At 68.4% G+C, this 56618-nt stretch carries 57 protein-coding genes and 1 rRNA gene (1 of these 58 running past the window's edge); 30 read left to right on the forward strand and 28 right to left on the reverse strand.

Going from position 1 to position 56618, the window contains the following annotated elements:
* The 11 genes from rrf to ASF75_RS06510 form a co-directional block, all read left to right on the forward strand.
* Positions 1–113: ribosomal RNA gene (rrf, locus tag ASF75_RS06460) — 5S ribosomal RNA — on the forward strand; the annotation flags it as partial.
* Between the two features lie 1523 nt (positions 114–1636).
* On the forward strand, positions 1637–2254 hold the full coding sequence (locus ASF75_RS06470; RefSeq protein WP_235517562.1) for a hypothetical protein: 618 nt from the start codon (positions 1637–1639) through the stop codon (positions 2252–2254).
* A 31-nt stretch (positions 2255–2285) separates the two neighbouring features.
* Positions 2286–3257 carry an HAD-IIA family hydrolase gene (locus ASF75_RS06475; protein WP_200860516.1) on the forward strand — a complete coding sequence of 324 codons (972 nt, stop codon included), beginning with the start codon at positions 2286–2288 and terminating at the stop codon, positions 3255–3257.
* A 10-nt stretch (positions 3258–3267) separates the two neighbouring features.
* Positions 3268–3435, forward strand: coding sequence for a hypothetical protein (locus ASF75_RS17610; protein WP_156155395.1), 168 nt, complete (start codon positions 3268–3270; stop codon positions 3433–3435).
* A complete protein-coding gene (locus tag ASF75_RS06480; protein ID WP_056069807.1) occupies positions 3428–4261 on the forward strand; it encodes a TlyA family RNA methyltransferase in 834 nt (277 codons plus the stop codon). The genes ASF75_RS17610 and ASF75_RS06480 overlap by 8 nt, the downstream gene beginning before the upstream one ends.
* Positions 4258–5181, forward strand: coding sequence for an NAD kinase (locus tag ASF75_RS06485; protein WP_056069810.1), 924 nt, complete (start codon positions 4258–4260; stop codon positions 5179–5181). The genes ASF75_RS06480 and ASF75_RS06485 overlap by 4 nt, the downstream gene beginning before the upstream one ends.
* A 16-nt stretch (positions 5182–5197) precedes the next feature.
* Positions 5198–6892 (forward strand): DNA repair protein RecN, encoded by a 1695-nt coding sequence (recN, locus tag ASF75_RS06490; RefSeq protein ID WP_056069813.1) that lies wholly within the window; start codon positions 5198–5200, stop codon positions 6890–6892.
* A gap of 182 nt (positions 6893–7074) precedes the next feature.
* Complete coding sequence (locus ASF75_RS06495; protein ID WP_056069816.1) at positions 7075–8790, forward strand: CTP synthase; 1716 nt, start codon at positions 7075–7077, stop codon at positions 8788–8790.
* A 172-nt stretch (positions 8791–8962) separates the two neighbouring features.
* Positions 8963–9538, forward strand: coding sequence for an NUDIX domain-containing protein (locus tag ASF75_RS06500; RefSeq protein ID WP_017886921.1), 576 nt, complete (start codon positions 8963–8965; stop codon positions 9536–9538).
* Entirely contained in the window at positions 9535–10134 is a 600-nt protein-coding gene (locus ASF75_RS06505; RefSeq protein WP_017886920.1) for a DUF1349 domain-containing protein, read from the forward strand. The genes ASF75_RS06500 and ASF75_RS06505 overlap by 4 nt, the downstream gene beginning before the upstream one ends.
* 38 nt (positions 10135–10172) lie before the next feature.
* Positions 10173–11189: a site-specific tyrosine recombinase XerD gene (locus tag ASF75_RS06510; protein WP_056069818.1), complete on the forward strand. Its 1017-nt coding sequence runs from the start codon at positions 10173–10175 to the stop codon at positions 11187–11189.
* Between the two features lie 14 nt (positions 11190–11203).
* Here ASF75_RS06510 and ASF75_RS06515 read toward each other — a convergent pair whose 3' ends face one another.
* Positions 11204–11650: a DUF2510 domain-containing protein gene (locus ASF75_RS06515; protein WP_056069821.1), complete on the reverse strand. Its 447-nt coding sequence runs from the start codon at positions 11648–11650 to the stop codon at positions 11204–11206.
* Between the two features lie 124 nt (positions 11651–11774).
* Between ASF75_RS06515 and ASF75_RS06520 the strand changes: the two genes are divergently transcribed.
* On the forward strand, positions 11775–12233 hold the full coding sequence (locus ASF75_RS06520; protein ID WP_214533189.1) for an ASCH domain-containing protein: 459 nt from the start codon (positions 11775–11777) through the stop codon (positions 12231–12233).
* Positions 12234–12270: 37 nt separating this feature from the next.
* On the opposite strand, the gene ASF75_RS06525 is transcribed toward ASF75_RS06520, so the two are convergent.
* Complete coding sequence (locus ASF75_RS06525) at positions 12271–13308, reverse strand: LLM class flavin-dependent oxidoreductase (protein WP_056069826.1); 1038 nt, start codon at positions 13306–13308, stop codon at positions 12271–12273.
* A 50-nt stretch (positions 13309–13358) separates the two neighbouring features.
* Between ASF75_RS06525 and ASF75_RS06530 the strand changes: the two genes are divergently transcribed.
* From ASF75_RS06530 to ASF75_RS17290, 3 genes are all read left to right on the forward strand, one after another.
* Positions 13359–13691 carry a TraR/DksA family transcriptional regulator gene (locus ASF75_RS06530; protein ID WP_056069831.1) on the forward strand — a complete coding sequence of 111 codons (333 nt, stop codon included), beginning with the start codon at positions 13359–13361 and terminating at the stop codon, positions 13689–13691.
* A 202-nt stretch (positions 13692–13893) separates the two neighbouring features.
* Complete coding sequence (locus ASF75_RS06535; RefSeq protein ID WP_156463807.1) at positions 13894–14841, forward strand: hypothetical protein; 948 nt, start codon at positions 13894–13896, stop codon at positions 14839–14841.
* A 119-nt stretch (positions 14842–14960) separates the two neighbouring features.
* Complete coding sequence (locus ASF75_RS17290) at positions 14961–15410, forward strand: TIGR02611 family protein (RefSeq protein ID WP_017886915.1); 450 nt, start codon at positions 14961–14963, stop codon at positions 15408–15410.
* Between the two features lie 134 nt (positions 15411–15544).
* Here the strand turns inward: ASF75_RS17290 and ASF75_RS06545 are convergent, their stop codons facing one another.
* Entirely contained in the window at positions 15545–16798 is a 1254-nt protein-coding gene (locus ASF75_RS06545; protein ID WP_056069835.1) for an MFS transporter, read from the reverse strand.
* Between the two features lie 103 nt (positions 16799–16901).
* Here ASF75_RS06545 and ASF75_RS06550 point away from each other — a divergent pair, with 103 nt between their 5' ends.
* Complete coding sequence (locus tag ASF75_RS06550) at positions 16902–17267, forward strand: ArsR/SmtB family transcription factor (RefSeq protein WP_056069839.1); 366 nt, start codon at positions 16902–16904, stop codon at positions 17265–17267.
* Complete coding sequence (locus tag ASF75_RS06555) at positions 17264–18871, forward strand: methyltransferase (RefSeq protein ID WP_235517564.1); 1608 nt, start codon at positions 17264–17266, stop codon at positions 18869–18871. The genes ASF75_RS06550 and ASF75_RS06555 overlap by 4 nt, the downstream gene beginning before the upstream one ends.
* Positions 18872–18874: 3 nt before the next feature.
* On the opposite strand, the gene ASF75_RS06560 is transcribed toward ASF75_RS06555, so the two are convergent.
* Positions 18875–19738, reverse strand: coding sequence for an NAD-dependent epimerase/dehydratase family protein (locus ASF75_RS06560; protein WP_031259567.1), 864 nt, complete (start codon positions 19736–19738; stop codon positions 18875–18877).
* 114 nt (positions 19739–19852) lie between these two features.
* Positions 19853–20443: a TetR/AcrR family transcriptional regulator gene (locus ASF75_RS06565; protein WP_052481929.1), complete on the reverse strand. Its 591-nt coding sequence runs from the start codon at positions 20441–20443 to the stop codon at positions 19853–19855.
* Between the two features lie 176 nt (positions 20444–20619).
* Here ASF75_RS06565 and ASF75_RS06570 point away from each other — a divergent pair, with 176 nt between their 5' ends.
* Positions 20620–23100 (forward strand): glycoside hydrolase family 3 protein, encoded by a 2481-nt coding sequence (locus ASF75_RS06570; RefSeq protein ID WP_056069841.1) that lies wholly within the window; start codon positions 20620–20622, stop codon positions 23098–23100.
* A 548-nt stretch (positions 23101–23648) separates the two neighbouring features.
* On the opposite strand, the gene ASF75_RS06575 is transcribed toward ASF75_RS06570, so the two are convergent.
* Positions 23649–24662, reverse strand: a complete 1014-nt coding sequence (locus tag ASF75_RS06575; protein WP_017886908.1) for an LLM class flavin-dependent oxidoreductase — start codon at positions 24660–24662, stop codon at positions 23649–23651.
* 182 nt (positions 24663–24844) lie between these two features.
* Between ASF75_RS06575 and ASF75_RS06580 the strand changes: the two genes are divergently transcribed.
* Both ASF75_RS06580 and ASF75_RS06585 read left to right on the forward strand, forming a co-directional pair.
* Positions 24845–27415 (forward strand): DEAD/DEAH box helicase, encoded by a 2571-nt coding sequence (locus ASF75_RS06580; protein ID WP_042540825.1) that lies wholly within the window; start codon positions 24845–24847, stop codon positions 27413–27415.
* A 64-nt stretch (positions 27416–27479) separates the two neighbouring features.
* Positions 27480–27731, forward strand: a complete 252-nt coding sequence (locus ASF75_RS06585) for a DUF6458 family protein (RefSeq protein ID WP_017886906.1) — start codon at positions 27480–27482, stop codon at positions 27729–27731.
* Between the two features lie 13 nt (positions 27732–27744).
* Here the strand turns inward: ASF75_RS06585 and ASF75_RS06590 are convergent, their stop codons facing one another.
* The gene (locus ASF75_RS06590) at positions 27745–28266 is read right to left on the reverse strand and encodes a ribonuclease H family protein (RefSeq protein ID WP_056069844.1); all 522 of its coding nucleotides are present in this window, start codon (positions 28264–28266) and stop codon (positions 27745–27747) included.
* A gap of 94 nt (positions 28267–28360) precedes the next feature.
* Positions 28361–29191 (reverse strand): hypothetical protein, encoded by an 831-nt coding sequence (locus ASF75_RS06595; protein WP_156463808.1) that lies wholly within the window; start codon positions 29189–29191, stop codon positions 28361–28363.
* Between the two features lie 118 nt (positions 29192–29309).
* Between ASF75_RS06595 and ASF75_RS06600 the strand changes: the two genes are divergently transcribed.
* On the forward strand, positions 29310–29648 hold the full coding sequence (locus ASF75_RS06600; RefSeq protein WP_017886901.1) for a hypothetical protein: 339 nt from the start codon (positions 29310–29312) through the stop codon (positions 29646–29648).
* A gap of 6 nt (positions 29649–29654) precedes the next feature.
* Here ASF75_RS06600 and ASF75_RS06605 read toward each other — a convergent pair whose 3' ends face one another.
* The gene (locus tag ASF75_RS06605) at positions 29655–29933 is read right to left on the reverse strand and encodes a hypothetical protein (protein ID WP_156463809.1); all 279 of its coding nucleotides are present in this window, start codon (positions 29931–29933) and stop codon (positions 29655–29657) included.
* Positions 29934–29957: 24 nt separating this feature from the next.
* Between ASF75_RS06605 and ASF75_RS17615 the strand changes: the two genes are divergently transcribed.
* A complete protein-coding gene (locus ASF75_RS17615; protein ID WP_156463810.1) occupies positions 29958–30257 on the forward strand; it encodes a hypothetical protein in 300 nt (99 codons plus the stop codon).
* Between the two features lie 19 nt (positions 30258–30276).
* Here ASF75_RS17615 and ASF75_RS06610 read toward each other — a convergent pair whose 3' ends face one another.
* Positions 30277–31095, reverse strand: a complete 819-nt coding sequence (locus ASF75_RS06610; protein ID WP_056069854.1) for an aldo/keto reductase — start codon at positions 31093–31095, stop codon at positions 30277–30279.
* 188 nt (positions 31096–31283) lie between these two features.
* On the reverse strand, positions 31284–32489 hold the full coding sequence (locus ASF75_RS06615) for an MFS transporter (protein ID WP_056069857.1): 1206 nt from the start codon (positions 32487–32489) through the stop codon (positions 31284–31286).
* A gap of 355 nt (positions 32490–32844) precedes the next feature.
* On the opposite strand from ASF75_RS06615, the gene nrdH reads away from it, so the two are divergent.
* The 5 genes from nrdH to ASF75_RS06640 all read left to right on the forward strand — a co-directional run bounded on the left by nrdH (position 32845) and on the right by ASF75_RS06640 (position 38582).
* Positions 32845–33078 carry a glutaredoxin-like protein NrdH gene (gene nrdH, locus ASF75_RS06620; RefSeq protein WP_017886897.1) on the forward strand — a complete coding sequence of 78 codons (234 nt, stop codon included), beginning with the start codon at positions 32845–32847 and terminating at the stop codon, positions 33076–33078.
* A 111-nt stretch (positions 33079–33189) separates the two neighbouring features.
* Positions 33190–33606: a class Ib ribonucleoside-diphosphate reductase assembly flavoprotein NrdI gene (nrdI, locus tag ASF75_RS06625; protein ID WP_031259561.1), complete on the forward strand. Its 417-nt coding sequence runs from the start codon at positions 33190–33192 to the stop codon at positions 33604–33606.
* 17 nt (positions 33607–33623) lie between these two features.
* On the forward strand, positions 33624–35729 hold the full coding sequence (gene nrdE / locus ASF75_RS06630; RefSeq protein ID WP_017886895.1) for a class 1b ribonucleoside-diphosphate reductase subunit alpha: 2106 nt from the start codon (positions 33624–33626) through the stop codon (positions 35727–35729).
* A 90-nt stretch (positions 35730–35819) separates the two neighbouring features.
* A complete protein-coding gene (gene nrdF, locus ASF75_RS06635) occupies positions 35820–36794 on the forward strand; it encodes a class 1b ribonucleoside-diphosphate reductase subunit beta (protein ID WP_017886894.1) in 975 nt (324 codons plus the stop codon).
* A 777-nt stretch (positions 36795–37571) separates the two neighbouring features.
* Complete coding sequence (locus ASF75_RS06640) at positions 37572–38582, forward strand: hypothetical protein (protein WP_056069861.1); 1011 nt, start codon at positions 37572–37574, stop codon at positions 38580–38582.
* A gap of 137 nt (positions 38583–38719) precedes the next feature.
* Here ASF75_RS06640 and ASF75_RS06645 read toward each other — a convergent pair whose 3' ends face one another.
* From ASF75_RS06645 to ASF75_RS06720, 16 genes are all read right to left on the reverse strand, one after another.
* Positions 38720–39766 carry a hypothetical protein gene (locus ASF75_RS06645; RefSeq protein ID WP_056069864.1) on the reverse strand — a complete coding sequence of 349 codons (1047 nt, stop codon included), beginning with the start codon at positions 39764–39766 and terminating at the stop codon, positions 38720–38722.
* Between the two features lie 352 nt (positions 39767–40118).
* The gene (locus ASF75_RS06650) at positions 40119–40640 is read right to left on the reverse strand and encodes a hypothetical protein (protein WP_056069867.1); all 522 of its coding nucleotides are present in this window, start codon (positions 40638–40640) and stop codon (positions 40119–40121) included.
* Complete coding sequence (locus tag ASF75_RS06655) at positions 40630–41043, reverse strand: helix-turn-helix domain-containing protein (protein ID WP_056069870.1); 414 nt, start codon at positions 41041–41043, stop codon at positions 40630–40632. The genes ASF75_RS06650 and ASF75_RS06655 overlap by 11 nt, the downstream gene beginning before the upstream one ends.
* A gap of 41 nt (positions 41044–41084) precedes the next feature.
* Complete coding sequence (locus ASF75_RS06660; RefSeq protein WP_156463811.1) at positions 41085–41627, reverse strand: hypothetical protein; 543 nt, start codon at positions 41625–41627, stop codon at positions 41085–41087.
* A 256-nt stretch (positions 41628–41883) separates the two neighbouring features.
* The gene (locus ASF75_RS06665; protein WP_082509520.1) at positions 41884–42765 is read right to left on the reverse strand and encodes a DUF4238 domain-containing protein; all 882 of its coding nucleotides are present in this window, start codon (positions 42763–42765) and stop codon (positions 41884–41886) included.
* 185 nt (positions 42766–42950) lie between these two features.
* Positions 42951–44009, reverse strand: a complete 1059-nt coding sequence (locus ASF75_RS06670; RefSeq protein ID WP_139166428.1) for a hypothetical protein — start codon at positions 44007–44009, stop codon at positions 42951–42953.
* 584 nt (positions 44010–44593) lie between these two features.
* Positions 44594–45154: a hypothetical protein gene (locus tag ASF75_RS06675; RefSeq protein WP_056069882.1), complete on the reverse strand. Its 561-nt coding sequence runs from the start codon at positions 45152–45154 to the stop codon at positions 44594–44596.
* Between the two features lie 8 nt (positions 45155–45162).
* The gene (locus ASF75_RS06680; protein WP_235517565.1) at positions 45163–46134 is read right to left on the reverse strand and encodes a hypothetical protein; all 972 of its coding nucleotides are present in this window, start codon (positions 46132–46134) and stop codon (positions 45163–45165) included.
* Between the two features lie 56 nt (positions 46135–46190).
* Positions 46191–46436 carry a hypothetical protein gene (locus ASF75_RS06685; protein ID WP_156463813.1) on the reverse strand — a complete coding sequence of 82 codons (246 nt, stop codon included), beginning with the start codon at positions 46434–46436 and terminating at the stop codon, positions 46191–46193.
* The gene (locus ASF75_RS06690; protein WP_056069889.1) at positions 46433–47296 is read right to left on the reverse strand and encodes an antitoxin VbhA family protein; all 864 of its coding nucleotides are present in this window, start codon (positions 47294–47296) and stop codon (positions 46433–46435) included. Before ASF75_RS06690 ends, ASF75_RS06685 begins: the two co-directional genes overlap by 4 nt.
* Positions 47297–47334: 38 nt before the next feature.
* On the reverse strand, positions 47335–47628 hold the full coding sequence (locus ASF75_RS06695) for a hypothetical protein (RefSeq protein ID WP_056069892.1): 294 nt from the start codon (positions 47626–47628) through the stop codon (positions 47335–47337).
* Entirely contained in the window at positions 47628–48605 is a 978-nt protein-coding gene (locus tag ASF75_RS06700) for a hypothetical protein (protein WP_056069895.1), read from the reverse strand. The genes ASF75_RS06695 and ASF75_RS06700 overlap by 1 nt, the downstream gene beginning before the upstream one ends.
* A 317-nt stretch (positions 48606–48922) precedes the next feature.
* A complete protein-coding gene (locus tag ASF75_RS06705) occupies positions 48923–49774 on the reverse strand; it encodes a carbohydrate ABC transporter permease (RefSeq protein WP_017886893.1) in 852 nt (283 codons plus the stop codon).
* Positions 49771–50757, reverse strand: a complete 987-nt coding sequence (locus ASF75_RS06710; RefSeq protein ID WP_056069898.1) for a carbohydrate ABC transporter permease — start codon at positions 50755–50757, stop codon at positions 49771–49773. The genes ASF75_RS06705 and ASF75_RS06710 overlap by 4 nt, the downstream gene beginning before the upstream one ends.
* A gap of 73 nt (positions 50758–50830) precedes the next feature.
* Positions 50831–52156 carry an extracellular solute-binding protein gene (locus tag ASF75_RS06715; protein WP_056069901.1) on the reverse strand — a complete coding sequence of 442 codons (1326 nt, stop codon included), beginning with the start codon at positions 52154–52156 and terminating at the stop codon, positions 50831–50833.
* A 44-nt stretch (positions 52157–52200) separates the two neighbouring features.
* On the reverse strand, positions 52201–53256 hold the full coding sequence (locus ASF75_RS06720) for a hypothetical protein (RefSeq protein WP_056069904.1): 1056 nt from the start codon (positions 53254–53256) through the stop codon (positions 52201–52203).
* 187 nt (positions 53257–53443) lie between these two features.
* On the opposite strand from ASF75_RS06720, the gene ASF75_RS06725 reads away from it, so the two are divergent.
* Both ASF75_RS06725 and ASF75_RS06730 read left to right on the forward strand, forming a co-directional pair.
* On the forward strand, positions 53444–54496 hold the full coding sequence (locus ASF75_RS06725) for a LacI family DNA-binding transcriptional regulator (RefSeq protein ID WP_031259559.1): 1053 nt from the start codon (positions 53444–53446) through the stop codon (positions 54494–54496).
* A gap of 224 nt (positions 54497–54720) precedes the next feature.
* Positions 54721–55185: a hypothetical protein gene (locus tag ASF75_RS06730; protein WP_156463814.1), complete on the forward strand. Its 465-nt coding sequence runs from the start codon at positions 54721–54723 to the stop codon at positions 55183–55185.
* A 142-nt stretch (positions 55186–55327) separates the two neighbouring features.
* Here the strand turns inward: ASF75_RS06730 and ASF75_RS06735 are convergent, their stop codons facing one another.
* Entirely contained in the window at positions 55328–56101 is a 774-nt protein-coding gene (locus ASF75_RS06735) for an SGNH/GDSL hydrolase family protein (protein WP_056069910.1), read from the reverse strand.
* Positions 56102–56230: 129 nt separating this feature from the next.
* Between ASF75_RS06735 and ASF75_RS06740 the strand changes: the two genes are divergently transcribed.
* Positions 56231–56618 carry the 5' portion of a hypothetical protein gene (locus tag ASF75_RS06740; RefSeq protein ID WP_156463815.1) on the forward strand. 74 nt of this gene lie beyond the right edge of the window, so 388 of the gene's 462 nt are visible here — the first part of the coding sequence; its start codon is at positions 56231–56233; the stop codon falls past the right edge of the window.

Genomic DNA, 56618 nt, shown 5'->3' on the forward strand with positions numbered 1-56618 from the left:
CCGGTCATAGCGAGAGGGAAACGCCCGGTCACATTCCGAACCCGGAAGCTAAGCCTCTCAGCGCCGATGGTACTGCAAGGGGGACCTTGTGGGAGAGTAGGACGCCGCCGGACTTAACGTAAGAAAGATGTGGCCATCGGCCCTCCATCGAGAATTCGCAGGGGAAACCCTGGTTCTCGGTTGGGGCCGGTGGCCATTTCTGTTTCTGCCGCCGTTCACTCGACGCCGGCTCCGGTTCGTGATGGACTGGAACCACCGTCGGGCGACCGACGCGGCACCCAACACAACGACACAGCGGATGAACGCCCGAGGCACTGCACCGGGCACGCGATGAGGAGCAACGGTGGCGAACGACGACGATCAGCGGCGGAACGACGGCGACCGCGGAGATCGACCCCGGCGGGACGGCGATCGTTTCCCCCGTCGTGATGGTGCTCCGCGTCGTGACGACCAGAGCAACGGCCGGTGGTCCTCTGGTCCTCGTGAGTTCGAGCGTCGCGAGGGTGACCGTCGCGATCGTCCGCAAGGTGGGGACCGTCCGTTCCGCGATGGTGCTCCCCGCCGGGACAGCGCTCCGCGTCGTGACGGCGATCGTTCGTTCCGGTCAAGCGACCGCAATGACCGACCCTCGTGGCAGGGTGATCGTGGCGCCGCCGGCCGTCCGCCGCGCGGGGATGGTCCGCGTGGTGCCGATCGCCCGGGTCGTGACGGTGACCGTCCGTACCGTGGTGGGTCTTCGGATCGTCCGGCTCGTGATGCTGACCGTCCGTACCGTGGTGGGAGCTCTGACCGTCCGCGTCGGGACGGTGACCGCCCGTACCGCGGTGGCTCGTCCGATCGTCCCGCTCGTGATGGCGATCGCCCGTACCGCGGTGGCTCGGACCGGCCCGCTCGTGATGGCGATCGCCCGTACCGCGGTGGCTCGGACCGGCCCGCTCGTGATGGCGATCGCCCGTACCGTGGCGGGTCCTCGGACAGGCCGCGCCGTGACGGGGACCGACCCTTCCAGGGCGGTTCGGACCGCCCGCGTCGTGATGGCGATCGTCCGTACCGCGGGGGATCCTCGGACCGTCCGGCTCGTGATGGTGACCGTCCGTACCGCGGCGGATCCTCGGACCGCCCGCGTCGCGACGGCGACCGTGGCGGCTCCTCCGACCGTCCGTTCCGTGGCGGGTCCTCGGACCGTCCGAGCCGCGATGGTGGCGAGGAGCGTCGTCGGTTCGGCGACGGCTCCCGGCACGCCGGTGCACGCTTCGGCGAAGCGGCCCGCGACGACTGGGAAGACCGCGATCCGTACGGCACGAAGTCCATCCGTCCGCGTCACGAGGACCCGGAGATCCCCGAAGAGATCGATGCGCGCGACCTCGACCCGGCCGCCCGCATGGAGCTGAAGACCCTCAGCAAGGACAACGCGGACTGGGTGGCTCGTCACCTGGTGGCTGCTGCGCTGTTCGTCGACGACGACCCGGAGACGGCGAACCAGCACGCGCTGAGCGCGGCTCGTCGTGCTGGTCGGGTCGGTGTCGTCCGTGAGACCGCTGCCATCACCGCCTACCGTCTCGGCGACTTCGCCACGGCCCTGCGTGAGCTCCGCACCTACCGCCGGATCTCGGGTCGCAACGACCAGCTGCCGATGATGGTGGACTGCGAGCGCGGCCTCGGACGTCCAGAGCGCGCGCTCGAACTCGGCCGCTCGGTCGAACGGTCGGCCCTCGAGACACCGGTGCAGGTCGAACTCGCGATCGCCATGTCCGGCGCCCGTCTCGACCTCGGGAATCCCACAGCTGCGCTCGGCGAGCTGGAGATTCCACAGCTCGACCCGTCCACCGCCTACACGTGGTCCCCGGCGCTCTACAGTGCTTACGCGGCCACGCTCGAGGAGCTCGGTCGACAGGACGAGGCCGACGAGTGGTGGGCCCGAGTGGACCGCGCGGTAGCGGCCCTCGCCGAAATCGCGGACGACAACGCTTGGGAGACAGTTGATGTGGTCGAGGAAACGATCGAAGTCGAAGTACACGGAGACGCCGGAGACGCCGGAGACGCCGGAGACGACGACGCCGAAGACCTCGGAACCGACGACGTCGCGACCGACGAACTCGACGGCGACGACGACGACTCCGCCGACGATGTCGACGACGACCTCGACGACGAACCAGCCGTCGACGACCTCGACGACGACACCTCCGCAGCCGACGAGCCCGGCGAGATCGACGACGACAACCCCCGCGACGTCGACGGCTCCGCAGCTGGCTGAGCACCCGGCGTCGCTGACGGACGGCGTCGACGTGGTCCTCACCGACCTCGACGGCGTCGTCTACCGGGGCCGCAACGCGATCCCGCACGCGGTCGAAGCACTGACCCGGGCATCGCTCACGGCGCGGGTCGGCTACATCACGAACAACGCATCGCGCCGCCCGATCGACGTCGCTGAACACCTCGAGCGCTACGGGCTCGAGGTGTCCGAGGGCGACGTCGTCACCTCGTCGCAGGCCGGCGTCCAGCTGCTCGCGACCCTGGTGCCGGCCGGGTCGACCGTCCTGGTGACCGGCGGGCTCGGCCTGTCCAGCATCGTCGAGGCAGCCGGGTTCACGGTGACGTCGAGCGCCGAGGACTCTCCCGCAGCAGTGATCCAGGGCTTCTCGCCGGATCTCGGCTGGAAGGAACTGGCCGAGGCATCGTTCGCCCTGGCCGACCAGGACGTGCCGTGGGTGGCGACGAACATGGACTGGTCGATCCCCGTCGAGCGCGGCATCGCCCCCGGCAACGGGACGCTCGTGTCCGCCGTGCACCAGGCAGTCGGTCGCATGCCCGTGGTCGCCGGCAAGCCCGAGCGGCAGATCTTCGACACCGCGGTGGAACGCTTCGGCGGCGGTCGGACCCTGTTCATCGGTGACCGGCTGGACACCGACATCAAGGGCGCGAACGACGTCGGGATCCCGAGCGTGCTCGTGCTCACCGGCATCGACCGGGCCAAGCAGGTGCTCGCGGCCGATCAGCGCTCGCGTCCCACCTACGTGCTGGAAGACCTCCGGGGCCTGTCCCAGCCGTACCCGGAGACGGTGCGGCGCGAGGACGAGGACGGCACCCGGTACGTGACCGTCGGAACCTCGACGGTGGCGATGCGCGGGCACGTGGTCCGGGTGCTCGACGCCGGGACGGACATCGATCGACTGCGCGCCGGCTCCACGATCATCTGGGAGTCCGAGTTGGCCATCTACGGCCTCGACGTCGACCCGCAGCTGTACGGCGGCGAGTAGCGTGTCGGACGTGCCGAACCCCGAGCAGCCGTCCGCCGAACCCGAGCAGCAGGACGCCTTCGCCGCGCGGACCGCCGAGGCAGAGACGCTCCCGCTCGTCGATCGCGCCGACGCCTTCTCCGCGCTGCACGACGAGCTGCGGACGCGGCTCGAGAGCGGCGGCTCCGCGAGTGCCTGAGCCGGACGGAGCCGTCCCCGACGCGACCCCGGTCCGCCTCGACGCGCTGCTCCCTGCACGCGGACTCGCTCGGTCGCGCACCGTGGCCAGCAAGCTGATCCAGGACGGCCGCGTGCTCGTCGGCGGGCGTGCCGTCCTCAAGCCGTCGACGCCGGTCGCGCCAGACGCCGAGATCGAGGTCGACGCCGCGGACGAATGGGTGTCGCGTGCAGCCCGGAAGCTCGTCGGTGCGCTCGACGCCTTCGACGTCGACCCTGCCGATCGTGTCGTGCTCGACGTCGGCGCGAGCACCGGCGGGTTCACCCAGGTGCTGCTCGCACGTGGTGCGCGCCGTGTCATCGCGCTCGACGTGGGCCACGGACAGCTGCACCCCACCATCGCGCTCGACGAACGCGTCGCCGTGGTCGAGGGGACGAACGCCCGGAACCTCACGCGCGCCGACTACCTGGCGCTCGACGACGCAGCCACCGACACGAGCCTCGTGGTGGGGGACCTGTCCTTCATCTCGCTCAGACTCGTGCTGCCGGCGCTGGCCGAGGCCGTCCCGGGGGACGAGTTCGTGCTGCTGGTGAAGCCCCAGTTCGAAGTGGGCCGCGGCGGTGTGCGCGAGGGCATCGTGCACGACGCGGGGCTGCGGAACGACGCGCTCATGAACGTGCTCTGGGCGGCGTGGGACCAGGGCCTCGGTACCAGCGGGCTCACCGCATCGCCGATCGTCGGGACCCACGGCAACCACGAGTACCTGGCCCGCTTCCAGCGCGGTGTCGGGGGCAATCCGACAGAATGGAGAGTCCGGGCGACCGAACTCACGGAAGGGTCTTCATGAGCGACGAACGGCACATCCTGCTCGTGTCCCACACGGGTCGCCGCGACTCGATCGACGCCGCGGTCGAGGTCTGCGACCTCCTGCACGCCGCCGGTCTCACGCCCGTCATGCCCTTCGACGAGTACGCGGACATCCGCCGCGCCGAAGCGTCGGTCGGCAAGGTCGACATCCTGGGCGTCGACGTCCAGCCGAACCAGCTCGAGATCGTCATCGTGCTCGGCGGCGACGGCACGATCCTCCGCGCCGCGGAACTCGTCCGGAACACCGGTGCTCCGTTGATCGGCGTGAACCTGGGGCACGTCGGGTTCCTGGCAGAGAGCGAGCGCGACGGTCTTGCCGAGACGGTCGCGCGTGCGCTGTCCGGCGAGTACAACGTCGAGGAACGCGTCACCCTGCAGGTCGACGTCGTCGTGGGCAACCAGATCGTCTACTCGAGCTGGGCGCTGAACGAAGCCACGATCGAGAAGGCGTCCCGTGAGCGGATGCTCGAGGTCGTGACCGAGGTCGACGGGCGCCCGCTGTCGTCCTTCGGTTGTGACGGTGTGGTCGTGTCGACCCCGACGGGCTCCACGGCGTACTCGTTCTCGGGTGGTGGCCCCATCGTGTGGCCCGATGTGGACGCACTGCTCATGGTGCCGCTGAGCGCCCACGCCCTGTTCGCCCGTCCGATCGTCGTCGGGCCGGACTGCACGCTCGCGATCGAGGTCCTGCGGCGCACGAGCGGCGTCGGCGTGCTCTGGTGCGACGGACGCCGCACCCACGACCTGCCCCCGGGCGCCCGCGTCGAGGTCCGGCGTTCGCCCGACCCGGTGCGCGTCGCCCGGCTCAAGGACGCCCCGTTCACCGACCGGCTGGTCGCGAAGTTCCAGCTGCCCGTCGCCGGGTGGCGCGGCCCCCAGAGCGACGAGGACGACCGATGAGCACGGAGGACGACCGATGATCGAGGAGATCGCGATCCGCGACCTCGGTGTCATCGGTGAGACCACGCTCGAACTCGGGCCGGGCTTCACCGTGGTCACCGGGGAGACCGGTGCGGGCAAGACGATGATCGTCACCGCACTCGGGCTGCTGCTCGGTGCGCGGGCCGACGCCGGTTCGGTTCGCCGTGGCGCGTCGAGCGCGGTCGTCGAAGGCCGCTGGCACGTCCCCGAGCAGGACGCGGTCGCCGAACGTGTCGAGGACGCCGGCGGCACCGTCGAGGACGGCGAGCTCATCCTCACCCGCACGGTCTCCGCCGAGGGGCGCAGCCGTGCCACGGTCGGCGGTCGCAGTGCCCCCGTCGCGGTCCTCGGTGAACTCGCCGACCAGCTCGTCACCGTGCACGGGCAGTCCGACCAGATCCGCCTGACCTCGGCCACCGCGCAGCGGGCGGCGCTGGACGGGTTCGGGGGATCCTCGCTCGAGAAGGCCCTTGCCCGGTACGTGGCCGCGTACGACGCCTGGCAGCAGCACGCCGGTGAACTCGAGGTCCTGGTCCGTGACCGGGACGACCGGGTGGCCGAGGCCGAGCGCATCCGTGCGGCCTCCGACGAGATCGAAGCCGCCGACCCGCAGCCCGGGGAAGACGTCGAGCTGGCCGAACGCGCCGAGCGCCTGGGGAACCTCGAGGAGCTCCGGCTGTCCGCTGCCCTGGCGCACGAGGCACTGTCCAGCGAGTCCCTCGACGGCGTCTCGGACGTCGTCGGCCTGGTCGAGTCCGCGCGCCGTGCCGTCGAGCGTGTGGTGTCGTCGGACAGTGCCCTGCAGCCGGTGCTCGAGCAGCTCACGGAGCTGGGCATCCAGGCAGCCGAGGCGTCGGCGAGCATCTCGAGCTACCTCGGTTCCCTGGAACCCGAAGCCGGGCACGACCTCGAACTCATCAACGAACGCCGGGCGTTGCTGGCCGGCCTCACCCGCAAGTACGGCGAGAAGGTGGACGACGTCATCGCCTACGGTCAGCGCGCGAGTGACCGGCTGCTCGAACTCGACGGCGACGACGACCGGATCGCGGCGTTGCAGCAGTCGGTCGAGCAGGACGAGCAGGCGCTCGAGTCCGCCGCCGCAGCGCTCACCACGGCGCGTACCAAGGCGGCGGCCGACCTGGCGAAGCGTGTGACGGCCGAGCTGAAGACCCTCGCGATGGGTGGCGCGACCCTGGTGGTCGAGGTCACCGACGCGGGGGAGTACCGCCGCCACGGCCGTGACCAGGTGACGATCCTGCTCCAGCCGCACTCCGGCACCGACCCCCGGCCGATCGGCAAGGGGGCGTCCGGTGGTGAGCTGTCGCGCGTGATGCTCGCGATCGAGGTCGTCATGGCTGGCAGCACCACCGTGCCGACCTTCGTCTTCGACGAGGTCGACGCGGGTGTCGGTGGGGCGGCGGCCATCGAGATCGGCCGGCGGCTGGCGAAGCTCGCCGAGCGCACGCAGGTCATCGTCGTCACGCACCTGGCCCAGGTCGCCGCGTTCGCGAACAACCACCTCAACGTCGTGAAGGATGCCAGCGGTGCCGTGACCTCGTCGAGTGTGCGACGGCTCGAAGGCGAGGACCGGCTGCAGGAGATGGCTCGGCTGCTCTCCGGGCTCGGCGACAGCGCCAGCGGCATCGAGCACGCCCGCGAGCTGCTCGACGTGGCCGGCCAGCGGGCCTGACGGTCGGACCGGCCTGGTCCCCCGGTGACCCGGTCACGGCCCGGTGACCGGGCCACGGCCCGGTGACCGGGCCACGGCACGGTGACCGGGCCACGGCTCGACGACCCGGCCACCCACCCGCGCAACGCCCACGGCGAACCGGGGTCGCGCCTCCCGGCAGTTCTGACGTACGATGGAATCCCGTGGCGGACACTCTCAGCGGCGGTACCAATTCTTCGAACTCGACCCCGAAGGTGACGAAGCAGATCTTCGTGACCGGCGGGGTCGTCTCGTCTCTCGGCAAGGGCCTGACGGCGGCCAGCCTCGGCAACCTGCTCACTGCTCGCGGCCTCAAGGTCGTCATGCAGAAGCTCGACCCGTACCTCAACGTGGACCCGGGCACCATGAACCCGTTCCAGCACGGCGAGGTCTTCGTGACCGACGACGGCGCGGAGACGGACCTCGACATCGGGCACTACGAGCGCTTCCTCGACATCAACCTGTCGCAGGCCGCGAACGTCACGACCGGTCAGGTGTACTCGACGGTGATCGCCAAGGAGCGTCGCGGCGAGTACCTCGGCGACACGGTGCAGGTCATCCCGCACATCACCGACGAGATCAAGCGCCGGATGCGCGAGCAGGCGCAGAACGACCCGCAGCCCGACGTCATCATCACCGAGGTCGGTGGCACCGTCGGCGACATCGAGTCGCAGCCGTTCATCGAGTCCGCCCGTCAGGTGCGGCACGAGCTCGGCCGCAGCAACGTGTTCTTCGTGCACGTGTCGCTGGTGCCGTTCATGAACGCCTCGGGTGAGCAGAAGACCAAGCCGACGCAGCACTCCGTCGCCGCGCTCCGCTCGATCGGCATCCAGCCCGACGCGCTCGTGCTGCGGAGCGACCGTCCGGTGTCGGAGTCGAACAAGCGCAAGATCGCGCTGATGTGCGACGTCGACGAGGACGCCGTGGTGAACGCCGTGGACGTCCCCTCGATCTACGACCTGCCGACGCTGCTGAACAACCAGGGTCTCGACCAGGTCATCGTCGAGGCGCTCAAGCTGGACGCCGGTCCGGTCGACTGGACCGCGTGGACGCCTGTGCTGAAGGCCGTGCACGAGCCGAAGAAGGACGTCACGATCGCGCTGGTCGGCAAGTACATCGACCTGCCGGACGCCTACCTGTCCGTCACCGAGGCGCTCCGTGCGGGTGGCTTCGCGCACGACGCGAAGGTCACGCTGAAGTGGGTCGTGTCCGACGACTGCACCACCCCCGAGGGCGCGGCGAAGCAGCTCGGCGACGTCGACGGCATCTGCATCCCGGGTGGGTTCGGCGTGCGCGGTATCGAGGGCAAGCTCGGCGCGCTGCAGTTCGCGCGTGAGCAGGGCATCCCGACGCTCGGCCTGTGCCTCGGCCTGCAGTGCATGGTCATCGAGTACGCCCGCCACGAGGTCGGTCTGACCGACGCGTCGAGCACCGAGTTCGACCCGGAGACCTCGACGCCGGTCATCGCGACGATGGCGGAGCAGGTCGACATCATCGCCGGCGGCGACCTGGGTGGCACGATGCGCCTGGGCCTGTACCCGGCGTCGTTCACGCAAGGGTCGCTGGCGGCGGAGCTGTACGGTGCACCCGAGGCCTCCGAGCGGCACCGTCACCGCTACGAGGTGAACAACAAGTACCGCGAGCAGATCGCGGATGCCGGCCTGGTCTTCTCGGGCACGTCGCCCGACGGCACGCTGGTGGAGTACGTCGAGCTGCCGCGCGACGTGCACCCGTTCTACATCGCCACGCAGGCGCACCCGGAGCTCCGCTCGCGTCCGACCGATGCGCACCCGCTGTTCGCGGGGCTCGTCGCGGCCGCGATCGAGCGCCACGAGGCGTCCAGCCTGTTCGACCCGCAGACCGAGGAGCAGGTCGCGTAACGCGAGTGGTCTCTGACTGGAGGCGCGGTGCCAGCTGGCACCGCGCCTCCCGTCCGTCTGGGGGCGCGTCCACGGCACCTGATTCCGGACACGGAACCACGGAATGACGCGGTGCTGTGTCCGGAACCTGGTTCCGACGGGGCGTCCGGCGCGCGCGTGCTTGGATGGAGCCGTGACAGACGCACCGATCGCCGACGAGTCCGCCTCCTTCGAGGTCACCGAATCCACCGTCGTCTACGAGGGCGCCGTCTGGGACGTGCGTCGCGACACCGTCGCGTACAACGGTGACGCGATGGTCCGCGAGTACATCGACCACACCGGCGCGGTCGCGGTGTACGCCGAGGACGACGAGGGCCGCGTCCTGGTCATCCAGCAGTACCGGCACCCGGTGCGGATGCGTGACTGGGAGCTGCCCGCCGGCCTGCTCGACATGGCGGGCGAGGACCACCTGACCGCCGCGAAGCGCGAGCTGGGCGAAGAGGCCGACCTCGAAGCCGACACGTGGGAGCCGCTGATCCGCTACAACACGTCGTCCGGCGGCAGCGACGAGTTCATCCAGGTCTACCGGGCGCGCGGCGTGCGGTCGACCGGGTCCGCGTTCGAGCGCGAGGCGGAAGAGGCCGACATCGTGACGCGCTGGGTGCCGCGGGCGGAGCTGCTCGACGGGATCCTGGGCGGTCGGCTCAACAACTCGGCCCTCGTCGTCGCGACGCTCGCGGTCGAGGCCATCGAACAGCGCAGCAAGTGAGCGGGGCAGCGGTCGACGGTCTGCGTGACCTGGTCGGCGCCGGTGCCTGGACGCACGAGCCGCAGGCCTCCGTGCTCGACGGCGACGTGTTCCGTGTCACCGCCGTCGAGGGCAGCGATGCCTGGCGGACCACCTCGTACGGGTTCGTGCACGACTCGGAGCACGCGCTGCTGCAACCGACCGACGGCCCGTTCTCGGTCGAGGCGTCGTTCGTGCTCGACTACACCGAGCAGTTCGACCAGGCCGGGGTGTTCCTGCGCGTCGACGAGCGGACGTGGATCAAGGCCGGTGTCGAGTTCTCGGACGGTGCTCCTCAGCTCGGCGCCGTGGTCACGCGTGGGTTCTCCGACTGGTCCGTGTCGCCCGTGCCGGAGTGGGTGGGCCGGGTGGTGACCGTCCGCGCGAGCCGCGACGGTGACGCCGTGACGATCCGGGCGTGGGCCGAGGGCGACGAGCCCCGGCTCGTCCGGGTCGCGTACCTGGACCCGGAGGCCGTCGTGTCCGCGGGGCTGCTGTGCGCCGGGCCGACGCGGGCTGGCTTGACCGTGACGTTCACCGGCTTCCGGGTGGGCGCGCCGGACGAAGCGCTGCACTGACGGGCAGGTGGCCGTTCGCCGGTTAGCCTGCTGAGGTGATGCCCCTCGATCGTGCCGTGGAGACGTACCTGCGGCACGTCGCGATCGAGCGGGGACTCTCGCAGCACACGCTGTCGGCGTACCGGCGGGACCTCGCCGTGTTCGCCGAGTGGCTCGGCGTCGCACCGGTCGTCGAGTCGGACGGCGCTGACCGGGCCGGAGGCTCCTCGGTGCTGCAGGACGTCGCTCGCCTGGCGCGGGCGGACGTCTCGGGGTTCGTCGAGCACCTCGCCACGCGACCATCGGGACCGTTGGCGCCGCGGTCGATCGCGCGCATGCTCAGTTCGGTCCGTTCGTTCACCGCCTTCGCCGCGGGAGAGGGCTGGCTGCCGCTCGACCCCGGCACCGCCGTCCGACCGCCGAAGGCTCCCATGCGGCTGCCGAAGGCGATCCCCGTCGAGGACATGGAACGGCTGCTCGGGGCGGTCTCCGTCGACGCGAACGACCCCGTCCAGCTGCGGGACAAGGCCCTGCTCGAGCTGCTCTACGCCACCGGTGCGCGGATCTCCGAGGCGGTGGGGCTGTCGGTCGACGACGTCACCACGCTGTCGGACGCCGCTGCCGACGCTCCGGGCCCGGGCCCGGGCCCCGGTGCGGACGGGCTCGCCGTCGTGAAGGTCACCGGCAAGGGCAACAAGCAGCGGATCGTCCCGCTCGGCAGCTTCGCGCGGGCCGCGATCGACGCGTACCTGGTGCGGGCACGGCCGGTGTTCGCGGCACGGGGAGCGTCGACGCCGGCGCTGTTCCTCGGCGCCCGTGGTGCGCGGTTGTCGCGACAGAGCGCCTGGCTCGTGATCCAGGCCGCTGCTGCCGCCGCCGACCTGGAGGCGCACGTGTCACCGCACACCTTCCGGCACTCGTTCGCGACGCACCTGCTCGAGGGCGGTGCTGACGTCCGCGTGGTGCAGGAGCTGCTCGGGCACGCGAGCGTCGCCACGACGCAGATCTACACGATGGTCACGGCGGACATGCTGCGGGACGTCTACCAGACGGCACACCCGCGGGCGCGGCGGTAGGCGGGCCCGCGCCCTCAGAACAGGTGGAACTGGGCCGAAGCGGCGATGACGGTCGTCGTCACGGCGACGACGAGGGCGCTCGCCGAAGCGCTCCGCGCCAGAACCGCCCAGGCGCCGACGGCACCGGGACGGACGATGCCGATGACGCCGCACGCCACACCGAGCAGCCCCGCCAGGCCCCAGGGGTTCGCGACGACCGAGACCACGGCGAGCAGCACCGCGAGCACCGTGAACACGCAGAGTCGACGATCGCGGGCGGTGCCCGATGCCCACGCGTCCGTCCGGATCGCGGCGGTCTGCACCGAGAACGACGGCCCCACCGGCGCGACGACGATCGGCGTGACCGGGTCAGCAGCGGCCGCGGGGACCCGCGTGGCTGCGCCCCAGGTGCGACCGTCCCACCAGCGCAGACGACGGGCGTCCTGCGGGTCCGGGAACCAGCCTGCGGCCGGCAGCGTCACGGTTTCTCCTCGAGGTGCGGGGTGGATCGACGCTCCCGAGCCTAGGAGCGCGGTCGGTCTCGCCCCAGTCCCCAGCCGGGTGTCAGCACAAGGGGGGACCGGGCCTGTGTACTACGGTCGGGGCGTGCCCTCGACGCTCGATGACTTCTGGACCGCGCGACGCCGCGAGCGTCCGAGTCTCCCGACGTCGGTGCCGGAGGCGTGGTCCTTCGGCGCGACCCCGGAGCAGGCGGACGCGCTCCTGCAGCTCGTGCTCGACGGGGTCAAGGTCGGCACGGCGTCGTCGCTCTGGGACTACGAGGCGACCGGTGACCCGCTGCCGGCCGCCGACGAGTTGAGCATCGTAACCGACGGCTCTGGTTCGCCCCGTGCCGTCATCGAGACGACGGCGGTCCGGGTGGTGCCGTTCGACCAGGTCGGCGCGGACCACGCCTGGGCCGAGAGCGAAGGAGACCGGACGCTCGAGCACTGGCGGAGGGTGCACGAGGCGTTCTGGCGCGCACACTCGGAGAACCCGCGCGGGTTCGCGCCGGACATGCCGGTCGTGTGCGAGCGGTTCCGGCTGCTCTGGCCGAACGGCTGAGCCCGAGCCCGAGCCCGAGCCCGAGCCCGATCTGGCGTCAGGCGGGGACGGGCTCCGCGTCGACCTCGGTGAACACGTCCTTCACGGCGGCGAGCAGCCGGGCGTTGAAGTCCACGCCGAGCTGGTTCGGCACGGTGACGAGCACGGTGTCGGCAGCCCGGACAGCCCGGTCGGCCGCGAGCTCCGCGACGAGCTGTTCGGGCTCACCGATGTAGGACCGCCCGAACCGGGCCAGTCCGCCGTCGAGGTGCCCGACCTGGTCCTGGCCCTCGACCTGTGCACGGATGCCGAAGTAGTGGCGCGACTCGTCGTCGATGATCGGGATGATGCTGCGCGAGACCGACACCCGCGGGGTCCGCTCCCAGCCCGACTCCGCCCACACCCGGCGGAAGCGCTCGATCTGCTCGGCCTGCAGCTGGTCGAACGGCACGCCGGTGTCCTCGGTCAGCAGGGTCGAGGACATCAGGTTCATGCCCTGCTCGGCCGTCCACTCCGCGGTGGCGCGGGTGCCGGCACCCCACCAGATGCGTTCGCCGAGCGAGTCGGACAACGGGGAGATCGGCAGCGATCCGACCGATCCGGTCATCTGCGGGTTGGCGTTGGCCATCGGCTCGCCGGCGATCGCACGGCGGAACACGCTCGTGTGCGCTCGGGCCATGTCGCCACCGTTCTCATCGGCGGCGTCGGGCCGGTAGCCGAACTGCTGGTAGCCGGCGAGGGCGCTCTCGGGTGATCCCCGCGAGACGCCGAGCTGCAGTCGCCCGCCGGAGATCAGGTCGGTGGCCGCGGCCTCTTCCGCCATGTAGAGCGGGTTCTCGTAGCGCATGTCGATGACGCCGGTCCCGATCTCGATCCGGCTCGTCTTCGCGGCGATGGCGGCGAGCAGCGGGAACGGTGCGGCCTGCTGCGGCGCGAAGTGGTGGACGCGGAAGTAGGCGCCATCGACGCCTGCTTCCTCCGCTGCGACGGCGAGGTCGATCGCCTGCACCAGGGCCTCTCGCCCGCTGCGCACCTTCGACCCCGGCACGTCACGCCAGTGTCCGAACGACAGGAACCCGATCTTCGTCATGTCCATGCGAACGCATCCGGGGGCGGGGTCATTCCGCCGCGACTACCGTGTCCGGGATGGAGGACCCCCGCCCCGCACTCGAAGCCGAACGCGCCCGCAACGAACGGCTGCTGACCGAGGTCGAGCGGAGCATGCGTGACGTCAGTGACGCCCGGCAGGATGCCAACTCCGACGACGAGCACGACCCCGAGGGTGCGACCCTGGCGTGGGAACGTGGCTCGCTCGGTGCGGTCCGCGACGGTGCGCAGCTGCGGATCCGCCAGGTGGACGCCGCGCTCGCACGGATCGACGAGGGCACCTACGGCCGCTGCACGGTCGGCGGCGAGCCGATCCCGGAGGCCCGGCTGGCCGCCGTCCCGTGGGCGGCGACGTGCGTCGCGCACGCTTGAGGCTCGGGGATTCCACTCGCAGGTGAGATTTCTTTAGTATTTTGCCGCCGACCGCGCGTGGCGTTCTTGTCGGCGCCTCGCGTCCCGCAATCATGACGCCATGACGCAGACCACCATCTACCGCACCGAGCCGATGGCGACTCGTGCCCTCGGCGCCGAGATCCGACACGATCACGAGCGGTTCGTCCAGCTCCTCGAGTGCGTGAGCGGCAAGCAGTTCGGCTCGTTCCAGAAGGTCGAGTGCGAGGTGCCACACAAGGACGTCGAGACCGAGCGAGGGAGCGTCCGTCTTGACGTGCAGCTGACCTTCGACAGTGGCTTGGTCGGGATCGAGGCGAAGCTCGACCACGAGCTGACCGAGCGGCAGGTGGACGCCCAGCTCGAAGCGCTCGGCGACACCGGCGCGCTGTTCGTGCTGGTGCCGCGTAAGGAGTCGCTCGCTCGCTCGGTCATCGAGCACGAGCGAGTCAGCGTTATCGACTGGGACGAGGTTCTTGCGTGCTTCGACGCCCCTCGGCTGGTCAAGGACGACATCGAGGGCGAGGGGCGCCTGCTGAAGACGACGGTCGAGGCCCGGCTGCACGGCCTCGGGCTCGGTGCGCGGATGCCTGGCTGGAAGGTGCGGGTGCAGCGCGGGGACGGCGGTATGCCGTCGATCGTCTTCGAGCGGCCGCTGCACGACGGCGAGGATGCGAAGTGGATCCGCGGGCAGATCCAGGTCCCGGGGCGCGGGATGCCGCCGTACCTGGAGGACACGCAGTTCGAGGGGTTTGTCGGAATTTCGGTGAACCACCTCGACGAAGCCGACTTCCCCGATCCAGAGGGTGATGAGCAGGCGCCGGCGTGGGTCCGGGCGCTCGAGGTCTTGGACGACCAGGTCTTGTCGGAAAACCCGGGCGGGATCGCGGTGAGTCGTGGGTCGGCAGGCAACGGTCGGAAGGGTCTCGGCAAGCACAAGCTGCCGCTCGCGAAGCGCCACCTGTCCGGGCGCACGCACCTGGCGAGGGGCTACACCGACTGGTCCATCGGCCCCAAGACCGAGCTCGTCGGCATCGATGACCTCGACGCGCTCGTCGAGACGATGGTCACCTGGAGCAACGGCTGGTTCAAGGCGCTGCAAGGCTCCCCGCTCGCGCGACCGGCGCAGTAGCGGCGACCACCTGCTGGCCTGGAGGCGCGGCGCAACCCCGCCCCGCGCCTCCCGGCCTGCGCACCCCGCGTCCACCGCGTGCGCCGCTGATTCCCAGCCGCGCGCCCTACGTTTTCGGCATGGACGGCGACCCGAACGACCGACCCGGCGACGCCCGGGCCGATGGTGCGGCCCGACAGCGCTTCCAGTGGTTCCACCGCCTGCGCGCCTGGATCCACGAGCGGCCGCACGTGCACCTGTTCTACAAGGTGCTTGTCGGTCTGGTGGGCGGGCTGGTCGTCATCATCGGGCTGATCCTGGTGCCGCTGCCGGGCCCGGGGTGGCTCGTGGTGTTCATCGGTCTCACCGTGCTGGCGAGCGAGTTCCACTTCTTCCACAAGATCATCACGTGGCTCAAGGCGCAGCTGCACCGCTTCTGGGACTGGGCCAAGCGGCACGGGCCGAAGCGTCTGCGCGATGCGGCCGACCGGGGCAAGGCCGACGTCGATGCTGCGCACACCGGAGCGGCGCGGACCGTCGGGGTCCGTGCGCGCGCTCGCGGGGCGAACTCGGCACACCCGGGCCACTAGTCGGGCCGTCGCAGTCGGCACCGTGCGGTGCTGGTCACCGCGTGCGAGGTTGACGCCTCCGTGCGGCGCTGCAGGCTCGCACCGAGCGATCAACCTCGCACCGAATGGGCAGCGCCGCACCGTGCCGGGCGCGCCTACTCGTCCGCGACCCGGACCGAACCAGTCGCGGTGCGCTCGATGACCTCGGCAGCGCGCTCCTCGACCTCGGCGGCGTCCTTCGACGACAGCTGCAGCACGAGGGCGACGACCGCGGCGAGCACGATGAAGCCGCCGTAACCAGCGATGACCGGGACGAGGCCGATCGACGGCTCGAGCAGGCCTCCAATGACCGAGGGCACCCCGAACGCCAGGTAGCTGACGACGTAGATCGTGGAGAGCAATCCGGCGCGGTGGGTCGGTGCAGCTGTGGCGAGCAGCATCCGCAGCGGTGCCTGGAACCCGGCGCCGAAGCCGACACCGGCGACGGCGCTGCCGACGACCATGCCCGGCAGGGAGTGCGCGAACACGAACGACACGGTGATGATCGGGCCGAGCACGAGCGCCACGAGCCCGAGCAGGACCGCACGTCGGGTGTCCATCCGCTGGATCGCCAGGCCGGTCAGGGCGCCGACGCCGGTGACGACCGCGATGAGCGCACCGGCGGCGAAGTGGTTGGTGATGCCGAACACCGCGCCGAGTGCCGAGGGGACGAGTGACAGGAACATGCCGCCCAGTGCCCAACTGGCCACGAGCGAGCCGGCGACGCCGCGGAACAACCGACGCGATGACCGCGGCACGCTGATCGTCGGGCGCAGGGAGCGGAGTGCTCCTGGGCGACGCTCCACCTGCTCGGGGACGACGGACAGCGCGAGGACGAGCAGCACGAGGAGCGCGCCGAACAGCAGGTAGACGAGCTGCTCCGGCGCCGGACCCCACTGCACCAGGGCGCCGCTCGACAGCGCGCCGGTGGCCAGGGCGATCGGCGGGATGACACCGTTCAACACACCCGCCATGGTCGGGTGGCGTTCGAGGGAGTTGTCGATGAGGGCCGCGCCGAGTGCACCGATGAGCAGTCCGACCGAGACGCCCTGCACGATCCGGTCCACGATGAGCGCGACGACCCCGTCCGCCGCCGCGAACAGGCCGAGCGACAGTGCGACGCCCAGCCCGCCGACGACGAGCACGGGCTTCCGGCCGACGTGGTCGGACAAGCGCCCCGCGATGAGCAGGCTCGCCAGCAGGCCGGCGACGTAGATGGCGAAGACCCCGGTGAGCATGAGCGGCGTGAGGTGCCACTCGGCGGCGTAGACCGGGTAGATCGGCGACGGGACGGCCGACGAGGCGACCGAGACCAGGAGCATCGCCGCCAGGATCCAGAACCCGGCGACCGAACGAGCTGACTGGTGCATGCGCACCCCTTTCCATCTCCGTGCAGTACGACTGCATTCGTACCGCACTCGAACAGTACGACGCAAGTCGTACAGCAAGCCGAACGGTGGTAGCGTCCCGTCCATGCCCGCGCACGTCGATGCTCCCGAACGGTTGCCGCAGCCGTCCGTGGCCGAGATGGACCTCCCCGTCGTCATGGACGCCCTGAGCGACCCGATCCGGCTCGCGATCCTGCACCGCTACCTGGTCGACGCGGCCGGCGGCGAGCGCAGCTGTGGGTGGGTCGGCATCGACCGGCCGAAGTCCACGCTGACCCACCACTTCCGGGTCCTGCGCGAGGCCGGGTTGCTCGAGCAGCACCTGGAGGGCCTGACCCGCGTCAGCCGTGTCCGGGTGGAGGACGTGCAGCAGCGGTTCCCCGGGCTCCTCGACCTGGTGCTCGACTGGCAGGTCCCATCGGCCCTGCTCCGCGACGGGCTCGCCTCGTGAGCGGCGAGCCCGACGCCGCCCCGAGCCCGACCGTGCACACGCTGCCGTCGATCGTCGCAGACCCCGCCGTCGCCACGGCGCTCGCCGCGGACCTGACGGCCGCCGGCTTCACCGTCGACCGGCTCGACTCCCTGTGGGGCGCCGAGGCCGCCGCATCGCTGCACCGCGGTTCGCGGGTCGCTGCGCTCCGTGCGCTCGCCGCCCGCGAGACCACGCCGCTCAGCACCCTGGCGACGCTGTTCGTGCTCGGGCTGCCGGTGGCGCGGGCTGAGGCAGCCGCCGCGTTCCCGACCGCCGGGCTCGACGCCGTCATCGCATCGGGTCTGCTGCGCAGCGAAGGCGAAGGCGACGGCGAAGGCGACGGCGGCGCCCCGCTCGTCCACCCCACCGTCGACCTGCGCCCCTACGCCTTCGTCGACGACCTCGGCGCCGGCAGCTGGTGGATCGTCTCCGACCTGGGCGAGCTCGCCCTCGGACACGAGATCAGCGAGGAACACGTCCTCGGCATCGGCGGCGCCACCACGACGCTGAGCGGCCTGCAGGTGCCCGTGCCGGTCGAGCGGGTGCTCGACCTGGGCACCGGCTGCGGGATCCAGGCCATGCACGCGCGGCGGTTCGCCGACCATGTGGTCGCCACCGACATCTCGCGCCGTGCCCTCGACATCGCCCGCTTCAACGCGCAGTTGAACGGCATCGACGGCATCGACTTCCGGTTCGGCTCACTGTTCGAGCCGGTCGCGGGGGAGCGCTTCGACCGGATCGTCTCGAACCCGCCCTTCGTCATCACGCCTCGTCGCGAAGGCGTCCCGTCCTACGAGTACCGCGACGGCGGCATGGTCGGTGACGCCCTGGTCGAGACGGTGCTCCGGGGCCTCGGGGACCACCTGGAGCCCGGTGGCACCGCACAGCTCCTCGGCAACTGGGAGTACCGCTGGGGCGTCGACGGCCTGGACCGCGTGCGCGCCTGGTTCGCCGACACCGGCCTCGACGTGTGGGTGATCGAGCGCGAGCGGCAGGACCCGACGTCCTACGCCGAGACCTGGATCCGCGACGGCGGCACCAAGCCCGGCACGGACGGGTTCGACACCCTGATGGGCGCGTGGCTCGACGACTTCGCGGATCGCCGCGTCACCGGCGTCGGCTTCGGTTACGTCGTGGTGCGTCGACCCCTGCCGGGAGGCCCGTCCGGCCTCCGCCGGTTCGAGCGCGTCCCCGAGGCGCTCGGCTCCAACCCCGCGGGTCTGGGGGCGACGGTCGCCCGCGTCCTCGACGCGGCCGCCTGGCTCGCTGCGCACGACGACGCCGCGCTCGCTGCCGCCCACCTGGCGGTGGCCGGTGACGTCACCGAGGAGCGGTACTACTGGCCGGGCAACGACGACCCCACCGTGATGACGCTGGTGCAGGGCGGCGGGCTCGGGCGCCGGGTGGACGCGGACACCGCACTCGCGGCGTTCGTGGGCGCGTGCGACGGTGACCTGTCCGTCGCGGCGATCATCGGCGCACTCGCGCAGATCACCGGCGTGGACGAGCAGGCCCTCGCCGCCGACCTGCTGCCGGCGGCGCGCGACCTGGTGCTCGACGGGCTGCTCGTCCCCGCTGCCTGACGATCAGGCGCGGTGGTCGCGCCAGCTGTGCTCGGGCGTGTAGCCGAGGAGTTCGCGGGCCTTCTCCGACGACAGCAGCGAGCTGACGCCGTCGATGTCCGCACGGCGCTCGATGTCCGGCACGAAACGCTCGACGAGTTCGATCGTCGGGGTGTCCATCACCGTGTCGGGGCTCGCGATGACGAACGCCTCGAACCCGGTGAGGTCCGCCTCGAGCGCACGGCGGACGGCCTGGGCCCCGTCGCGCGAGTCGATGTACGACCACAGGTTGAACGTCTTCGCCTCGGGGGTGGCGTCCCACGGGAACGCCGGGTAGTCGGTCTCGTCCATCACGTTCGAGAAGCGCAGCCCGATCATCTTCAGCTCCGGGTCCCAGCGCGTGAAGTGGCGGGCCATCTCCTCTTCCACCGCCTTGCCGAGCGAGTACGACGACTGCGGGCGGACGGCGAACTCCTCGTCGACCGGCAGGTAGGGCGGCAGGTGTTCGCCCATCGGGATGCCGAGCAGGGTCTCGCTCGACGCCCACACGACGTTCTTGATCTTCGCGGCACGGGCAGCGTGGAAGACGTTGATGGACGAGGTCACGTTGTTGGTGATCAGGGCCACGTCGGGCACCTGTCCCGGGGCCGGCACCGCCGCGAGGTGCACGACGGCGTCGACGTGGTCGTACCGGTCGTCGATGCCGAGCAGGGCGTTCAGGACCTGGCCGTGGTCGGTCAGGTCGATGCGCACGAACGGGACACGCTCGGGCTTGTCGGGCGAGGGGACACGGTCGAGCAGGACCACGTCGTACCCGTGCGCATCGAGGTCGCGCACCACCGCCCGTCCGAGCTTGCCGCTGCCACCGGTCACCACTACACGCGTCATCGCGTCACTCCACATCGTCGTCGGAACACACCCTGGCGGGCACCGACCATCCTGCCCCGCCTGCCCTGACACGACCAGGCCCTGTCCGTACCCCACTGCCGGGGCGGGGGTCTGTCAGGCGGTGGGGGCGACCTGGGCGATCGCCAGACGGGCGACGAGCTCGACGTGCTCGGCCATGTCGCGTGTGGGGTCGAAGAGCCACTGGATCTGCATGCCGTCGGACACCGCGAGCAGCACGCTCGTGAGCTCGTCGGGGTCGATGTCGGTCCGCAGCCGTCCGTCCTGCTGCATGGTGCGGAAGTCGGCGGACAGCACGCGGCGGCTGCGTTCGTAGCGCTCGCGGAAGTACTCGTGCGCCGGGTGCTCGGCGTCGGTGGCGGCCGCGGCGGACAGGTTGACGAACATCTGCACCAGCCCCGGGACCTCGGCGTTGTGCCGCACGATCGCGGCGAGCAGGGCTGCCGGGTCCGCGGCCTGCCAGTCGTGTGCCAGGTCGAGCTCGTCGCGGCGGCGGAGGATCTCCACCCAGAGCTCGTCCTTGGAGTCGAAGTAGTGCAGCAGGCCGGCCTGGGTCAGGCCCACGGCGTCGGCGATGTCCTTGATGCTCGTCCGCCGGAAGCCCTGCGACGCCACGAGGTCCAGCGCGACCGTGAGGATCTCCTCGCGCTTCGCGATGCCCTTTGCGTACGAACCCCGTCGTGCCATGGCCAGACTGTACCGCCCACGGGAGACCCCAGAAAACCAACCAGCGGTCGGTTTTGGGTGGTACGGTGCAGGAGCTGCCAGCGCGGGCGGCGAACCCGGTGGATGGTGGGTGTGGGCGACGAGGCCCCGGCCGTCCAGGCGGCGCCCCGCGGCCCTGAACGAGAGGACCGACCACCGTGACCACCGTGAACGACGCGAGCACCGCCTCCAGTCCGTCGACGCCGCTGACCGAGCGCATCGATGCGCTCCTCGGCCAGTTGACCACCGACGAGAAGGTGCAGCTGCTCACCGGACGTGACTTCTGGACCACCTGGCCCGTCGAGAAGATCGGGCTGCGCCGGATCCTGATGTCGGACGGGCCGTCCGGCGTGCGCGGCGAGGTGTGGGACGAGCGTGACCCGTCCCTGAACCTGCCGTCGGCGACCGCGCTGAGCGCCTCGTGGGACCGCGCGATCGCGAAGCGCTACGGCGCCGCCGCTGCCGTCGAGGCCCGTCGCAAGGGCGTCGACGTCGTGCTCGGCCCGACCATCAACCTGCACCGGTCCCCGCTGGGTGGCCGGCACTTCGAGGCGTTCAGCGAGGACCCCGTGCTCACGGGTGACCTGGCCGCGTCGTACGTCGACGGTGTGCAGGAGAACGGTGTCGCCGCCACCCCGAAGCACTACATCGCGAACGACTACGAGACCGACCGCTTCACCGCGTCGACCGAGGTGTCCGACCGCGCGCTGCGTGAGCTGTACCTGCTGGCGTTCGAGAAGGCCGTGACCGAGGCGCACGCCTGGGCGGTCATGTCGTCGTACAACGCGATCAACGGCGTGACGGCGTCGGAGAACGACCTGCTCGAGACCCCGCTCAACTCGGAGTGGGGCTTCGACGGCATCGTCGTGTCCGACTGGACCGGAGTGCGTTCGGTGGACTCCGCGAAGGCGTCGCAGGACGTCGCGATGCCCGGACCGAACCCGTGGTGGAGCGAGGGGCCGCTGCTCGCCGCCGTGCAGTCCGGCGAGGTGCCAATGGCGGCGATCGACCGCAAGGTCCGCCGGATCCTGACCCTGGCGGCCCGCGTCGGCGCGCTCGAGGGCTTCGAACCCGTAGCCGCGTCGCCCGTGCACGTCGAGGACGGCATCGCGTTCGTCCGCGAGGCCGAGGCCGAGGGCACCGTCCTGGTCCGCAACACCGGTGTCCTGCCGCTCGACGCCCCCGCCGTGTCGCGCATCGCGGTGATCGGCCACAACGCCGACCAGGCCCGCACGCAGGGCGGTGGCTCGGCCACGGTCGTGCCGTCGCAGGTCGTGTCGCCGCTGGACGGCATCCGTTCGGCGTTCCCCGGCGCGAGCGTGGACTACGCGATCGGCGCCGTCGTGCAGGAGGGCATCGCGGAGTTCCCGCTGTCCACCATCACGAACCCCGGCACCGGTGAGCCCGGAGCGCGGATCGCCTTCGTCAAGGACGGCGAGGAGCTGTTCGTCGAGGACCGCCGCGCGACGGCACTGTTCTGGTTCGGCGGTGACGCGCCGACGCGCGAAGCCGACCGGCTCGACATCACCACCACCTACACCGCCGAGTCGACGGGGACCGTGCGGTTCGGCATCGGCGCGGCCGGACGGTCACGCATGTGGATCGACGGCGAGCTGCTGCTCGACGAGGACGTGCCGTACGAGGGCGACCAGCTCGGCGCCGCGTTCCTGAACCCGCCGGCGCGGTCGGTGCCCGTGTCGGTGACCACCGGCCAGCAGGTCGCGATCCGGATCGAGTACGACGTCATCCAGGACGAGACGCTCGGCGGGGTGCTGGCGTACCAGTTCGGTACCGAGCCGTCCGACGACGATCCCGCCGTGCTGATCGACGCAGCGGTCGAGGCCGCTCGTGGTGCGGACGTCGCCGTCGTCGTGGTCGGGACGAACTCCAAGGTCGAGTCCGAGGGCTACGACCGCTCCTCGCTGGCGCTGCCCGGTCACCAGGACGACCTGGTGCGCGCGGTCGCCGCCGTGAACCCGAACACGGTCGTCGTCGTGAACGCCGGTTCGCCGGTCGAGATGCCGTGGCGGAACGACGTCGCCGCGGTGCTGCTGACCTGGTTCGGCGGGCAGGAGTACGGCAACGCCCTGGCCGACGTGCTGACGGGGCGGCAGGAGCCCGGTGGACGCCTGCCCACCACGTGGCCGGTCGCGATGGCCGATGTCCCCGTGCTCGACGTCACCCCGGTGGACGGCAAGGTCTCCTACGACGAGGGCGTCCACGTCGGGTACCGGGCCTGGCTGCGGGCCGGCACCGAGCCGGCCTACCCGTTCGGGCACGGCCTCGGCTACACCACGTGGTCGATCGACGGGGTCTCCGCGACGCCGACCGTGCGCGAGGGCGACGCCGTCATCGTCACGGCGACCGTCGCGAACACGGGCGACCGCGCCGGCAAGCACGTCGTGCAGGTCTACGCGTCCCGTGCGGAGTCGGCGGTCGACCGCCCGGTTCGCTGGCTGGTCGGGTTTGCCCCGGTCCGGCTCGGTGCGGGGGAGTCGACGGAGGTCTCGATCGAGGTCCCGGCACGCGCCTTCGCCCACTGGGACGGTTCGTGGCAGTACGAGTCGGGGACGTTCACGCTGCACGTCGGTGCCTCCGTCGTCGACGACGCCGGAACCGCGTCCCTCGAACTGGAGTGACGAAGTCGTCCGGTTTCCGCGCAGCTCCCGACTCTGTTCAGTAACATCGTCGTGCGCGAGTCGGCTGGTTACCGTCCGCGCACGCACCGACTACGGGGTCGCTGGGTGAGCGATTCGGCCTCCTGATCCGGCCGTTGTCGCCCTGGCTTCCCCGGTGCGTCCCAGAATGCGTCCCCGCGTCCGCGCGGGGGCGCATTCGTCGTTCCGGGTCGGAGCCGCATCGGTGCTCCGTGCCGGAACCTCGTTCCGCGGATCGTCCCGGACTCGGTGCGCACCGGTGAACCGGTTGCCGGACTTCGTGCCGGTTCGCAAAAACGAGTGACACTTGGTCAACTTCTTTGCTCCCGGGACGCAGATCGGTGTGACAAACCGGTCGGTAGGTGGAACGATGGGGGCACCATCTCGTGCGGATCAGGGACGAGATGGTCATCCGGCCGGGCTCTCGGGCTTCACCAACTCGATCAGAGCCCCGCCGGATGCCCTCGACTCTCGGTGGCGGCAGGGCCGCAGGCGATCAGGCTCCAGGCGTCTGCCCGCGTCGCTGGCCCTCAGGCCCGCAGCGCCGGAGCGACCTCCTCGGCCACGATGCGCAGGATCCGCTCGTGTGCCGCACGGTCGCCGTTCGCCGGCAGGGTGATGACGAGCTCATCGGTGGCGGTGACAGCCGGGTCGGCGAGCAGGGCGTCGACGATGGCCGCCGGTTCGCCGGACACGACCTTGCTGAAGCGGAACGGCGGCGTGCCCGACAGCGGTCGGCCCTCGTCGTCCATCCCGGACGCGTACCCGGTCAGGAACTCCTGGTGCACGGCGCGGTCGTGGTCGTCGAGGAGCGGCACCACGATCCGGCCCACGGCGACCTTGGACTCGCGGTGCGGGTGCAGCTCGGCGAACCGCTCGCGGTAGGCGGCGATCTGGTCGGCCTGCGCCTCGGCGAACGGCGCACCCGTGTCCTCGGTGTTCAGGGTCGAGCAGTGCAGCAGCAGCCCCTTCTCGGCCGTGCGCACCGCGGTGCCCATGCTGCCGCCACCCCACCACACGCGGTCGCGCAGGCCCGGGCTGAGCGGCTGCAGGGTCAGGTCGGCCCCGGCGGGGATGCTCTCGTAGCCCTTGCCGGCACTGCCCAGGGGTTCGCCCTGCAGGACCTCGAGCAGCCGTGCTGCGCGGGCCTCGGCCTCGTCGCGGAAGCTGCGGTCGACCGTGCCGAACACCGGGTCGAGGATCGGCCCGTACCCGGCGATGCCCGTGCTGATGCCGAGCTGCACACGGCCGCCGCTGAGCAGGTCGACCGTGCTGGCATCCTCGGCCAGGCGCACCGGGTCCTCGTAGCGCATGCCGAGCACGGCGGTGCCGAACGCGATGGTGCTGGTGCGCTGCGCGGCGGCCGCGAAGAAGGTCATCGGGCTCGTCAGGTACGGCTCGAAGTGCCGTCCACGCACCCAACCTGTGCCGTAGCCGAGGGACTCGGCGGTCTCGAACAGGCGCAGGCCGTCCTCCAGGGCGCCGGCGGCGCCGTCGGTGCCGCCGTGGTTCGGGACGAAGGAGAGGAAGCCGAGTTCGCGCATGGCGCGAGTCTATGCGCACGTATTGAAATGCGCCTGAGTCGGCGACGGGGCGGACGGGAGGCCCGTGGCGAGCTGGCACCGCGCCTCTCCCCACCGGCACGGCCGGTCCGCCGCTGGCGCGTCGCCCCGGGACCGGCGGCGTGGGCCCAGTCCGTCATGGCCGCACCTGGGAGGATGGGCGCATGACCGACGTCACCGCCCTGCCCCCGCTCGTCGCCGCGATCCCGGCGGCGGTGGACGGCGTCGTCGACCCCGACGAGGTCTACGAGGCCTTCGCGGCCTGGGCCGCCGAGGGCGGCCGGCCCCTGTACCCGGCGCAGGACGAAGCGGTCATCGAGCTCGTCTCCGGCGCGAACGTCGTGCTGAGCACGCCGACCGGCACCGGGAAGTCACTCGTCGCGGCCGGCGCGCACTTCGCCGCGCTCGCCGAGGGCAAGCGGAGCTACTACACGGCACCGATCAAGGCGCTGGTGTCCGAGAAGTTCTTCCAGCTCGTCGAGCTGTTCGGTGCGCAGAACGTCGGCATGGTCACCGGCGACTCGAGCGTCAACGCCGACGCACCCATCGTCTGCTGCACCGCCGAGATCCTGGCGAACCTGGCGCTGCGGCAGGGACCGGACGCCGACGTCGACGTCGTCGTGATGGACGAGTTCCACTTCTACGGCGACCCCGACCGCGGCTGGGCGTGGCAGGTACCGCTGCTCGTGCTCGAGCGTGCGCAGTTCCTGCTCATGTCGGCGACCCTCGGCGACGTCACCACCATCGCCGACGACCTGTCCCGCCGGACCGGCCGGCCCACCGCCCGCGTGACCGGTGTCTCGCGACCCGTGCCGCTCGAGTACCAGTACGTGATGACGCCCGTGCAGGAGACGGTGGAGCGGCTGCTCGAGGAGGGCAAGGCGCCGATCTACATCGTGCACTTCGCCCAGGCTGCCGCACTCGAACGGGCGCAGTCGCTGATGTCGGCGAAGGTCGCCTCGCGCGAACGCCGCGACCAGATCGCCGACGCCATCGCCGGCTTCCGCTTCAGCGCCGGGTTCGGGCAGACCCTGTCGCGCCTGATCCGGGCGGGCATCGGCGTGCACCACGCCGGCATGCTGCCGAAGTACCGACGACTCGTCGAGCAGCTCGCCCAGCGCGGCCTGCTGCCCGTCATCTGCGGCACCGACACCCTGGGCGTCGGGATCAACGTGCCGATCCGCTCCGTGCTGTTCACCGGACTGACGAAGTTCGACGGCACCAAGATGCGCCAGCTGTCCGCACGCGAGTTCCACCAGATCGCCGGCCGCGCCGGACGCGCCGGGTACGACACCGAGGGTGACGTCGTCGCCGAGGCCCCCGAGCACGACATCGAGAACGCCCGCGCCGTCGCCAAGGCCGGCGACGACCCGAAGAAGAAGAACAAGATCAAGCGGAAGAAGGCGCCCGAGGGCTTCGTGTCATGGGGGCAGGCGTCCTTCGAACGGCTGATCGCGGCCGAGCCCGAGCCGATGGCCTCGCGCATGCGGATCACGCACGCGATGGTGCTGTCCGTCGTCGCCCGTGGCGGGGACGCCTTCGCCGACGTCCGGTCGCTAGTCTACGACAACCACGAACCGCGCTCCCGGCAGCTCGCCATGGCCCGGCGGGCACTCGTCATCGCCCGGACCCTCATCAACGCACGGGTGATCGAGAAGGTCGACGGCGCCTACCGCCTGACCGTCGACATCGCACCGAACTTCGCGCTCAACCAGCCGCTGTCGCCGTTCGCGCTCGCCGCGTTCGAGTTGCTCGACCCTTCTTCTCCCACTTATGCACTGGACATGGTCTCGGTCGTCGAGGCCACGCTCGACGACCCGCGGGCGATCCTGTCGCAGCAGCAGTTCAAGGAGCGTGGCGAGGCCGTCGCCCGCATGAAGCAGGAGGGGATCGAGTACGAGGAGCGGATGGAGCTGCTCGAGGAGGTCACCTGGCCGAAGCCGCTCGACGAGCTGCTGACCGCCGCCTACGAGGCCTACGCCGCCGAACAGCCCTGGGTGCTCGACTTCCAGCTGTCCCCGAAGGCCGTCGTCCGCGACATGTACGAACGCGCGATGACCTTCGGCGACTTCGTGCGCTTCTACCAGCTCACCCGCTCCGAGGGGCTCGTGCTCCGCTACCTGTCCGACGCGTACCGGACCATGCGGCAGACCATCGCCGAGGAACAGCGGACCCAGGAGCTCGACGACCTGATCGAGTGGCTCGGCGAGGTCGTGCGGCAGACCGACTCCTCACTCGTCGACGAGTGGGAGGCGCTGCTCAACGGCGACGTCCTGCTGGCCTCCGAGGAACACGAGGAGATCGCGCCGCCGCAGCCCGCACGGCTCACCGGCAATCCCAGGGCGTTCCGGGTGCTCGTGCGCAACGCCCTGTTCCAGCGGGTGCTGCTCGCCGCGGCCGACGACATCGACGGGCTCGGGGAGCTCGACGCGACCGCCGGCTTCGACCGGTCGGCGTGGGACACCGTGCTCGAGGAGTACTACGAGGAGCACGACAGCATCGGCACGGACGCCGACGCACGGTCCATGCAGTACCTGGTGCTCGACGAGAGCGGTGCCACGGCATCACCGCGGGTCTGGAAGGCACGGCAGATCTTCTCCGACCCCGAGGGCGACAAGGACTTCGGGTTCTCGGCGACGATCGACCTGGACGCCTCGGACGAGGTCGGCGAGGCCGTCGTGCGGGTCACCGAGATCGGTCGGTTCGACGGGTGGGCCGAAGTCGACGTCGACTGATCCGCGCGGGGGTTGTCGGACGTGTACCGTCTGCCGCACCACCCCGACCCGAGAGGACTGCGTCATGCGCATCGGATCCAGCATCGCCCTGATCGTCATCGGCGCGATCGTCGCCTTCGCGCTGAACATCCAGCTCGCCGGCGTCGACCTGCGCCTTATCGGCTACATCCTGATGGCAGCCGGTGTCGTGCTGCTCATCATCAGCCTCGCCGTGGCCTTCGGTGGTCGCCGCACCACGACCACCACGCGCTCGGGCGTCGACCCGGCGTCGGGGGAGCAGATCACGCAGCAGGAGCGGCGCGACGGGACCTACTGACCCGCGCGAAGGGTCAGAAGAGGGTCGCGGGCGGGGTCGCGTCGGGCAGTGCGGACGGCTCCGGGACCTCGGCCCCGGGCCAGCCGGGACCGTGCGGCACGTCGGTGCCGTTCTGGAACGCGGTGGCAGCACCACGGGCACGGACGTCGGCAGCTTCGTTCATCTCGTGACCGACGTGGCCGCGGACCCACTCGAACGTGACCTTGCGACCCTGCAGTTCCGCGTCGAGTTCCTTGATGATCTCGACGTTGAGGACTGGCTTGCCGTCGGCCTTCCGCCAGCCCTTGCGCTTCCAGCCGGCGAGCCACTCGGTGCAGGCCTTGATGGCGTACTGGCTGTCGCACAGGATGTGCAGCGGCTCGCCGGTGTCCTTCGTGGCAAGGAGCAGCTGCAGCACGGCGGTGAGCTCGCCGATGTTGTTCGTCGCGCGGGGCCAGCCTCCGGCCGCCCACCGGTCGTCGTCGACGTACCAGGCCCATCCGGCGGGGCCGGGGTTGCCGAGGGCTGAGCCGTCTGCGGCGGCGACGATCGTCACGATGGGACCTCCTGGTGGTGCCGAGTGCTCGCGAGTGCTGGTCAACCGTAACCGACCGTACGGACGGGCTCCGCCCGGCGGGGCGGCGACCGGATCAGCGCGCTGCGGGATCCAGGTTGAGGTCGGCGTCCGTGATGAGCTGGTCGTCCGCTCCCGTCTGCAGCGACGGGTTCAGCCAGCGGAGTTGCGCGACGGTGATGCCCAAGCGCTCAGCGACCGTCACCTGCGCGTCGTCGCTCGACACCTGGTACGACACCGGCACGCCGTCACGTTCGTGCACCCAACCGTTCGCCCCGGGCCGCGATGCGCCCACGTCGACCTGCAGGTCCGGGTACGGGTCGGGGATCGTCCAGTGCAACGGAGCGATTGCGAGCACGGAGCCGATGCCGGTGCGTCCGGAATCGTCCCCGTCATCAGACGGCGCCGGCACGAGCGCGACGCTGTGCAGAAAGTCCGGAGTGGGGCCGGCGTCTGACAGCCCGACCGAGTCCGGAGCGCCGGTCTCCGGGTCCCAGATGACGACTCCGGCACGGTACCCGCTGGCGTCGCCGGCACCGTCAGCGTCACCTCCGCGGAACTCCAAGCTCATCCACTGCGGGTTCGTCGTCCGGTAGCCGGACAACTCGGCGTCGAAGGTGCCGCTCTCGTTCGCGACGACCCGCACGTGGATCCGGATGTCACCGCTCGCCGAGACGACATCGGTCTCGGCGGCGACCGTGCCGGCCGCCAAGACCTGCGGTGTGCTGACCTGCTGTGCGGCGGAGGTCGGGTCGGCTCCCGGGCTCCGGCTCGTCCCGTCGAGTGATGCCTGACGCGTCGGCGTCGGGATCGCTTCGTCGCCGCCGAACGCCGTGCACCCGGCGAGCAGCAGCCCCACCAGTGCCGAGCCGATCACCGCGGTGGTCGCGGTCCGTGTTCGTCGCATCGTTCCCCCTCGTCGGCAGCGTAGCGGGGGCCAGGGGCGTCATCGAGTGCGGGGAGCGGACCGAGCCAGACTCGTTACACGGGGCCGAGGACTAGCGTCCGCTGCAGGAGGAAACACCATGAGCGACAGCATCCCGAAGGCCCCCGGCCCCGAGCCGTCCGACGACCGAGCACGCAACGATGCGCTCCGCGACGCGGCGCACAGCGACGACGTCGACGGGGTCAGCGGCCGCGAGCAGCGGGCGGCGGACACGTCGTACAGCCCGTCGAGTGAGCGCGAGATGGACGCGTCCCAGACGAAGCAGCGTGACGACGACGACCTGCGTGAGGACGGCATCGACCCGTCCAAGGTCATCGCGGCCCCCGGGACCGGCGGCGCGGACGACGCCGGCGACGTGGAGCCCGAACCGGGCGACCTGCACCTGCCGTGGCAGTCAGAGGAGGACCGCCGGGGCTGATCCGGGCTACCGGGTCGCGAGCTCGAGTGCGCGCACGAGTTCCTCGCCGTTGCGGACATCCCAGAACGCCACGAGCTGCGGACCGAAGAATCCATCGAGTCCGGTGTTCGCGTAGATCTGCGTCTGCAGACCGCGGGTCACGCCAGCGAACGGACCGAACTGCTCCTGCCACTCGACCGTGCAGTGCCGTCGGTCGGCCGACCAGCGCGTCGTGCGGTCCGATCGGCCCACCGGGACGTCGCGGGTCCCACGCGCCGTGATGACCAGGGCGCGGCGGTCGGTCACGGCGTAGACCGTCGTCCGCTTCCGGTGGAGCTTCACGAGGAACCGGCCGAACAGCAAGTGGAGGCCGAGGACGAGGAAGAGCGGGAAGATGAAGAGCTCTGGCCCGATCTGACCGTCTCGGAGGACGCTGACGGTGCCGAAGCCGACGAATCCGCACCAGAGCAGCGAGAACGGAATGAGGAAGCCGTCGCGGCCCGAGAAGAGCTTGGCCGGGTCACTGGTGCCCGCCCAGTACAGGTGCTCGTCGGGGCGCAGGTGTTCACGGGCGGCCTGTTGAGGATCGATGACCCCTCGACAGTACGACCTTGCCCTCGCCGTGGCTGACCGGTGCGTACCCCGCCCGCTACGACACCGTGTCCGGGTGGGAGCCCGTCCGCTGCCCGGACTCGAGTGTCGCGATCGCCGCGAGCTCGTCGTCGGTCAGCTCGAACCCGTCGACGTCGAGGTTCGACCGGATCCGCGAGGGCGTGACCGACTTCGGCAGCACCACCACGCCCTGCTGGACGTTCCACCGCACGAGCACCTGCGCCACGCTCGCCCCGTGTGCGTCCGCGATGCCGGTCAGCACCGGCTCGTCGATCAGGCGCCCGCGGCCGAGCGGCGACCACGCCTCGGTGACGATGTCGTGCTGCTCGTGGAACGCGATGAGCTCGCGCTGCGGCAGCCAGGGGTGCCGTTCGACCTGGTTCAGCGCCGGTACCTCGCCGGTCTCGTCGATGAGTCGCTGCAGGTGCGGCACCTGGAAGTTCGAGACGCCGATGCTCCGAGCCCGCGCCGACTCGCGCAGTTCCACCAGTGCCCGCCAGGTCTCGACGTAGCGGTCGTTCGCGGCGGCCGGCCAGTGGATCAGGTAGAGGTCGACGGCGTCGAGCCCCAGTCGCTCGAGGCTTCCGTCGAACGCCCGCAGGGTCGCGTCGCGCCCCTGGTGGTCGTTCCACACCTTGGTCGTCACGAAGACGTCGTCACGGTCCAGCCCGGAGGCCCGGATCGCCTTGCCGACGCCGGTCTCGTTGCCGTACATCTCGGCGGTGTCGACGTGCCGGTAACCGGCGTCGAGCGCGAGGCCGACCGCCGTCTCTGCCTGGGTGTCGTCGACCTTGTAGACGCCGAAGCCGATCGCGGGGATCGAGCGGCCGTCGCGCAGGGGAACTGAGGTGACCATGCACCCATCCTGCCGGTGCCTGGCGGGCGCGCGCCGGGCCTCCAGGCCATCTGTGGAGAACGCGACCCGTACGCCGGGCGCACGTTCCTTCCCATACCGGCGGCGATGGCGAGTGGAAACGGGCGTACCTGCTCAGAACTTCCGACCGGGTACGCCCGATTCGACCAGGTACGCCCGAAAGCGTCCGCTCAGGTCGGCAGGTGCACCGGCTCGGTGTCGGGGAGCGGGCTGGCGTCGCGGCCGCGCAGGTCGGGCAGCCAGCTCCGCATCGCCAGGGGGAGCAGCACGCCCAGCCCGGCCATCACGGCGCCGACGGTGAAGCCGCCGACGGGGCCGCTGCCGTCGATCAGGAAGCCGGCGATCGCCGAACCGCCGGCCGCGCCGATCAGCTGGCCGGTGCCCATCCAGCCGTAGGCCTCGGCCGTGTCGGAGAACTTGACGGTGGCGGAGACCGAGCCGAACATCACGGCGAGGGCCGGCGCGATGCCCACACCCGCGATGACCAGGGCGAGGCACAGCCACCAGAAGCCAGTGCCGCCGAGGGCCAGGGTGAGGCCGACGAACACGACGGCCATGCGCGTCCACAGGGTGTTGCGGGAGATCGGGCGGTGGCCGAACGCCAGGCCACCGGCGAGCGAGCCGACCGCGAACACCGCGAGGACGATGCCGGCGTTCGGGCTGCCCTCGCCGAAGACGCTGGTGACGCTCGCCTCGACCGCGGCGCACGCCCCGATCAGGAGCAGGCCGGTCAGGGTGGCGACGACGACGGCGGGGCGCTTCAGCACGACACCGAAGGCGCGCTTCGAACGGGGGATGCGGACGCGGCCGAGCTCGGGGGAGGCGATGAACCACGCGCCGCCGACGACCAGGAAGACCATCGCGACGACGATCGCCTCGACCGTGCCGACCTGGGTGGCGACGAAGGTGGTGATGACGGGGCCGGCGACCCAGATGAGCTCCTGCGCGCTGGCGTCGAGGGAGAAGAGGGGTGTGAGCTGCGCCGACGTCACCATCTTCGGGTAGATGGTGCGCACCGCCGGCTGCACGGGTGGAACCGCCAGACCGCCGAGGAACCCGACCACCACGTAGCCCCAGAGCGGCATGACCACGAATGCGATCACCACCATGCTGACCAGCGCGACGATGCTCGTCAGGATGAGGACGGGGCGCATGCCCCAGCTGCCCATCCAGCGGCTCGTCAGCGGCCCGGCCAGCGCCTGCCCGACACTCGTCGTCGCGAGCACCAGACCGGCGGCGCCGTAGGAGTGGAACACGTGCTCGACGTGCAGCAGGTAGGCCAGCGACAGCATGCCGAACGGGAACCGTGCGGTGAGCTGTGCGGCGATGACACGACCCACGCCAGGGGTCTTCAGGAGGGGCCCGTACGTACTCACGAGACGAGTGTACGGACCGGCCGGATCGGGGTGTCCCCCGTCCTGGGGAGGGGGCCTTCGCGACACGCCGATGGGCTGATTCCACATCTGTGGATCGTGACTGTCCCCCGGTGTGGGGAAGTGTCGGTGGCCGGCCGCAGACTGGCGGAAACTCGGGCCTCCCGGGAATCCACAGACTGTGGAGGGCGTTGTGGAGAACTACACGGCTGTAACACTCCCTCTTGTGGTCGGTGCTGCGGCTAGCCACTAGATGTAGTGTGGAGACATCGCAGCGGCCCCTCCCGGACACGACTGCGGACAGACATCAGCACCACCTCCACAGCACAGCAGAAACCAGTAGGAACCAGGGGAGAACATGGCCGTCACCGTCTACACCAAGCCGTCCTGCGTCCAGTGCACCGCGACGTACCGGGCCCTCGACAACAAGGGCATCGAGTACGAAGTGCACGACGTGTCCACGGACGAAGCAGCGCTCGAGCACGTCAAGAGCTTGGGCTACATGCAGGCCCCCGTCGTCGTCACGGACGACGACCACTGGTCGGGCTTCCGCCCCGACAAGATCGCGACCCTCAGCGCCGAACTGGCGTAGTCGTCCTGCGGGCCCCGAAGGGGCCCGCAGGCAGGGCATCTCGGGAGGCGCGACTCGCCTCTCCTGGCCCGCCCGGTCCGCCTGTCCGCACCTTTCCACGAGGAGCGCACCATGAGCCGATTGGTCTACTTCTCGAGCGTGTCCGGGTACACCGCACGCTTCGTCGAGAAGCTCGGCCGCGATGCGGACCGGATCCCGATCTACCCGAGCGAACCGTTCCTGCACGTGGACGAGCCCTACGTCCTGGTGCTGCCCACCTACGGTGGCGGCAACGGCGACGGGGCAGTGCCCAAGCAGGTCATCAAGTTCCTCAACGACGCCCACAACCGCTCGCTCATCCGCGGCGTGGTGGTGGGTGGCAACACGAACTTCGGCGAGGCGTACGGCCTCGCAGGGGACGTCATCGCACAGAAGTGCAACGTCCCCCTTCTCTACAGATTCGAACTCTTCGGGACCCCTGACGACGTGTCGGCGGTCAACTCAGGATTGGATGCATTTTGGACGCAGCAGTTGCAGACGTCGATCTGACGTCGCCGCAGACGGGGATGGACTACCACTCCCTCAACGCGATGCTCAACCTCTACGACGCGGACGGGAACATCCAGTTCGACAAGGATCGTGAGGCCGCCAAGCAGTTCTTCCTGCAGCACGTCAACCAGAACACCGTCTTCTTCCACAACCTGAAGGAGCGGCTCGACTACCTGGTCGAGAACGAGTACTACGAACAAGCCACGATCGACATGTACTCGCTGGACTTCATCCAGCGACTCAACGACCTGGCGTACTCGAAGAAGTTCCGGTTCCAGACGTTCCTCGGCGCGTTCAAGTACTACACGAGCTACACGCTCAAGACGTTCGACGGCAAGCGGTACCTGGAGCGCTTCGAGGACCGCGTCGTCATGACCGCCCTCGGCCTGGCCCAGGGCAACGAGCAGCTCGCCATCGACCTGGTCGAAGAGATCGTCGCCGGCCGCTTCCAGCCCGCGACCCCCACGTTCCTCAACACGGCGAAGGCACAGCGCGGCGAGCTCGTCTCCTGCTTCCTGCTCCGCATCGAGGACAACATGGAGTCGATCTCGCGCGGCATCAACTCCTCGCTGCAGCTCTCGAAGCGCGGCGGCGGCGTGGCCCTGCTCCTCTCCAACATCCGCGAGGCCGGCGCCCCGATCAAGCAGATCGAGAACCAGTCCTCGGGCATCATCCCCGTGATGAAGCTGCTGGAAGACTCCTTCTCCTACGCGAACCAGCTCGGTGCGCGTCAGGGTGCCGGCGCGGTCTACCTCAGCGCCCACCACCCGGACATCATGAAGTTCCTCGACACCAAGCGCGAGAACGCCGACGAGAAGATCCGCATCAAGACGCTGTCCCTGGGCGTCGTCGTGCCCGACATCACGTTCGAGCTCGCGAAGAACAACGAGGATATGTACCTGTTCTCGCCGTACGACGTCGAGAAGGTCTACGGCGTCCCCTTCGGCGACGTCCCGATCTCCGAGAACTACCGCGCGATGGTCGACGACTCGCGCATCAAGAAGACGAAGATCAAGGCGCGTGACTTCTTCACGACCATCGCCGAGATCCAGTTCGAGTCGGGCTACCCGTACATCGTGTTCGAGGACACGGTGAACAAGGCCAACCCGATCAAGGGTCGGATCAACATGTCCAACCTGTGCTCGGAGATCCTGCAGGTCAACACCCCGACGACCTTCAACGAGGACCTGTCCTACAAGGAGATCGGCAAGGACATCTCCTGCAACCTCGGCTCGCTGAACATCGCGCTGACGATGGACTCGCCCGACTTCGGCAAGACCATCGAGACCGCCATCCGCGGCCTGACCTCGGTCTCGCAGATGTCGCACATCACCTCGGTGCGTTCCGTCGAGGACGGCAACGACAAGTCGCACGCCATCGGCCTCGGCCAGATGAACCTGCACGGTTACCTCGCTCGTGAGCGCGTCTACTACGGCTCCGAAGAGGGCATCGACTTCACGAACATCTACTTCTACACGGTGCTGTTCCACGCCCTTCGTGCGTCGAACAAGATCGCGATCGAGACCGGCGAGACCTTCGACGGCTTCCGCGACTCGAAGTACGCATCGGGTGAGTTCTTCGACAAGTACACCGACCAGACGTGGACCCCCGCGACGGCTCGCGTTGCCTCGCTGTTCGACAACGCGAACATCACGATCCCGACGCAGGACGACTGGAAGGCGCTGAAGGCGTCCATCCAGGAGCACGGCATCTACAACCAGAACCTGCAGGCCGTCCCGCCGACCGGTTCGATCTCGTACATCAACCACTCGACGTCGTCGATCCACCCGATCGCGTCGAAGATCGAGATCCGCAAGGAAGGCAAGCTCGGCCGCGTCTACTACCCGGCGCCGTTCATGACGAACGACAACCTGGACTACTACCAGGACGCGTACGAGATCGGTGCCGAGAAGATCATCGACACGTACGCCGCGGCGACGCAGCACGTGGACCAGGGCCTGTCCCTGACGCTGTTCTTCAAGGACACCGCCACCACGCGTGACATCAACAAGGCGCAGATCTACGCATGGCGCAAGGGCATCAAGACGATCTACTACATCCGTCTCCGCCAGCTCGCGCTGGAGGGCACGGAGGTCGAGGGCTGCGTCAGCTGCATGCTGTAGAGCTTCCGCTCTGCTCCCTGGAGGCGCGGTGCCAACCCGCACCGCGCCTCCAGTCCGTCACTTAGTCACCATCTCTGTAAGGAACACACGTTGGTCGAGAAGCTGAAGCTCATTGATCGGGTCCAGGCCATCAACTGGAACCGCATCCAGGACGACAAGGACGTCGAGGTCTGGAACCGTCTCGTCAACAACTTCTGGCTGCCCGAGAAGGTGCCGCTGTCGAACGACGTGCAGTCGTGGAACACGCTGACGCCGGCCGAGCAGACCCTGACCATGCGTGTGTTCACCGGTCTGACCCTGCTCGACACCATCCAGGGCACCGTCGGCGCCGTGTCGCTCATCCCCGATGCGATCACCCCGCACGAGGAAGCCGTCTACACGAACATCGCGTTCATGGAGTCGGTGCACGCCAAGTCCTACTCGTCGATCTTCTCGACCCTCGCGTCGACGCGTGAGATCGACGAGGCCTTCCGCTGGTCCGAGGAGAACCCGAACCTGCAGAAGAAGGCGTCCATCGTGATGGACTACTACCAGGGTGACAACCCGCTGAAGCGCAAGGTCGCCTCGACGCTGCTCGAGTCGTTCCTGTTCTACTCGGGCTTCTACCTGCCGATGCACTGGTCGTCGCGCGCCAAGCTCACGAACACCGCCGACCTGATCCGCCTGATCATCCGTGACGAAGCCGTCCACGGGTACTACATCGGGTACAAGTACCAGAAGGGCCTCGAAACCCTCACGCAGGCCGAGCGCGACGAGCTCAAGGACTACACGTTCTCGCTGCTGTTCGAGATGTACGAGAACGAGGTGCAGTACACGCAGGACCTCTACGACGAGGTCGGTCTGACCGAGGACGTCAAGAAGTTCCTGCACTACAACGCCAACAAGGCGCTGATGAACCTGGGCTACGAGCCGATGTTCCCGAAGAACATCACGGACGTGAACCCGGCCATCCTCTCCGCCCTGTCGCCGAACGCGGACGAGAACCACGACTTCTTCTCGGGGTCCGGCTCGTCGTACGTCATCGGCAAGGCCGTGAACACTGAGGACGAGGACTGGGACTTCTGATCCTGGACTGACTCGACGGGGACGCCCCGCTGGCTTCTGATGCGCGAGCCGGTACTTGGCCAAGCAGGAATGAGATGTGGTCAGCAGCGCGCGGTGGTTGGCCGAAGTTGCACAGTTCTGGTCAGTTTCGCCTGGTGTCCGGTTTTGCGCAGCGCCACCCGGTTTCCGTAAATGTGCGCTTGTTGGACCGTGGGAGGTTGATGTGCCGCGCGTGAGCCGTCCGCGGCCTTTGGACCTGTGTCCAACGCCCTGGCCTGAAGTGTCAAGCGAAGACTCGCTGGGCGAGTTCGGCCGGCAGTTTGTATTGCGGCTCAGGAGCGCGATCGGGTCGCGGTCCCTCCGGTCAGTTGCTCTGGAGGCGGAGGTGAATCCGCAGACATTAGCGAACGTGTTGGCAGGATTGGCGTGGCCGGATCTTGCGACGGTGGCGCGGTTGCAAATGTCTCTGCGGGTAACTCTAGTTCCGGGGTCGGAGACTGGGCGTGGGGCTGCCAGTAGCAAGTAGTCAGTACTTCATGAGCCGCTTTCCTCCTGGTTCGGGGGCGGCTGAGCCGGACGGATCCGACGCGCCGGCACCACCAGGTGTCGATGTATCGGGGGTCTGCCGACGTCGAGGCTGCCACTCGTTCCCCAGTGTGGAATGTGTTGACAGATCGACTTGATTGCTTCGAATCATTCGTCACGCTTGCGGCCAACTTGGGTGAAGGCTGTGTGGGGAACCGGCACACTGATATCCCGGTGCGAGCGAGTGCGCCACGAATGGGGAAGGACAAACGAATGACGGATGTGTCGCAGGAAGCAGAGCAGGACGACAGCGAGAACGAGTCAGAAGCCGATAGCGGTTCAGTGGCGGGAGCTGAAGCTATTGATGCTGTGCAGGAGAGCACCGCTGCGCTGACGGCAGCGGTAACTGCAACGACGGTCCCGAACCTGCAGCAGGTCTCGATCACACAGACGATGCGGTCCATCCAGTCAGCGATCCTTGCCATGCAGCCCTACGCAGCGCAGGCAGCGGTGTGGCGTGAGCAGATGGTTGAGCAGCTCGCACCGGCGTTGCAGATCATTCGAGACGCCGCCCCCGCAGCGCAGGCCATCGCGCAGATGAACCGTTCGGCTGCGCAGGCGATTGCTCCGGCGTTGGAGAGCGTGCGACAGTTCGACCTGAACTACGGCGAGGAGCTGCAACGCACGATCCGGCTCATGCAGCCGGCCATCTCCGCGTACGCGATGCGTCAGCAGACTCTTCGGCAGGTTCGGTTTGACAGCATCGTGAAGCCCTCGCTGGATGTCGCGGTTGCCGGGTACCAGGGCCGGAGCGCAACACGCCTCGATGGTCTCGGCATCATGTACGCACCGGTCGCGAAGTCACCGAGCCTGCTGCAGGCGACCGAGAACCTCGCGGACGCGTTGGCGACAACAGGCCCGCTGGGCGTGGACTACGCCCGTGTCCGGGTAGCTGCTGATGACTTCAAAGCGGCATACGACGCAGCACCCGAGCCGGTCCGCAGCGAACTCGAGGCGAGCCTCCCGGCCGCGCAGGATCAGCTCGGTGTCTCAGACGAGCTGGTAGATCGGACCCTCAGTTTCGCAGGTTTGCGCAGCTACCTCGAGCTGTGGGCTGGCGCTGCGCGGACACCGTTGGCGGTCGGAGCCGGAGTCGCAGCCGGCGCCGGCTGGGTACTGACCACCCTTGGCTCACCGGGCGAGGGCATTCTCGTCGGCGTCGACACGTTCCGCTCCGTCCGGACATACCTCAGCCGCTTCGATCGCGACGACGAACCCGAGTAGGTGGGCACACCAGCGTCACACCAGAAGTGGCGCTGAGAGCTGCCGTAGCGAAGGCGCAAGCCGCCTGAGACCTACCGACCCCCTGGTAGGCGGAGCACCGGGGCTTTGCGACACTGCTGCGCCGACGCTTCAAAGCCTCAGCGTTTCTTAGAAGAATCGAGAACACCGCCGGCCGCGAGCCGTGCGCTGTCCCGCGGGTTCATCAACAGCACGGTACCGGGCTTTGGCACAAACTTCGCCGACCCGGGTTTGAAGCCATCGAAAGTAGATGGATCCGCTGCGTCCCACTGCTCACTGATCGGCACACGGATATCCAGAGCGATTCGGCGCTTCGCCCACTCTGTCTCGATAACTGCGCCCACGCCGCTCACGACGAGGCCTGTTGACCGGACGCACTCTCGCATCGTCACCATTGCATCTTCTTCAAGGAGCATCGCTGCAGGCGAATCCGCTGATCGCACGGACTGCAGGTTGCTCATCTGCGGGTGGCGTTGCAGGTTCCGATAGACGGTCAAGCCTGTCTTCTTGTCACCCTCGAAGAAGACGTAACTTGCTGACTGTTCGCGATGTACGGCGGTGTTCCGAGCATCAAGCATCCAACGCAGCCAGCCGGGAGGCCCGGCGGACATGTATGAGCCGCGGATCCCGCGCAGAATCTGATGCTGCAGCTCGGCCACACGCTCCGGCGCCGACCTCATCGCCCTCTTCAGGCTCTGACTCCGACCTTCGGTCGGGAAGTCCGCATCGTCAGAGGTAGGCAAGAGCGCCGGCATCTGAGCCCGCCGAACGTTCATCTTCAACCCACTGACGGCGACGCAGACGGCAGCGGTGCAGTCAAGTGCGGCACCTAGCGCGGTGAAGAGCGCTTGCTGATGAGCGTTGAGCCGCGCGCCGAGCTCGTCGATGTGAGGTCCTCGCGGGATAGAGCCGGTGCGAGGGAGCGAGAGGATGAGAGCGTTGTCGAGCTTGTATCGTGCCTCGCGGTATGAAGCGAGCTGCACGAGCGCGCTATGCAGGTTCGACCGCACACTCCGAGCAGCGCCGAGAACGTAGTCGCGGAGATCCGCACCATCTGAATCGTGTGGGGCGTGACGCCAGATGATTGCGTGCAAATCGCTGGCGAGCATGGACTCCATCTGTTCGGAGGCGTCGATGCCCGGTTGGATGAGCGCTGTTTCGAGCACAGGTGACCTCTCGTCGTGTTGAAGCTCCGCCACGCATCCGCCTAAACACCCACCTAGGGCCGCCTTCGACGGGCTGTCCTGACTGTGGTGGGCCGGCGTGCCGGCCAGTGCTTGTCGAACCCAGAGGGTTCGTTGTATGCCCGGGAAGCCTTCGGTGATTGCACGGACGAGGTTCCGGGCTGCAAGCTGTCGTGACCGCTGCACGCGAGCGCCTTCGAGCGGTCCCGTGAGCTAAAGTGCCTACCTCGGCGAAATGGGGTTGTTCGGAACTTCTTGGAGCGTCGCCGGTTTGAGCCCGCACTCCGCAGCCCCGATCACCTCTGACCCGTCAACAGCAACAGCCGATGTGATTCTACTCTTCGGGTGCCCTATCCTCGAACTCGTTTGCTGCGGCGTCTGCGCTCATGGGTGAACCCAGTTTGAACTGTCCAGCACGCACGATCGCCAGCACCGGTGCGGGAACCCCCATGCGGGCGGCGGCAGTCTGTATCGAGGCCCGCAGATACGGGTAGACCGTGAAGAAGGCAACCCTCTCGGCGAATTCGGTTCGCAGCTCTTGGCTGACTTCGAGTCGCTCCGGTGTTTCGTACTGTGCTTGGAGATCGGCAATGAACTCGTTGCCTTGGCGGTCGTCGAAGGTCATCCGGAACCGAAAGCCGATTCCGAGTCCGTCGGCGCGGTCCGCAACGTTCATCACGTTCCGCACTCGAGGGACCTCGTCACCTTCGGTCTTCGTCTCGTCGATGCGGCGGCTTCGTTCCTCCCAGAGAAAGACGTCCTCCAGCTCAACCAGTTCGACCAGCTCATGGATGTCTCCGACGACTCGGCTGGACGCCAACTGCTCGTCACCGTCGACGCGGTCGTCACGCTGCAATGGCAAAGTCCGTTCGCTTCGAGTTGGCCAATGCTGTGTACGAGCCGGTCTGCGCGGTGAATCTCGCACCACTGGTGAGCTCGATTTCAACGGCGTCGCGCCCTGGCTCGTAGGTAGCATCAACGTCGCGGACGGAGTGCTCGATCAGCAGGCCGAGGGCATGTGCGTAGCGGCGGACGGTCTGCATCTTGGGTTCGGTCATCCCGCTCTCGAACTCGGAAACCGTTGCTTGGCTGATGTGCAGCATCCGTCCGAGTTCGGCCTGCGAGAGGCCGAGCTCAATCCGCTTGGCACGGATCTGGGCGATCAGTTGAAGGTCGGCGTCTGCGAGCTGTCGGGCAAGACGCTCGGACGGCGTCTCCTCTGCCTCGAACCCCAGCCCGTCGTCGAACTCGATGGTCATAGGCCGCAGCCTATATGGCACTGCTGTGAACCCGCCAGCGGTTACAGGAGCGAGGCTCCGCCCCACTTGCCACCGCGTCCCTCGAAGTAACGCTTGCGGGCGTGCTGCAGCTCCTCGTCTTGGCGGCTACGGACCTGCTTCGGGTCTGAGACGTCCTTGAGATGCATATGCAGCCCTACCACGGTGGAGCCCCCTACCTGAGTTAGGTCGACGGGCTCAACGTGGTAGACGCGTACCAGCACCTCGTCGATACCCTCGCCGCGGTACACCTGTGTTCGAACCTCGAAGAGGTCGATGCCGGTCACGGTCTCCATCGGGCCCTTCACGTGATGAATCGGCAGAAGCTTGCCTTGCACCAGTCGCTTCATGCGGGCCGAGACCTCACCCATGACGCGGTCCCGGTCCTCGCCCTCGAGTCCAGCCTCAGTGAGCAGTTGTCGGAGCGCCTGCGCCACGTTTTGGCCAGCAACGGTTCGGTGTTCTTGCGTGCCATCGGAGGCGTACCAATGATGGCGGATTGGAGCGCAGTCCTCCTTGGTGCACACGGACGCAGAACCATCGCTTTGCACCTTGCCGTCGGTCACAGCCTGAGTCTATGGTCAGCGGGCGACAGCGCCCGGAGGCCACCGGCCGGATTTCATCCCACCACCAACAAGTGACCCGCCCGTCCCACCTCGCCGTGGACCGTCATGAGGGCACCAGGTCGACGACCCATCCGCGGTGTTCGATGACGATACCGACGGCTTCATCAACGTAGGCCTCCGCCAGCGCAAGTAGTTCGACGACGGTGGGCTCTCGGGCGGGTAGCACCCTGCTGCCGACGTTTCAGTAAAGGATCGACTATCGGGCGCTCAACCCAGTGCGCTCGAACGCTCGACGCCGCTGCACAAGCTCCGCAACGTACGCGGCTCTGTTCGGCGACGAGTGAGCGAATTCGCGGTGCTGCACGATAGTTCTCTCTGCAGATGTCACTGACGTCAGATTGAATCGGTCCGCGGTGAGTGAGGTCGGGCGGCCCTTATAGGCAAGCAGTAAGCCGAGGGTTGGAGAGAGTGGCACGCTAAGACGTCTAGCGACGCCTACGCCTGCGCGGGCGTGCTGGCCCTGTGACCACTCCCACGTGCCTGGCTCAGCAAAGCGGTGCCCGAAGCCGGAGACGAGTCGGTCCCCAAGTACGAGCGACCGCTCAGGAAAGCGCTGGAGTGACCACTCGTAACCAGAGAACGCCTCCTTGTACTGCTGCCACCGCTCGGCGTTGTTCAGCCCGATGCTGAACCAGTCATCATCGAGGAGGGCAGGAAGGGATGCGGCCCACACCATGTAGTCCTGCTCCTCTTCCGGCGTCAGCGACCCGAGCTCAGCTTCAGTCTGCGTCCGAGCATTGTTCATGACGCTGGGCTGCCTCAGCATGTGAAGGGTGAGAAAACGCGTCATCACGTCGCGGTCCAACGAAGTCGCGACGGCACTCTGATCGGCCTCCCACCGGTGAATCACTCGAGAGGCGTCGGACTCAACTCGGCTGTGCGCCTGCTCGAAGAAGTCGGGCTCTACCGGTAGCCCGGTGATGCGGTGTGCGTTGTTGCGATGGAAAACATCCCTTGGGTTCGCGCGCCGCGGTGGCAGCTCCTCGACGACGTCGATGACGTGAACCTGTCCCTGCGCGTCGGCGAATTGACGCAGCACCATCTGCGATATCCAATGGTGGCGCTTGCTGCCTGGCATAAGCCGACCCTACATCTCGCCCCGACGACACATGCTCATTTCCGGTGTTCAACTGAATGACTGATGACCGATGGCTAGTCGAACGGCCTCCGCTCAGGAGGGGCGCAATGTTGCACTTATCCAAGCCGCTCAAGAGTAAGTTCTGGCCGGCGGGCCACCGCGGCGGGCCACCGCGGCGGGCTGGCCTAAGACAGGTTGAAGGACGGCCTAGGGGCGAGTCGAGATGCTTCCGCATCTGGAGAACCCAAGCGCAACCAGGAAGGAGCGTCCACGGACAGCAAGTGCTCTTCGACGCCGACGAGTCCCTCTTGCGCAACCTCATCGAGAGCGGCCTCAACCTCAGACACCTTGACGGAGCCATACTGCTCGAGTTTCTGCTGGATTCGCTGCGCGGCCGGATCGGGCTTAGCCCAGTAGGCCGCCATGCGGTCGTGGTGGCCAAGCGTGGTTATGGCCTCGGCGACGGCGGCAAAACCGTTCTTGTAGAGGCCCCAGAAACCGGTCGGATCTGCCAAAGTGACGACTATAAGTTTGTCTCCCGCAACTGTCTCCTGCCTCGAGACCCCTGAGGGCAGGTCGCGATGCTCGGGGACTATCGCTAGTCGGAGGCCCGGCCCTCCCGTCAAGGCTTCCTTATTGCTCTTGATCGTCACGGCGAGGTGACGATGACGACCCTCATCGCTGACAAAAAGGTCTGTCTGCCACACCTTCTTGAGCCGTGCGCCTAGATCTGCTTCGGCTGCCTCGCCCCGTGCCGCCTCACGAATCCACCGCGCGAACTTAGGCGGGTGCCCGCGTCCGTCGGCAAGGAGGACTGCTTCGTCAGCCGCGGTCTCGACGACCGCGTCGAGGAATCCGTTGTACTTTGCCCGTTCTTGGCCGAAGAGCAACGAGGTCGGCTTGTCGAGAGTCTTGAAGGCGCGAGACGAAGCCTGCATGGCTTCCGCCAGGGGGTCAATGACTCGCTTTTCACCGCCAGCGATCGCCTCGTGGACAGCCCACTCGAAACCGTCCCCAGCCATGCCCTTGTCACGATGCAGTCGAGACACGGCCGCAAGCTGATCCATCGTGAGGTCCTCTTTCGTGGACTGCACTACGTTGAGCGACCTCTGTGGAACTTGATCGACCATCGCCCGAAGCACCGATCGAACGATGGCGTGGAGTGCGCGGCCGGGCTCATCCACAGGCGCGAGCTGTGTCACGAACGAGACTCTGTTCTGAGCCTTTTCTTCCTTCGTTGCCATGGAATTCCCCCTCATGTGCTTCAGTCTGCGATGAGACTAGGGGAAATGGCGGGTCAGTGTCGACGACGAGCCGCCCGTCTCGCGTAGCAGTCCTGTAACGAGTTCAGCCCAATCCGACCGGTGCTTCCCTAGAGCAAGCCTGAAGTACGGACATTGGCCGACGCGGCGGCAGTCTCACATGGCTGGTCCGCAGCTCGTCTCGGTGATGGGGTGCCGTACGCGGACACGTCTCGGGCGTCGGTGTTCGCGCCTACGCTTCGTCCTGTGGGCCGTCGTGGTTCTGATCGTTGGGTGCCGTCTCAGCTGTTCTCGCTCGAGGTGGAGGCGCGTGGGGCGGAGGTGCGTGAGCTTGACAAGCCGGTGCCGGTCTACTCGTGTTCCGGTTTCCGGACCGGTTGATTCATCGGGATGACGCGGTTGCGCGGAGCATGACGCGGGACGCCGTCCGGGTGGAGGCGGGGCGCGGCGAATTCAAGGTTACGGCGTGGGTTTGGCGCAGCGGGGTGCACCAGAGGTCACCGCCGCTGCCGCCCTCTCCGGGAACACACGGTGGAAGCTAGCTGTCCGGGAACGAACAGTGTGAGCTAGCTGTCCGGATTTGGGACGCGGAGATGCGTATTCGGTGCCAGGTCGCGTTCGCGTGGCAGCCAGAGGTAGCCGGCTACCTGCTCTGCGAGTCCTTCTACGGCGTGTAGCGCAGGACGCAGCTTTGCAACAGCATCGTTGACTGCGACGACTTGTTGCTCGTAGAAGGCGGCCTGATACCAGGCGTGTCCGACCGTACTGAGCGTGCGGTCTCTACCGAGGGCGTCAGCTGGCCAGCTGCTCCATCGCCACTGGGACCCGATCCGGGAGATATCGCCGCAGACGTAGACGCGGTCAGCCCAGCCGAGGACCTCGAAGAGGTGTAGCTTCTCGAAGTCGCCGTCTGCGTTACGACGGGAGAATCGGCCGATGCCAGCCCAGGGGTTCCGATCCGTTCGGGACCGGAGGACGTCTTCTGCTTGCCCTAGGTTGTCGAGGCGCTCCCACTGCGCGTTCGTCTTGTGGTCGTGATACCAAAGCTCGTCGTCGTCCGACATGAGGGTGTTCCCGATCCGCGGAAGGACGTCCAGCGAATGATCAGCCTGCAGTATGAGGGTCATTGTGTCCGTCAGCTCGGCAGGTTGTGGCGGAGGTCGTAGCCGGTGTCGGCGAGGAACTGCAGCCGGTCGCGAACCTCTTGCAACGATGCTGCGTCGTCGTCATTGCGGAAGTCGGCGCGGAGGAGTGTGTTCGCGGTGATGATGTCGTCGGTGCGGTCCGTGTAGCCGGCGGCCGCTGCGGTGAGGGAGATCGTTGGGTCCGCGGGCCGGATGAGTTCGGTGCCGGCGAAGCCGATCGTGTCGGGTTCAAAGCCGAGCGCGGCCATGTCGACTTCTTGCTCGGAGAACGCGACGACCCGGTAGGGCATCTCGCGTTTGCTGATGGCGGGGTAGCCGGGCCGGTCGGAAATGGCGCGGCCGGAGATGCGGCAGCCAGCGTTGATGAGCCGTTCCGCCTGCTCGACCTGCGGCAGATCGGACGTCCACCGGGTCCTGACGCCGCCTGGTCCGGGATAGCAGGCAATGGTGAAGTCCACGAGGCCACCAACCCGCCGTGACTCCCACCCGATGTCGGTCCGGTGCACGCGTTTCCCGAGGCGTGCGAGCCCGTCGTCCACCTGTCCAGCCGTCAGCCCTGCCCGCATCAGCCCGTCGAAGGTGGCGCCGTTGACGGCGAGCATCCGTGCGACGGCGAAGGTGACGTAGATGGGGGCGGCGTCCTTCCATCGTTCCTTCGTCCCGAGGGCCTGCTTGCCGTCGATCCAGACGCGGCGTCGGTCGACGTCGACTAGCAGCACCGTTGCGGTCTGTTCTGCGAGCGCGATCTGCGTGGCTGTCACGGTGCGTGGTGCCAGGAGGAGCAGTTCGGCGTCGTTCGGTTCCTCGTCGCGGGGGCGTTGGATGAGGGTTGGGAAGCGTGCGCGGCGGCCGTCGGCGAGGCGGATCGTGTCGTGCGTCTCCACGACTGCGCGAAGCCCGGCGAGTTTGAGGACCGAGAGGGTGTTGGTGAGGTCGGTGGTGTCGCCGAGTCTGTATGGCATCGTGATCTGCGGTCTGCCGGCGTAGGCGGCGTTGACCCATTGGAGCCCGGGACCCATCAGCTGCGCTCGTCTGGGGTGTCGGGTTGGGTGATGGCGATGAGCCAGCGGGTTTCTTCGAGGAAGGGTTCCCATCCGGTGCGGGTGTCACCGTGTGCTGGTTCGCAGATGTTGCCGGTGTCGGTGCTGCGGATGATGACCTGCCGCAGCACGGTGCTGGGTGGGTCGCGGAAGAACACGTGCCCGTGCACCCCGGTGATGTCGTACGCGACGTTGAGGAGGAACAGGTCCGGCCTGGTGGTCATGGTCGCCACCGTCGTCCGCGGAACAGGGCGATGATCGTCGTCAGCGGCCGGCCTTCTCGCATCCAGTCCAGCGGTGTCAGGATCCGGTCGTCGACGGTGAGGAAGTCGAGGGGTGTGGTCATGAACTCGGTCATCGCGGCTGCGTCGAGGAGCGGTTGGGGGGCTGCCGCGTAAAGGACGTCGAGGCCGGGCAGCAGTGACACCAAGTCGCCGAAGTCGGGGAGGGCGGGTTTGACGAGTTGCCAGTCGGGGATGCGCTCTTCGCCGTCGAGGTCGAAGCTTGTCAGCCGGTTCGCTTCGAACAGCTCCCCGACCTCCTCAATGCTGATCTGCAGGGCTGCTGCGACTTCCGGTTCGGTGAGGGTGGTGTTGAGGAGGTTCCGGCGGATGCGGGCTTGCGTGGCCTGCCACCAGTCCTGGGGGACGTCCGCCGGACCGACGGCGGAGTGTTCGGGTTGGCGGGGGATCTGTCGGCCTTCGTCGGCGTACGCGGAGAGTTGTTCGCGGGTGACTTCCCCGCGGGCGTACATCCACAGCTGGGACTGCCACGGCATGTCGTCCGGGAACCCTTCCAAGTAGCCGGAGTGGATCACCGCCCGGACTGCTTTCTCCCGCTTCGCGATCTCGGACGCGGGGACGAGAAGGGTCTGCACGATACGGTTCGCTTCCCGCACCGCCGGCACGCTCAGGTCCGACAGGACCGTGTTGGTTCTGTCGTAGAGCTCGTACCCGGGCTCGACGTCGATGGCGCGGACAAGGATCTGCGCCAGGTGCGCATCCGGGTCCTCGGTGTCCTCAAGGAGGACATGCCCCCAGAGGATCCGGTCATTTGACATGCGCAAGGACACCAGACGCATCATCAGCAACAACCTCCGAAGGTGGGCATGAGCAGAGCGGGTCAGGGCTGGGGGAAGTCGGCGGGGGTGCGGCCGATGCGGTCGGGTGTGTAGCGGAGGAGGAACCGCATGATGCGGTCCGCCTCGACCATCGCCGACACCGCAGGATCTTGCGCCGTCGGGTCGACGTTCGTGAGCCGGAACCAGGGCGATTCGTCGGCGTGGTCGATGAGGACCGTCGCCGGCTCGTCGTCCGGGTGATCGGGGTCGGTGAACATGACAGACCCGAAAAAGCGGGCGTCGTCGTACGCCAGCGTCAGCGACAGCAGCTGCAGCTGCAGCTGCAGCTGCAGCATCAGCCCACCCCGCCCTCACCGCTGTTGGGGTGCCAGCGGAGGTCGTGGGCGAGGTCCGCTTGGAAGTGCAGCAGCTGCCGTAACCCGTTCACCGCATCCGTGTTCGCGGCCACCCAACTGTCTTCGTAGAGGACATGGGCGGTGATGAAGTCATCCGTGCAGCACCCTTCAGCGCTGGTCAGGACGGTGGTGTCCTGCGGGATGACGACCGACACCGTCGCCTCGTTTACTGTCGCGGGCTCGTAGCCGAGCGCTTGCATGTCGGGGTGCTGGGCGAAGAATGCCGTTAGCCGGTTCGGCGGGACGATGACGCCGGATTGATGCGCCGCCCACCGGTCCGACATCACCCCGCCGAGGCTGATGAGCTGGTCTGCTTGCGCGTCGATGGTGGTGTCGCGGCGCCAGCAGGTCCTGATTCCGCCGTACCCCGGGTACGCCGCCAGCGCCCAGTCGCAGAGGGCGGCCTGGTCGGCTGCTTCCCACCCGATCGGCGTGTGGAACACGTGCGTGCCGAGCGCTGGCATCGCTGCACGCACGTCGTCGAGTGGGATGCCGATGCGGTCCGCGATCGCTCGGGTGCCGCCGCCGTGGAGGGCGATGGTGCGGGCGATGGCGAACACGGTCCGCCATCGCGATGTTGCGTCCCGCTCCATCGACGACCCGTGCACCTGCTTGCCGTCGGCCCAGACGCGTTGCCGTTTCCCGTTCACGACCACCAGGTCCGGGTAGCGGCGGGCGAGCGAGAGCACACCGCCTTCCGACCCGCCGGGGATGACGATGAGGTCCTCGGTCCGTTCGGCCGGTGTGCCGTCATCGTTGATGGTCGCGGTTGGGTTCGGGGTCGCCAGGAACCCGGACCGGCCGTCATCGAACCGGAGCCGGTCGAACGCACGGAGGGGCTCCGGCGCAGTGTCCGCATACTCGCGATGCGACGCCAGAAAGATCTGGCGGCATAGGGGAGACGTGCCCTCCTGCAACGTCTCACGTCACGCCGAATGCGCTGAACGAGCTGTCCGACAACGAGCGCTTGAAGCCTTTACGACTGGATGTGGCATATGGCCAAGCGTCCTGCTGCTTCGGACTCAACGCGGATCGGCGCGGTGCCCCGAAGCGCCTCAGATCCATGTGGCCAACCATGGCCAAGTAGGCGTGCTGCGCATCAGCTTCGGCCGGCGGGGCGTCCTTCGTTCACCGGCCCCGCCGCCCGAGAGGCTTGCTGGCACCCCCGTCGAGGTTCAGCTCGGAAGGGGCGTCTGCGACCGACCGGTTCCACCTCGACTCAAGCAGGCGAGCGTCATCCCTTGACGGCCGAACCGGCGACACTCTGGATGAAGAACCGCTGGAACGCGAGGAAGACGATCAGGACCGGCAGCACCAGCAGGGTCCCGAAGGCGAACGTCTGTCCCCAGTCGACCGGCGTCTGGCCGGAGAACACGCTCATCTCGAGCGGGAGCGGGCGGGCGGTCGGATCGGACGTCACGATCGACGGCCAGAGGTACGACCCCCACGAGCTGAGGAACGTGAGGATGGCCACGGTCGCGAAGACCGGTCTGGCGTTCGGGACGACGACCCGGGCGAACGTGCCGAATGCCCCGAGACCGTCCAGGCGCGCGGCCTCCTCGATGCTCTTCGGCAGGTTGAGGAAGAACGTGTAGAACAAGAAGATCGAGAACGCGTTCGCCACGAACGGGATCATCTGCACGAACAGGGTGTCGCGCTGGCCGTTCAGCAGGAACAGCAGCGGGACCGCGACGGACTCGAACGGCACGATGATCAGCAGGACGACGATGACGAACACCGCGTTCTTGCCGCGCCACTGCAGGCGCGCGAAGGAGTAGCCCGCCATCGAGTTCACGACGAGCCCGCCGAGCACGATGACCAGCGAGATGGCGACGGAGTTGCCCATGAACCGCCAGAAGTACCCCGTCGCGTCCGAGTCGAGGGCTTTGAAGACCCCGAGGTAGTTCTGGAGCGACAGGTGGATGGGGAGGAAGCCGGTGAAGCCGTCGAGGACCTCGGAGCTCGGCTTGAAGCTGCCGATCAGCAGGTAGTAGATCGGCGAGAACATGACCGCCGACATCACGATGAGGATGGCGTAGGAGCCGGCCTTCGAGAGTCGCTTGCGGGTGGGTCGGATGGTGCTCAACTTTCGCTCCTCTGGCGCAGGACGGCTCGCTGGACGAGGGTGATGACGACGATGATCAGGAAGAGGACCACCGAGATGGCGGCAGCCTGGCCGACGCTGTTCTCGGCGAGGATCGCGTTCGTCGCCTGGTACAGGACCGTGCGGAGGGCGTTCTCGTTCCCGCCGGCGGTGGTGATCAGGATGTACACCTGGTCGTAGACCCGGAAGGCGAAGATCGTCGTGAGCAGCACGACGAAGATCAGGGTGTTCCGGACGCCGGGCACGGTGATGTAGCGGAACTGCTGGAAGACGTTCGCTCGGTCGAGTCGTGCGGCCTCGTAGCGCTCCTCGGGGATCTCCTGCAACGCCGCGAGGATGATCACCATCTGGAAGCCGACGCCCTGCCAGACCGACAGGACGATGACGGAGAGCATCGCCGTGTTGCCGGAGCCGAGCCAGTTGTGCGCGCCGACGGTCCCGCCGGTCACGGTCTCGACCGCGCTGTTCAGCAGGCCGTCCCCGCTGCGGTCGAGGATGACGCGCCAGATGACGGCGACGAGCGCCATGGGGAAGACGACGGGCATGAAGAAGAACGTGCGGAAGAACTTGATGCCCTTGAGCTGCTGGTTGAGCAGGACGGCGAACACGAGCGCCAGCCCGGTCTGCACCGGGATGACGACCGCGGCGAAGAAGAGGTTGTTGCCGAGGGCGCGGAAGAACTGCGGTGCCTCGACGGGGTCGGTGAAGAGGCGCACGTACTGCGTGAACCCGAGGAACGTCGGCGGACGCGGCGACCCGATCTGGACGTTGAAGAACGACAGCCCGATCGCGGCGACGAAGGGTACCGCGATGAACAGGACGATGCCGCTCATCGCGGGGAGGGCCATCAGCGGACCGGCGAAGGCGCCGCTCCGCTGCTTGCGCAGTTGTCGGGGAGCGCGGCGCTCCCGCGCCCTGGATGGCGTCGGCGGGGCATCCGACTGGGGACTGGTCGTGCTGGTCACTGGTGCTCCTGGTCGTCCTGTTCGGGGGCGGTGCCGGTGGAGACGTCGGGCAGGCCGACGTCTCCACCGCCGATCACTTGTAGTCGTTGCTGTCGGAGAAGGCCTGGTCGATGGACTGCGCCGCGGTGGTCAGCTGCTCCTTCGCGTCGGCGCCGCCCCAGACCGCGGAGAGCGCACTGGCGAACTTCGAGGTGATGACCGGGTAGCCCGGGGTCACCGGTCGGTAGACCGCGATACAGGAGTCCGTGATCGCCGTGGCGGGGCAGGACTGCTCGAGCTGTTGCCCCCAGAGGGCGAGGGCACCACCGGGCTGGTAGTCGGCCTGCTTGTCGAACACGGACTTCGTCGCTGCCGGAGCACCGTTCGCGTCCGTGATCGCCTTGACGCTGGTGTCGTTGAGCAGGTAGTCCATGAAGGCACCTGCGGCCTTGCCGTTCTTGGTGGCCGAGCTCATGCCCCAGGTCCAGGACCCGGCGCCGACCTTCTCACCCTTGCCGAAGTTCGGCAGCGGCAGGGCCACGAGGTTGCTGCCGACCGCCTTCGAGTAGGCCGGGTAGTTCCAGTGTCCGCTGAGGCTCAGCGCGACGCGGCCGTTCTGGAAGGCGTTGCCGTCCGTGTTCGCGTCGACGTAGGGCTTCCAGGACGCGATGTCCTCGAGGGCCTTGACCGAGGCGGCGGAGTTCAGCACACCGGTGGCCTTGTCACCCTGGACGAGGTTGCCCCCGGCAGACTGGACCATCGGCGAGAAGCCGTACGTGCCCCACTCGGCGTTCAGCGACGCTTCGGTGAGGTCGAGCGCTTTCCCTGAGGAGTTCGCCGCGGCGAGCTTCTTCAGCGCCGCCGAGAACTGTTCCGGCGTCCACGCAGTGGACGGCGAAGTCGGGAGCTGAACACCGGCGGCCTTGAGGAGCTTCTTGTTGCCGTAGAGGCCCATCGCCGAGCTGTACTGCGCGAGGCCGTAGAGCTTGCCGTCGTCGGTACCCTCGGCGATCGAGCCGCTCGTGGCGTTGCTGACGGTGGACTTCGACACGTAGTCGCTGAGCGGAGTGAGCTTGCCGTTGTAGACGTAGCTCGCGAGCGTCGGGCCGTCGATCTCGAGCACATCCGGCAACTTGTTCGTCGGGGTGTTCGTCACGGTGCTGGTGTAGGTGTCGCCGGAGATGAGCTTCAGGGTCGCCTTCACCTTCTTCTGCGACGCGTTGAAGCCCTTGACGGCGTTCTGGATGGCCGCGACCTCGGAGTCCTGGCCTTGGTGGCCCCAGACGACGATGCTGCCGGTCCCGCTGCCAGCAGCACTGCTGGAAGCGGAGCCGGAGGAGCAGCCGGTGAGGGCAGCAGCGGCGACCGCGGCGAGGGCGATGACCGTTCCTGTCCGGCGGACGAGGGACGTGGTGTGCATGGTTCTCCTTGAGTGGGATCGGGTGTCGGTCGGTGGGACGGCGCTCAGGGAGCGGCCGTACCGCTGCCGGCGGGGCAGGGTTGGGTCTGGGTCTGGGTCTGGGTCTGGGTCTGGGCCGTGGGCGTCGCTGGACGGAGGGCCAGCCGACCGTCGACGACGTGCACGTCGACCGGGTCGTGCAGGAAGCCGGGCAGGGGTTCTCCGGCGCGGCCGTTCGCGAAGGTCATCAGGACGGGTGAGCCGTCGCGACGACGGACGATCCGGCCCGAGTAGCACGTCACGTCGGTCAGCGGCTCGGCATCCGTCACGTCGAACGGACCGAAGGGCCCGTCGATCGGGACCGACCAGGTGCCCGGTGTCTCGTCGGCGCGTGGATTGGCCGTGCTGAGGGCGTCAGCGGGGCAGGAGAACACCAGGAACCAGGCGCCGTCGACCTGCACGACCTGCGGTACCTCGAGGTGGACGAAGCCCGATCCGGGTGAGGTCAGCGGTGGCTGTACCTCCCAGCGCTCGAGGTCGGTGGACGTCGCGTGTCCGATGACTCCGCGGTCGTCGAGCGCTCCCTCGGTGGAGCGGGCGGTGACGAGCATGTGCCAGAGGCCGCCAGAGGGGTCCTCGTGGACCCACGGGTCGCGCCAGGCCTCTTCCGGGAAGAGTGCGCCGTCGACGTCGGGGTCGTTGCCGAGGGTCTCGTACCAGCGGGGGTCGGAGCGCGTCACAGGGCCGGGCAGCTTCTGCCAGGTGACGAGGTCGTCGGACACGGCGACCCCGACCGTCTCGATGTTGGTGTGGACGGGCTCGTCCTCGAGGAACCGTGTGCCGGTGTAGAACATCCGCCAGCGGTCGTCCTGGCCGCGCACGACGCTCCCGGTCCAGGTCGTCGTCCCGTCGAACGCGTCGTCGGGACCGGGCCCGAACGGTCCGTCCAGGATCGCCCAGTCGACGAGGTCGTCGGAGACGGCATGACCGATGCGGGCTGCACGGTGTCGACGGTGCTCGTCGCCGAGTGACCGCGGTGCGTGGAGGAAGAACACGTGGTGGCGGTCGCCGTCGTCGGCGAACCAGAAGTCCCACACCCAGTGGTCGGGGAGCCTCAGCACGGGAGCACCGTTGCCCGGAAGCGGCGTTGGCCGTCGGTCGAGGGAAGGTCGTGCACGGGGTTCCACCACTCATCATCGAGGGGTCCACCGCCATGGTGAACCGGTTAATCACGTATGGTGTACCGGTTCACCACGGTCTGTCAAGCCCGTATGCTGGAGAGGTGCGAACAATGACGACGAGGTCGAGATGAGCGCCCGTCGAGTGACGCTCTCCGACGTCGCCGCTCGCGTCGGGCTGTCCAAGGCAGCCGTCTCGCAGGTGCTCAACTCCCACCCGGCATCGCGCGTTTCCGTCGACGCCGCAGCCCGCATCCGTGCCGCAGCGGGTGAACTCGGTTACCGACCGAACCTCACCGCACGGTCACTCACCACTCGCCGGTCCGGTGTCATCGGACTCGTCTCCGAGGCCATCACGACTGACCGGTTCGGGTCGGGCATGATCCGCGGCGCCCTCGCCGAGGCGAAGCGCCAGGGATACGTCCTCTTCATCACCGAGACCGAGGACCAGCAGGCCGGGATCGTCTCGTCGTTCGGTGTGCTCGTCGACCACCAGGTGGACGGGCTCATCTACGCTTCGATCCGACCGCACGCCGTCGAACTCCCTGAGATCAACGCGGACATCCCCGTCGTCATGCTCAACGCAGTCGCATCCCGTCCGACCGCCACCGTCCTCGCCGATGAGCACGCCGGCGGCGAGTCGATCGTGCGGCTCCTGCTCGACGCCGGCCACACCGAGGACGTCGTCATCATCGGCCGCGATCGGTCCGTCCGCCCGGCTTGGACCACCCGCGCGATCGAACGGCGCCTCGCCGGGATATCGGCGGCCCTCGCGGCCCACGACGTCGTGCCGATCAGTGAGATCGACATGCCCGAGTGGGATCCCGACCACGGCTACGAAGCCATGCGGGGCCTGCTCGCCAGCGGCCGTCGCCCTGGAGCGGTGATCGCCCTGAACGACCGGCTCGCCTTCGGTGTCTACCGCGCCCTGACCGAAGCGGGACTCCGGGTCTCCGAGGACGTCTCAGTCGTTTCCTTCGACGACGACGACATCGCGTTGTACCTCGAACCGACCCTGACCACCGCGGCGCTGCCGTACGAGGAGATGGGGGCCCTGGCGGTCCGCATCCTCCTTGACCCGGACTTGACCGTCGGTGAACAGCTCGTCCCGATGCCGATCCGGGTACGCGGTTCGGTGTCCGCAGTCCCGCAGGAGCTCAAATCGTTCGACAGGCCCCACTGAGTCGTCCAGCGACGGTCCGCGGCTCGGGACGTGCGGTCGCAGCCTGGGCCGAGCGGGCATCTCGTTCGTCGACGCCATGGTCCGTTCGGCGAGCGCCGAACCGCGAGCTGCCAACGTCGGACCAGGGGGGGGTGTGATGCCCCGACGAACCCACGTGTGCCACGCTCAGAGGAGCGCGGATCACGATCACCTCTGTCGCCGACGAGCACGTGGAGGAGCCCGCCTTGATCATCACGAAAACCAACGGGTCGGTCAGCAGTGTGCTGAACGACACGTTCCGACCGCTCCCGGACCAGGTGCGACGTAGCCTCGGCCTTCTCGACAACGACGACCACTTCGCGTGGCTCGTCTTCTCCGCGCCGATCGACGACCAGACCTGGCGCGCCGGCCCGCAGGCGGTCATCGACGAGTACGGCGACTCGTACCTGCAGGCCGGTGGCACCGCGGAGAAGATGACCGTGGAGCTACGCCGCCGTGCGGACGACGGCGAGTACCGCTTCTCCATCGTCGGCCGTGACCACGATCTCACCGAACCGCTCACGGAGACCATCGACGTGCAGGCGGCGCACGAGCCCCGGCATCCAGCCGAGCTGTTCACGGCCGATCAGGCGGCGCCGGTGTTCATGCACTACGTCGAACACCAGACGGTCCCCGACGGCTACGCGCTCCGTCTCGTCGCCGACATGTAGAAGATGGTGACGCCTCCCGTCCGTCATGTGTCGCGCGAGCGCGTGGAGTCTCGACGTGTTCTCGCCGGTGCCAAAGACTTCCGACTGCCCACGAGCGCTGTCCACGGGGTGCTTGAGGTGGGCTGATGTGACCGGTGGAGGCCTACGCGTTGAGCGTGCGCTCCAGCTCCGCGGCGATGGCGGTCATGCCGGCCTCGTTGGGGTGCAACGAGGACATGTCCAGGTGGAACGGCTGGATCCAGGGCTTCGCTGAGCCGAGCGCGTGGCCCTCGCTCAGCGCCGAGGCGAGGACGAGTTCGGCGCCGGTCCTCGATGCCGCGTCGCGGAAGACCTTGCGGATCGCCGTCTGTATGACCAGGAACTGATCCAGCTCGTCCTGGTCGAACGGCGTGTGCTCGAGCGAGTCGCCGTCCACCACCGTGAGGTAGTCGACAAGCATGATCCGCGCACGTGGTGCCTTCTCGCGGGCCTTCTCGACGACCTGCACGAGTCCCGCTGTCGCCGCTTCGACGGCCTCGTCGGTCGGTGCGGGGATGTCGTCCGGCAACATGGTGCTGAGCGTGGCGACCATGGGAGATTCCGGTGCCGTCCGGCGCAACGCCACGGAGAACATCGCACCGGCGAACTGCAGGTCGTTGCCGCCGGCGGTCACGGTGACCACGTCGGCATCGGCCGGAACGCCGTCGACCTGCGGCGGGTAGACGACACCGGACAAGGCTTGCTGCGGGGTGTCGAGGACATTCGCCGTCGTCGCGCCCGAGACGGTGAGATCGACGAGTTCCGCCGAGAGGCGTCCGGCGAGCTGGTGCGCGTAGTTCTTCGCGGACCGCACGGCGCTGGCGTCGACGATCGGCTCGATGCCAGGGCCGGCTGCGAAGGAACTCCCGAGTGCTGCGATGACCTTGGAGGGGGACATGGGACCAGCGTGTCACCGGGAGCACCTCGTTGCCGGAGCGTTCGTTCAACAATGACCATCCCGCGTCGGCCACACTGAACGGAGAACGAATCCAGATCACCTCGGTCAGCGCAACGAGTGAAGCGGCACATGATCATCGAAGAGACCAACAGCAGCATCAGCAGCATCCTGCGGGACACCTTCCGGCCGATGCCCGACCAGGTCCGCCGCATGCTGGGACTCCTCGACAACGACGAGCACTTCGCGTGGAGGCTCTGGTGGTGTCCCGACGACGCCGACTGGATGTTCAACCCCGACAAGACTGAGGAGCAGTACGGCAACTCCTACCTGCAGGCCGGTGGCACCGCCGAGAAGATGAGCGTGGAGCTGCGCCGCCGCGAGGACGACGGGGAGTACCGCTTCTACATCATCGGCCGTGCCCACGATCTCACCGAACCGCTCACGGAGACCATCGACGTGCAGGCGGCGCACGAGCCCCGGCATCCTGCCGAGCTGTTCACGGCTGACCAGGCTGCGC

Source organism: Curtobacterium sp. Leaf154 (assembly GCF_001424595.1).
Lineage (GTDB): Bacteria > Actinomycetota > Actinomycetes > Actinomycetales > Microbacteriaceae > Curtobacterium > Curtobacterium poinsettiae.

What these genes read in the sequence shown, in the direction of transcription:
- ASF75_RS06470 (WP_235517562.1), top strand. Translation starts at nt 1,637, where the DNA reads ATGGTGGACTGCGAGCGCGGCCTCGGACGTCCAGAGCGCGCGCTCGAA.
- ASF75_RS17290 (WP_017886915.1), top strand. Translation starts at nt 14,961, where the DNA reads ATGGACGGCGACCCGAACGACCGACCCGGCGACGCCCGGGCCGATGGT.
- ASF75_RS06695 (WP_056069892.1), bottom strand. Translation starts at nt 47,628, where the DNA reads ATGCTGCAGCTGCAGCTGCAGCTGCAGCTGCTGTCGCTGACGCTGGCG.
- ASF75_RS06735 (WP_056069910.1), bottom strand. Translation starts at nt 56,101, where the DNA reads ATGTCCCCCTCCAAGGTCATCGCAGCACTCGGGAGTTCCTTCGCAGCC.
- nrdH (WP_017886897.1), top strand. Translation starts at nt 32,845, where the DNA reads ATGGCCGTCACCGTCTACACCAAGCCGTCCTGCGTCCAGTGCACCGCG.
- ASF75_RS06565 (WP_052481929.1), bottom strand. Translation starts at nt 20,443, where the DNA reads ATGGCACGACGGGGTTCGTACGCAAAGGGCATCGCGAAGCGCGAGGAG.
- ASF75_RS06665 (WP_082509520.1), bottom strand. Translation starts at nt 42,765, where the DNA reads ATGCCAGGCAGCAAGCGCCACCATTGGATATCGCAGATGGTGCTGCGT.
- ASF75_RS06525 (WP_056069826.1), bottom strand. Translation starts at nt 13,308, where the DNA reads ATGGACATGACGAAGATCGGGTTCCTGTCGTTCGGACACTGGCGTGAC.
- ASF75_RS06640 (WP_056069861.1), top strand. Translation starts at nt 37,572, where the DNA reads ATGACGGATGTGTCGCAGGAAGCAGAGCAGGACGACAGCGAGAACGAG.
- ASF75_RS06530 (WP_056069831.1), top strand. Translation starts at nt 13,359, where the DNA reads ATGGAGGACCCCCGCCCCGCACTCGAAGCCGAACGCGCCCGCAACGAA.
- ASF75_RS06485 (WP_056069810.1), top strand. Translation starts at nt 4,258, where the DNA reads ATGAGCGACGAACGGCACATCCTGCTCGTGTCCCACACGGGTCGCCGC.
- ASF75_RS06690 (WP_056069889.1), bottom strand. Translation starts at nt 47,296, where the DNA reads ATGATGCGTCTGGTGTCCTTGCGCATGTCAAATGACCGGATCCTCTGG.
- ASF75_RS06575 (WP_017886908.1), bottom strand. Translation starts at nt 24,662, where the DNA reads ATGCGCGAACTCGGCTTCCTCTCCTTCGTCCCGAACCACGGCGGCACC.
- ASF75_RS06510 (WP_056069818.1), top strand. Translation starts at nt 10,173, where the DNA reads ATGCCCCTCGATCGTGCCGTGGAGACGTACCTGCGGCACGTCGCGATC.
- ASF75_RS06685 (WP_156463813.1), bottom strand. Translation starts at nt 46,436, where the DNA reads ATGACCACCAGGCCGGACCTGTTCCTCCTCAACGTCGCGTACGACATC.
- ASF75_RS06600 (WP_017886901.1), top strand. Translation starts at nt 29,310, where the DNA reads ATGAGCGACAGCATCCCGAAGGCCCCCGGCCCCGAGCCGTCCGACGAC.
- ASF75_RS06560 (WP_031259567.1), bottom strand. Translation starts at nt 19,738, where the DNA reads ATGACGCGTGTAGTGGTGACCGGTGGCAGCGGCAAGCTCGGACGGGCG.
- ASF75_RS06680 (WP_235517565.1), bottom strand. Translation starts at nt 46,134, where the DNA reads ATGCCATACAGACTCGGCGACACCACCGACCTCACCAACACCCTCTCG.
- ASF75_RS06545 (WP_056069835.1), bottom strand. Translation starts at nt 16,798, where the DNA reads ATGCACCAGTCAGCTCGTTCGGTCGCCGGGTTCTGGATCCTGGCGGCG.
- ASF75_RS06585 (WP_017886906.1), top strand. Translation starts at nt 27,480, where the DNA reads ATGCGCATCGGATCCAGCATCGCCCTGATCGTCATCGGCGCGATCGTC.
- recN (WP_056069813.1), top strand. Translation starts at nt 5,198, where the DNA reads ATGATCGAGGAGATCGCGATCCGCGACCTCGGTGTCATCGGTGAGACC.
- ASF75_RS06580 (WP_042540825.1), top strand. Translation starts at nt 24,845, where the DNA reads ATGACCGACGTCACCGCCCTGCCCCCGCTCGTCGCCGCGATCCCGGCG.
- ASF75_RS06725 (WP_031259559.1), top strand. Translation starts at nt 53,444, where the DNA reads ATGAGCGCCCGTCGAGTGACGCTCTCCGACGTCGCCGCTCGCGTCGGG.
- ASF75_RS06670 (WP_139166428.1), bottom strand. Translation starts at nt 44,009, where the DNA reads ATGGCAACGAAGGAAGAAAAGGCTCAGAACAGAGTCTCGTTCGTGACA.
- ASF75_RS06550 (WP_056069839.1), top strand. Translation starts at nt 16,902, where the DNA reads ATGCCCGCGCACGTCGATGCTCCCGAACGGTTGCCGCAGCCGTCCGTG.
- ASF75_RS06715 (WP_056069901.1), bottom strand. Translation starts at nt 52,156, where the DNA reads ATGCACACCACGTCCCTCGTCCGCCGGACAGGAACGGTCATCGCCCTC.
- ASF75_RS06675 (WP_056069882.1), bottom strand. Translation starts at nt 45,154, where the DNA reads ATGACCCTCATACTGCAGGCTGATCATTCGCTGGACGTCCTTCCGCGG.
- ASF75_RS06595 (WP_156463808.1), bottom strand. Translation starts at nt 29,191, where the DNA reads ATGCGACGAACACGGACCGCGACCACCGCGGTGATCGGCTCGGCACTG.
- nrdI (WP_031259561.1), top strand. Translation starts at nt 33,190, where the DNA reads ATGAGCCGATTGGTCTACTTCTCGAGCGTGTCCGGGTACACCGCACGC.
- ASF75_RS06655 (WP_056069870.1), bottom strand. Translation starts at nt 41,043, where the DNA reads ATGACCATCGAGTTCGACGACGGGCTGGGGTTCGAGGCAGAGGAGACG.
- ASF75_RS06610 (WP_056069854.1), bottom strand. Translation starts at nt 31,095, where the DNA reads ATGGTCACCTCAGTTCCCCTGCGCGACGGCCGCTCGATCCCCGCGATC.
- nrdE (WP_017886895.1), top strand. Translation starts at nt 33,624, where the DNA reads ATGGACTACCACTCCCTCAACGCGATGCTCAACCTCTACGACGCGGAC.